Here is a 57671-nt window from a genome sequence, read left to right as displayed (position 1 = left end):
AAGCGGGGAATTGGTTTTTCGTCCAATTCCCCCGCCGCTGTTTGTCTGCCCGTTACGGAGCGTAAGAAGGCGACACCGCGCGCAAGACGTCGTGCACTCGCCGCATGACGGCACCCGTCAGCGCGGCCAACTTCTCCTCGCTGTCTTGGAGCGATGTCCCTTTCACGCCAAAGTACGCTTTCATTTTCGGTTCCGTCCCTGACGGACGCAAACAAAACCACGAGCCATCCTCCAATACGTATTTCAACACGTTCGAAGCCGGGAGGGTGAGCGCCGTTTTCTCTCCGGTGACTGTGTTCGTCCGCTCCCTTGTTTTGTAATCCTCGATCACCGTCACCTTTTTCCCCGCGACCTCCACCGGCGGCTGCTGCCGGAACGAAGCCAAAATCGCGGCGATCGCCTCCGCTCCTTCTTTCCCCTTTAACGTGAGCGATTGTTGCCCTTCACGATAGTAGCCGTATTTGGCAAACAATTGAAGAAGCCCTTCATACAACGACAGCCCTTGCTGCTTGTAAAAGGCGCACACTTCCGCCGCCAGAACAGCCGCCTGCACAGCATCTTTATCGCGAACGAAGTCGCTGATCAAATACCCGTAGCTTTCTTCATACCCGAACTGGAACACATACTGTCCCGTCTGTTCGTATTCCTTGATTTTTTCCCCGATGAATTTGAACCCGGTCAGCGTATCGACCGTCTCCAAACCGAACGAGGCGGCGATCGCCCGCCCAAACTCGGACGTGACAATCGTCTTTAAGACGACCCCATTGGGTGGAAGCAATCCCTTTTCTTTGCGCTGCGACAGCAAATAATGAAGCAGCAGCGCGCCCGTTTGGTTGCCGGTTAAGACGATGTACTCCCCTTCCCCATTTTTTACCGCAATACCGAGCCGATCCGCGTCCGGATCGGTGGCGATGAGCAGATCGGCGTTCACTTGTTCGCCAAGCTCGATCGCCATGGCAAACGCTGCATGCTCTTCCGGATTGGGCGAAGCGACGGTTGAAAAGTTCGGATCCGGCTGTTCTTGTTCCTTGACGACAAAGACGTTTTGGTAACCGAGCTCGGCGAGCGCGCGACGCACCGGCTTGTTTGCCGTGCCGTGAAGGGGCGTAAACACGATCGTCATCTTTGTTTCCTTGGCCAGCTCCGGATGCAGCGAAATCGTTTTGACGGCGTCAATGTACGCGTCATCGATTTCTTTGCCGATGATCCGAATCAGTCCTTTTTGCTTTAATACTTCCTCATCCTCAACACAAACAGCGAGCTCATTCTCGACTTCATTGACATAACGAATGACCTCGTCGGCGACAGCGGGCGGCAGTTGTCCGCCGTCTTCGCCGTACACTTTATAGCCGTTGTATTCCGGCGGATTATGGCTCGCGGTGATGACGATGCCGGCAAACGCCCGCAAGTGCCGAACGGCAAACGACAGCTCTGGGGTCGGGCGCAATTCGTCAAACACATACGCTTGAATGCCGTTTGTGGCCAACGTTTTCGCCGCCTCCATCGCGAATTCCGGTGATTGATGCCGCGAATCATAAGCGATCACGACACCGCGCCGCTTCGCTTCATCGCCAAACGATTGTATGTATCGGGCCAATCCTTCCGACGCTTTCCGGACCGTATAGATGTTCATGCGATTCGTTCCGGGGCCAAGTTCCCCGCGCATGCCGCCGGTGCCAAACTCGAGATTTTTGTAAAAGCAATCTTCGAGCCACCGTTCATCGTCGCGACGCTGCTCTAGGCGTTGCCGCAATTCCGGATGCAGCTGCGGTTCGCGGAGCCATTGTTCGTATTTTTGTCTCCACCCCATCCATTTTACCTCCCGTTTTTCTTTCTCCTGTTTATGTATTCGTTCTCATCATACAATATACCTGCCAAAAGGAAAAGGATGCCTCGAAAATAAAGGCATCCTTTTTCTTCCGTTATCCTTGCGGCTGCGACGGCTCAGAAATGTTGGTCAACGCTTGTTCCGCCGCTTCATTCGAAGCGCTGTTCGTCGCGATGTCCCCTAAAGCAACGATGCCTTGAAGCTGGTTGTTTTCAACGATTGGCAAGCGACGAACTTGATGCTGCGCCATGACGTTAGCGGCATCTTGAACGCTCATGTTCGGCGTGCCGGTGACGACTTGATTCGTCATCACCTCAGCGACTTTGACGGTCGCCGGGTTTTTCCCTTGGGACGATACGCGCAGCGTAATATCGCGGTCGGTGATCATCCCTTTCACTTGCCCGTTTTCCACAACCGGAAGCGCGCCGATATTTTTTTGGCTCATGATTTGCGCTGCTTCTTGCACCGTTTGATTCGGTGAAATGGTCGCGACGTTTTTCGTCATAATGTCTTGCACTTTCGTTCCGCTGTTGTTCGTCAATGTGATCCTCCCCTTTCACCGATTAGTTTGGCTCGTTTGCCCGAACGATATAGGTAGAAAATAATGCCGTTCTCCCCTTTCTTGTTGATGGACGCGTCGATTTCGGTCGATTATAATGAAGCTGAGCCGCAATCGCAAAGGAAAAGGTGAACCGCATTTCTTGCGCGCGAACGAAAGAAGGTGAACGGGATTGAAAAAGGAGACACGCGCGGAAAACTTGCTGCTGGCCGCTTGGGTGACAGCGCTGGTTGCCACGCTAGGGAGTTTGTATTTTTCCGAAGTGCTCGGCTTTGTTCCGTGCGACTTATGCTGGTTTCAGCGCATATTCATGTATCCGCAAGTCATCATTTTAGGGATCGCCATCGTCCGCAAGGAGTTTTCCACTGCCCGTTACAGTTTGGCGTTATCGGTGATCGGCGGCTTGATTTCGCTCTATCATTACGCTTTACAAAAAATACCTGTTTTTCAGCATTACGCCATCCAATGCGGCCGCATCCCGTGCACAGGGCAATACATGAACTGGCTAGGTTTCATTACCATCCCGTTTCTGGCCCTTACCGCTTTTTTGATCATCGCATTGCTAAGCGTTGCCGTGATGCGCCAGCAAAAAAGGAGGAACAACGTTTGAAAAAACTGGTGATCTGGGGTGGGTTGGTCGCTGTTTTGTTTGCTGTTATTGCTTGGATGACAAAGCTTGAGCAAAAAGAAGAAGCAAAAGGAAATCCATTCCATAAAAGCCGTTTGCATCCGGCCACCGTCGATCAGCTTGATGATCCAAACTACCGCAACATCATTTTGCCCGCTGAGCTCAAACGGGAGTTGGCCGAGGGCAAGCCGCTGACCGTCTACTTTTACAGTCCGTTATGCCAGCATTGCCAGCGGACGACTCCCATTGTCGTGCCGTTGTCCAAACAGCTCGGCATCGATTTACAACTGTTCAACTTGCTTGAATTCGAAGAAGGTTGGGACGACTACCGCATTGAAGCGACCCCGACGATCGTCCACTACGAGGGCGGCAAAGAGACGAAGCGAATCGAAGGGTACCATGAAGAGCAAACGTTCCGTGAGTTTTTCTCCTCCATCTCCCGGTCAAAATAAAGAGGAGCTGCGCCTTTCGGCTAAGCTCCTTGTCCGTTCACATCACCCACTCGCTGGCCGCAGGAACGTACTGGCTGCACGGGAACGCGCGCTTTTTGGCGAATTGGTTCGCTTGAAAAGGGAAAGTAATGCCATAACGGGCCAAAATGGTTTGATTGCGGACAAACAACCATTCATACGGCTCACATTCCCCTCGCTCCCCGATCCACTCGATCACCGTAATGAGCGACTGCAATGCCGAGATGATGTGGAACGCTTCCTTCATCGTCCCGTTGTATGTAACACGCTCGTGGTCCAGCGAAAGAATGCCCCATTCCTCGAATTGCCGGATTTGCTCGTCATCAAAGTAATAAGGGAAAATCCCACTGTAAAAGTAGTTGAGCAAATAATGCATGTAGTTTTCTTGCTCTGGAGTTACCGCATACATCATTTTCAACGTTTATCCCACCTTTTCTCGCCGCCATGCTTGCGTTTTCCATCGTTCAGACGGATACTATGAGTGTATCATATTCGCTGTGGGGATTGAGGTAGAAAGTGTTTCCACGACTACAGGGAACTGGGAGGTGCGACAACGTTTGTGGAAACGAAAAGGGGACTGGCTCGAATGCATGATCCCGCGTTTCTGGAGCGGGTTGACCATTGAACAGTTGCTGAAAGAGGTGTGGGCTGCCTCGAAAAAACTCGCCCATCGGTGGCGAATGGAACAGGGAGTCAAACTGAACGGCCAAACGGTTTCATGGCGGACGGAACTGAAAGAGCGCGACCGCCTGCAGCTTTACGCCTACGAACCGGAGCCGTCTCTTCTCATTCCAGAATACCGGGAGCTTTCCGTGTTATGGGAGGACGACCATTTGCTCGTCTTGAACAAGGAAGCCGGCCTAGACGTTCATCCATCGGAACCGGGACAGACAGGCACGCTCGCCAACGCTGTTGCTTTTTATTTGCAATCGCAAGGAATCTTGACCAAAGTCCGCCATATCCATCGGCTTGACCGCGACACTTCCGGAGCGATTTTATTTGCCAAACATCCGCTTGCCGGAGCGACGCTCGATCGGCTGCTCGCCCGCCGCGCCATTAAGCGGACGTACGTCGCCCTTGTTCACGGCCATTTGTCGCCAACATCGGGGACCATTTCCGCCCCAATCGGCCGCGACCGCCATCATCCGACGCGCCGGCGCGTCTCAAAAACCGGAGCCGTGGCGGTGACCCACTATCGCGTGCTCGAAACGTTCCCGTCGACCTCGCTCGTTGAACTGAGCCTCGACACCGGGCGGACGCACCAAATTCGCGTCCATTTGGCGCATATTGGCCACCCGCTTGTCGGCGATGTGCTGTATGGCGGCCAGCCATCGTTCCATCGCCATGCGCTCCATGCTGTTAAACTGACATTCCGCCACCCGTTTACCAACGAAGAAGTCGTTTGCCTCTCACATTTCGCACCCTAACAAGGTCAAAACAAAGGATTTTTTATTTAGTTTTTCAGAATAACTTTTTGACCAACACAACGAGCGATGGCTATCCTTTTTTTACCATCGCTGGTCGTTCCGTATGACGTTACACGTAAATGCTCTCATCCAGCCCCAACCCCTGCAGAATCCTTCGTTGTTCAGGGGTGAGGGAGCGATCCAGTGAGCGTTGGATGCGCCCATCCGGCAGCTCCAGGAGGACGACGTTCACATATTGAAACAGCTGAAAAATCGCCTGTCCCGTCGGCCGGGTCAGCTTGCGGCCTCCAGGACCCTTCAACGGGTGTTCTGGAGTAATAAACTGACGCACTCGGCGCTGAAAAACGCGGTAAATCGCCAAGGCCAACAGAAACAAATAGCCTAATACTGCGACCCGTTCTGGTTTTTTGACGTAAATCTCATCCGTGAAAAACGGATCTTTCAAAAAAGCGAAGTTCATTTCCACCGAGATCTGCCCTTTATATAGCTTCAAGATCTCTTGGGCATCCATTTGTTGGCCCTTCCATTCCTCCGGAACGGTCGTGACGAGGACAAACCGGGACGCTTTCCGTCTTGCCTGTTCCCACGCGTTTTGGTCGAATTCGACGTCAAGGCGCAAGAGATACCGCGTCTCCATCTCGGGTTCCGCCCCTTTTTTCGGCCGTCCGCGCCGTTTTTTCGGGCGTACGATCTCTTCGATCGCGGCCTTGACCTGATGAAACCGTGGGCGAAGGGACATCTTGAGGGACGCCAAGGCTTGTTCAGCGTCTTCCCGGCACGAGAAAGGGTGGCGCTCCCAATGGGCTTGTTCCTCGCGAAGAAGCTCCGCTTCTTTGGTTCGTTCTTTTTCGAGCGTCTTTCCTTTTCGCTGGTCGAGCGCACTCGATTCGACGACGATCAGCCGAACGGGGTGGCCTTCATAGGTGGAGGATGTTTCCCATACCCGGTACGTGGCGCCGTTTCTCTCCGCCAGCGTAAAGGGTTCGCTCCACGGGATGTGAGGCGAATCGGCCTCCGCTAATGCCCGTTTCACGATCCGAAGCGACGAAGGGCCTCGGGTGATCAAAAAGGCGTTGGCCGCTTTGGTTTGCGCCAGAGTGTCTTTTGTCATCGCGGCGGAATCGGCCACGTAAATCCATTCGTCTTCCATCTTGGCTTGTTTGAGCTGTTCGTGGACACGGGACAGCACCTCCGGATTCCACGTTTTGTCAGGCAGGTTGCCGTCGTGCACATCGCCGTAAAACGGGATGCCGTCCTCGTTGCCGACCAGTCCGAAACCGATCTGTTTTTGCCAACGATGATGGCGGTTATAGCCATGTGTGATTTGTAAGGCCTCTAACGAGGCCGATTCATACGCGCCGTAAACGGTCTTGTCCGTCGTATCGGCGTGAAAGGCTCGGAGGGAAAGGCCTTCTTTGCGATAAATGTGAATCAAGCAAGTGCTGATCACCTTGTGAATATCGGCCTCATACAAGCGGTCGAGATGACGAGCCAAGGCATCGTCGTTCAACCAGGAAGGATGGAGACCGGGACGGATGAGTTTCTCTAGATCGATCTCCTGAGCCCATCGTTCCACGTGAACGAGGGCTTGCCGGCCGTCAAACATATTGTAGATGATGGCCTGAACGGCATCGCTGACTCGAGTCTGGCACTGTGGATCAACGGGAACGAGATGGTCAATCAATTGGGGCAGGCCCAGTTTCTTGAATAGGGCACTTATTATATTCAAATAATCATTACGATAGACCTTTTTGACTTGAACGTTCATGAGAGAAAAACTCCTTCACTTTCCTTGTGTGTCAAGGATTCATTCGACATCGGAACGAAAAAATCCTCCCGATTTTCGTCGAGAGGGTGCGAAATGTGAGTTGCCTCGCGCCGACGAGCGACTTTCCGGTCGATCTCTCGCCCCTCGCTCGCGAATAGAGCGATGAAAAAGCGGCGATGGGGCCTCACCGCCGGCGAATACCATAAAACGAAAGCCACTCCCCAAAGAGTTCACCAATTGAGGGAAACGGCGAAGCCGCTCTTTCCATCACGGCCGTTTCGCCTTCTATAAGGCCGATGAACAAAGCATGCATTATTTCAAGTATTTACCATTTGGGAAATGATGCTGAGAAGCGGTTGCGCGAGTCAATCACCGCCCCTCTAGAAGGCTGGTGAAAAACTGCTGTCACCACCAATTGGCGGCATTTTCATTCAGAGAAGAAAGCTGATTCTGCGAGGTTTCTCTCATTGAGAAATGGGTGGAACTCAGCGGTATTTTGCACGAAATCACCGCCCTTCTAGATTTCGCTTGCACGGCAGAACGGCAAAAGGCAGACGGCGTTTCCGTCTGCCTCACCAACGCAATGGCTCTTCTTCCGCCCGTGCCGGCTCCTCGTTTTCCTGCCCCAGCTCCGGCTGCTCGGGCTCTTTTTTTACCACTTCCAGCGTCTTCACATGATGGCCGTCCATTTCTTTCACTGTAAACAAATAACCATCGATTTCCACGCTGTCGCCGGTTTGAATGTCATAATGCTTCGTCAAAATCCAGCCGCCAATCGTATCAACATCGTCATCATCGATTTCTAACCCCAACAAATCGTTCACTTCACTAATGAGCACTTTGCCGTCCAAAATGAACCGCTCGTCAATTTTTTGGATCAATGGCGTCTCATCAATGTCGAACTCATCCTGAATTTCCCCAACAATCTCTTCCAAGATGTCCTCGACTGTCACAAGTCCGGACGTACCACCATATTCGTCCACTAAAATCGCCATATGGATGCGCTCTTTTTGCATTTTCACAAGCAAATCATGAATCGCAATCGATTCAATGACTTGAATGATGGGGCGGATGTAATCTTTCATTTGTTTTTCGTTTGACGGGTTGGCGATAAAGTCCGTAAATACTTCTTTCACGTTAATGAGTCCGAGTACATGGTCCTTGTCACCATCAATAACGGGATAACGCGTATATTTTTCTTCCCGGATGATCTCCAAGTTTTCCTTGACGCTTTTGTTAATATCCAATGCGACAATTTCCTTGCGCGGCACCATGATTTCTTTCGCCACGCGGTCATCAAAGCGGAAAATGTTGTTGACATAGCGATACTCAGATTGGTTGATCTCCCCGCTTTTGTAGCTTTCCGACAAAATGAGACGCAACTCCTCTTCCGAGTGGGCCAGTTCATGCTCCGCCACTGGTTGGAGACCAAACAGACGCGTCACTAACCGGGCAGCATTATTTAACGACCAAATCACTGGATACATGATTTTGTAAAACCAAATGAGCGGTTTGGCCGTCCACAGCGTAATCGCTTCTGCCTTGTGAATAGCGAACGTTTTTGGCGCCAATTCGCCAACGACGACATGCAAAAAGGTGATGAGCGAAAAGGAAATGATGAATGCTAAAACATGGGATACAGATTGCGATAAATGGAAGCGTTCAAACAGCGGCAGCAACATCCGCGCCACCGTCGGCTCCCCCAACCAGCCAAGACCAAGCGAAGTAAGGGTAATGCCCAGCTGGTTCGCCGATAAATAGCCGTCCAAGTTTGAAATCACCTTTTTCGCCGCAACCGCCCGTTTATTTCCTTCATTAATAAGCTGATCAATGCGCGAGCTGCGCACTTTGACAATCGCGAATTCGGAAGCGACAAAAAAGGCGGTGCAAGCGATCAACAATGCCACCAACAGCAAACTGGCTATGTCCAATTCGTCTCCGAGCGCGGATGAAGCGCCCAGATTACACCTCCTGCGCACTAAAGTTTCTACAGCACACTGATGCTACTTTAGGCCGCCAGCAGCGGGCGGCCCACCATCTTACGATTCCTCGTTGTTGTTCCCTTGGGTAAAAATCAACACATACTTCAACAGCTCAAACACCGCGATCAACGTTGCCGCCACATACGTCAACGCCGCCGCGCCGAGCACTTTATTCACGCCACGCGTTTCGTTTGGAGCGATGATCCCTTCAGCGAGCATAAACCGTTTCGCCCGCGCGCTCGCATTAAACTCGACCGGCAGTGTAATGACTTGGAACGCCACCGCCAGCGAGAAGAACAAAATGCCGAGACCGATCAATGAAAATTGTTGGAGCAAAAACCCAACAAGCAGTAAAAACGGAGCCACGCCGGAAGCCAAGTTCACAACCGGAAACATCCGGTGGCGAAGAACAAGCGCCGCGTACCCTTGCTGATGCTGAACGGCATGGCCGACTTCATGAGCGGCCACCGAAATGGAAGCGATCGATCGGCCGTAAAACACCGGTTCCGAGAGACGGACGGTGCGGGAAATCGGGTCGTAATGGTCCGAAAGCCGCCCTGGCACGACCTCTACCGGCACATGATGCAAGCCGTGACGGTCTAAAATCAGGCGCGCCACTTCCGCCCCTGTCAACCCCGATGAGGCCGGGACTTCAGACCAAGCATTGAAGTTGCTCGACACTTTCCACTGCGCCCAAAGCGAGATCAAGAAAGCGATAAAAATGAAAATATCCATCGGATGGAATAGCATCGCAGTACCCTCCGTTTTTTCAATGATGATCAAATGTGTATACTATTATTTATTGTACTTGTTCATCATTTCATACGTCAAACATGCCGCTTTGGTTTCCTTCCTCACCAAAAAACAGCGCCGGCGCGGGCGCTGTGTAGACGATCGTTTCGTCAAAAATTGAAATTGTCCGGGTCAGGGCCAATCCGCTTGTTCAAGTTCAATGCATCGATTCGTTTCATTTCCTCATCGGTCAGTGAGAAATCGAAAAGATCTGCGTTTTCCTTTATGCGTGCCGGCGTCACCGATTTCGGAATCGTGACAACGCCGTTTTGCAAATCCCAGCGCAGCACAACTTGCGCCGGCGTTTTCCCGTATTTCTTCCCAATCTCCATGATCGTCGGTTCGTTTAAAATTTCTCCGCGCATGAGCGGCGACCATGCTTCAAGCTGGATGCCGTTTTCCCGGCAAAACGCGTGCAGCTCTTTTTGCGTCAGGCGCGGATGGTACTCGACTTGGTTGACCATCGGCTTGATTTCGCAATCGGCCAACACATCTTGCAAATGATGGATTTGAAAATTGCTGACGCCAATGGCGCGCACATACCCGTCTTTATATAGCTTTTCAAGCGCCTTGTACGTCTCTTTGTATTTTCCTTTCACCGGCCAATGGACTAAGTACAAGTCAACGTAGTCAAAGCCGAGCTTTTTCAAGCTTGTATCAAACGCTTTCAGCGTCGTTTCGTATCCTTGGTCGGTGTTCCATACTTTCGTCGTCACAAATACTTGCTCACGTGGGATTCCGGATTCGCGGATCGCTTGCCCGACCCCTTCTTCGTTTTCGTAAAAAGCGGCCGTGTCAATATGGCGATAGCCCATTTCCAACGCGGTGCGCACCGCGCTTTTCACTTCCTCGCCCTCCTTGACTTTGTAGACGCCAAGGCCAACCCACGGCATGCGCACGCCGTTATGTAATACCGCGCAATCTTGTAAATGGTTCACGTCGCTTCCCCCTCCAACATCGGTATAGCTTTATTATGGAAAAACGGTGAAGAAAACGCAAAATATATGCACCAAACATCCCTGATCCGCTGCCGCCAAAAAAGCGAGGGACGCGCTCCCTCGCTCCATTATCCTTGCCCCTTTTTGACCCATTCAGCCACTTGCAGCGTGCGGCGGGTTTGATGTTTGACCGCTGCCTCAACGTTTTCTACCATGTTTCCATTTTGATCAACAGTCACGCTTGTTCCGTAGGGGTTGCCGCCCGCCGCAAAAATGACCGGATCAGTATAACCAGGCGCGGCAATAATGGCACCCCAATGATACATCGTCGTATACAGCTGCAAAATCGTTTGCTCTTGGCCACCGTGTGGGTTTTGCGCCGATGACATGGCACTGACGACTTTATTGATCAGCTTGCCTTGCGCCCAAAGTCCGCCGGTCGTATCCAAAAACTGTTTCATCTGCGCGGCGACGTTGCCAAAGCGCGTCGGTGTGCTGAATATGATGGCGTCTGCCCATTCCAAGTCCGCCGGTGTTGCGGTCGGCACGTCTTTTGTTTCCTCGATGTGCGCCTTCCAAGCTGGATTGGTTGCGATCGCTTCTTCCGGAGCCAACTCCGGCACCTTCAACACCTTCACTTCCGCTCCCGCTTCGTTCGCTGCTTCCTCTGCCCAACGCGCAAGCCGGTAGTTCGTTCCAGTCGAACTGTAATAAATAATCGCAAGTTTTACATTCATACCCGATCATTCCTCCTTTTTGGCAAGGGAAATTTCTTCCCACCTATTACGGTTTCCACTTCACCTTATTTCATTCTTCACCATTAAAAGGAACCGGAGCTCGGCCGCTCGTTTCCAAAAAAAACGCTTCCCTGCCGCGTTCGGTTCATTTGCGGCAAGAAAGCGTCCATCTTCCCCTCTCCAAACGAGCCCAGCTCCTTGCCGACCCTTCCCCGCCTTTGGCGGACGGGGGGAACGCTCGTTTTGAGCATCGGTCGGAGAGGCTAGTGATTTAATCGTAACTACCGCTTGGCAATACGAGAAAAACGTTGTTGCATCCGTTCTGCTTTTCCCGCGTTCCCCTATTCATGAAGGGAACGAGCGGTTTTTTCACCAGCCTTCCAAGGCGCCGCAGGACGGGATGCGTGACATTTTTCCTTTGGGTACTTGACCGCTTATTGGACGGCGGTCATACGGGCAGGCTCGGCTTCATTCCGATTCGGGTGAAATTCATTTTCCATTTTCGACACGACGACCGTGGCCACAGCGTTGCCGATAATGTTCGTAATCGCCCGCGCTTCCGACATGAAGCGGTCGACCCCAAGCAACAGGGCAAGGCCTTCAACCGGAATCATCGGGAACGCCGCCAAAGTCGCTGCCAACGTGATAAATCCGGACCCCGTAACTCCAGCTGCCCCTTTCGAAGTAAGCATCAGTACGCCGAGCAAGGTTAATTCTTGCCAGATGCTCAAATCAATGCCATAAGCTTGGGCGATGAAAATGGCCGCCATCGACAAATAAATCGATGTACCATCCAAGTTAAACGAATACCCGGTTGGAACGACAAGACCAACGACCGACTTCGAGCAGCCGTATTTTTCAAGACGTTCCATCAGCCGCGGCAGCGCCGATTCAGACGAAGAAGTGCCAAGGACAAGCAGCAGCTCTTCTTTGATATAGGCGAGCAATTTGAAAATGTTAAATCCGTAAAACTTAGCAATCCCACCGAGCACGACGAAAATAAAGAGCGCCATCGTCACGTATACCGATCCCATCAGTTTGCCGAGCGACACGAGCGAACCGAGGCCGAACGTGCCGATCGTGTACGCCATGGCGCCGAACGCCGCGATCGGCGACACTTTCATCACCATGTTGACAACGCCAAAGAAAATGTCAGCGATTCGTTCAAAGAGTGAAAGCACCGGTTTGGCTTTTTCCCCTAAACCGGCCGCTGCCAACCCAAACAGGACGGCGAAAAACAGCACCGGGAGCAATTGGCCGCTCGCCATTGCGGCAACGACGTTGTCCGGGATGATACTGAGCACGAAATCGACAAACCCGTGGCTCGTCTCTTCCGCTTGCTTCGTATATTGGGAAATGTCGCCGCCTTTTACCGCGTCAGTGTTAAACCCAACCCCTGGCTTGATAAGATTGACGACCACAATCCCAATCGCCAACGCAAACGTAGTGACAATTTCAAAATAAATGAGCGCCTTGCCGCCGATGCGGCTAACCTTTTTCAAGTCACCCATGTTGCCGATGCCGATGACAACGGTAAAGAAAATGATCGGGGCGATCACCATTTTGATCAGCTTAATAAAGCCATCGGCCAGCACTTTTAATTTCGCTCCGAACTCTGGAAATAAAAATCCGACAATAATACCGAAAACAATGCCAAGAATGACTTGCACGGTCAAATTTTTCAGTTTGCCCCGCATTCCCCTCGCTCCTTTCCCTTTTTTGATAACGTTTTCAACACTATGATAAAGAAAAGTCAGGGAAATAAAAATATTATGGTGATAATGGTCGTTTTGGTCATTTTGGTCTTGAAGCGCAAAAAGCTGGTGAAAAACCAGTTCACTCGATTGACAAGATGTGAGGTTTCACGGGCCGACCGGAAAGTTTGCCTATCCGCAAAGTCGGCACAGCATACGGTGTGACAGCAGCCGCCAGCGCGTAGATAGAGCAAATAAGAGAGGGGATCCCTCCCTTAGAGATACAACCTATCGTGTGGAAGAGAAGCGGCCAGTGCTTATATATGGCAATAAGCAAGGAGCTGACCCAAAAGGCGATCTCCCTCAAGAAAGACACAACCTATCGCGTGACAGGGAAGCGGTCGGTGCTGATGGATGAGCGATAAACGAGGGTGCCCCGATCCTCGGGACACCCTCCTGTTGAAGCACAGAATTTCCTCGCCTGCCATCAGCCTTCGAAAAAAGCAACGTCGGCCAAGCCTTATTTCGGCTCGCGAATGTCGTCGAGCCACCGCGAGCCAAACTGTCGTGTATACGCCTCGTACAGCGGGGAAAATTTCTTCTCCCATTCCTCTTTTTCTTGTGCCGTCAACCAGTAGACATGAACATCTTGGCGTCTTCGCAGCTGGGCGAGCTCCTTCTCGTTTTGCTCTTTTGCCTTTTGCCAGTTCCACTCAGTCGCTTCTCGCATCGCTTCCATCATGTTTCGTTGAATGTCCGCAGGCAAATGATCCCAAAATGACTCGTTCACCATCACCACATAGCCGAGATAGCCATGATTGCTGATGGTGATATATGGATGAAACTTGTAGAACCCCTTCGAATATAAATTGGAAATGGTGTTTTCTTGCCCGTCAAACTCATGTTGCTCCAACGCCCGGTACACGTGATCAAACGAAACAGCGACCGGTTCGCCGCTAAGCAAGCGAAACTGCTTCTCAATCACTTCGCTCGGCATAATGCGAAAGCGCAACCCGCGGAAGTCATCGGGCTTGACGAGCGGGCGTGCCGTACTCATCATTTGCTTAAATCCGTTGCTCCAAAACGCCAGCCCTTTGATCCCCTTTGTCTCGAGCAATCGCAGCAATTCCTCCCCCACCTCGCCGGTCAAGACGCGGCGCACATGATCATCATCGCGGAACAAAAACGGCAAATCAAGCACTTGCCATTCCGGGATGAGCTCCGTCACTTTCGAAAACGACGGAGCAATCATTTGCACATCGCCGCGCAATAAGGCGTCCAGCTCTTCTCCGTCCGAATAAAGCGAACCGTTCGCGAACACTTCCACTTTGACGCGGCCGTTTGTCTTTTGCTCAACAAGCTCGGCAAACTTTTGCGCCGCCAGCCCTTTCGGCGTATTTTCAGCCACCACGTGGCTGAAATAAACGATAATTTGTTTTTCAAGCCCTTTTTGCTCATCGTCATACACGACTTGCTCCTTTACGGTCTGGCGGCTGACAGCCCAGCCGACAAGAACGACAAGGAGAAGGAAAAACAGGCTCCACCACTTCCATTTTCGCTTCATGCTCAACACCATTTCTTTTTTTCGATCGTTGTTCCTTTTTATCATACACCGTAAACATGCTAAAATAAATCATCATCCACGTTTGTCCGAGAAAGAGGGCCATGCTATGAACCGGCTGCCGATTCGTTGGAAAATTACCATTTTCATTTTTGTCATTGTCACTTTTTCAATGTCGCTAAGCGGGTTGTTCATTATCGGCGATTTTTTCCAGACGAAAGAAGACGAATTGCGGCAGCGCGCCTTATTGACGGCGCGCACGGTGTCTGAATTGCCAGAAGTGAGGCGGCACATCGTTGGGTCGAAGCAAAACCGGGCGCTCGTGAATCCCATCGTCGAGCGGGTAAGGGTCGTTCATAACGCCGATTATATTGTTGTGCTTGACATGAACAAAATCCGCCTTTCCCATCCGCTTCCGGCCATGATTGGCACCGTCTCCCACGGAGCCGATGAAGGGCCGGCGTTCGCGGAGCATACGTACACATCAAAAGCGCGCGGAGAAATCGGGACAGTGGTGCGCGCCTTCGTCCCCATCATGAATCGCGATCATGAACAAATTGGCGTCACCATCGCCGCTTACCGATTGCCGACGTTTTGGGAAGCGATCGATACGTTAAAAGAAGAAATCGCCATGGCGGTCGTTCTGTCGCTCACCGCCGGTGGGAGCGGAGCTTGGCTGCTCGCCTCCCACATCAAGCGCCAAATGTTTGAGCTTGAGCCGCATGAAATCGCCAAGCTGCTCGTGGAGCGGACGGAAGCGTTTAACGCCATGCACGAAGGCGTCATCGCCATCGACAGCAATGAAAACATCACCATTTTTAATGACCGGGCGAAGCAAATGCTGGGCGTCGAAGGGAACGTGATCGGGCGGCCAATTCGTTCCGTCATTCCGGATACGTACCTTCCGGAAATCTTGGAAGTGAACAAACCGATTTACAACAAAGAACTGCAGCTCGGCAACTTAACGATTTGGAGCAATCGCATCCCCATCAAAGTCAACGGGAAGACGGTTGGCGCCATCGCCATTTTCCAAGACCGCACCGAAGTGAAACGGCTCGCTGAAGAACTGACGGGGGTCAAAGCGTTCGTCCACGCCTTGCGCGTGCAAAACCATGAATACATGAACAAGCTCCATACGATTGCCGGCCTGATCCAGCTCGGCCATATTGAAAAGGCGCTCGAATACGTCTTTCAAGCGACCGAAGAGCAAGCGGAACTCACGCAGTTTTTAAGCCGCAACATCAAGGATGAGAGCATTTCCGGGCTATTGTTAAGCAAAATCCGCCGCGGCAAGGAGCTCGGCATTCGGGTGACGATCGATCGGCACAGCCGGCTGCACCGCCTCCCGCCGCACCTTGATCACCATGATTTTGTCGTTCTTCTTGGCAATTTAATTGAAAACGCCTTCGACGCATTCCAAGGAGTCACCGGCCGGGAGAAAGAAATCTACATCAGCATCGAACAAAACGACGAAATTTGTTCGCTTTCGGTTGAAGATAACGGCCAAGGCATCGCCCGCGAGCATATCGACCGCATTTTTGACGAAGGCTTTTCAACAAAAGGCAAGAACGGTCGCGGCATCGGTCTCTACTTGGTAAAACAAATTGTCGAGAAAGGAAACGGACAGATCGATGTCAAATCAGCGCAGGGCGAAGGCACCGTCTTCACGATGACCTTTGAGATGGCACCGGCTTGATGCATGGGCGACCGCCGTACGTGACCTGCCCAAAACAAAGGAGGAAAAAAGCGATGTACCGCGTGTTGTTGATCGAAGATGACCCTATGGTGCAAGAAGTCAACCGGCAAATGATCGAACAAGTGGACGGGTTCACCGTTGTCGGCCTCGCCGGAAACGGGGAGGAAGGGCTTCGCCTCATCCGTGAACTTCAACCTGATATCGCGATGATCGATATTTATATGCCGCAGTTGGATGGCCTTGAAACCGTAAAACAAATCCGGGCTCAAGGCTATGAAGTCGATCTGATCGCCATCACCGCGGCCAGCGACATCGAAACGGTGCGCCGCATCCTGCAAAACGGCGCATTTGACTATATTGTCAAACCGTTCAAATTCGAACGGCTCAAACAGGCGTTAGAAAATTATCGCACCTTCCGTCAATCATTGGCGGAAAAAGAGTCGCTCACCCAAGCGGAGCTTGATGCGCTGCGGCAAACACCGGAGCAGCCGGCCGTCTCAACGGCAGAACTTCCGAAAGGATTAAACGAAGTGACATTGGAAAAAGTGATCGCTTATTTGCGCCAGCACCGCTTCCCCGTCTCCGCTGAAGAAGTGGCCGAGGGGGTCGGCATCGCTCGCGTCACCGCCCGCCGCTATTTGGAGTATCTCGAAAAAAGCGGAAACGTTATGCTCGATGTACAGTATGGCGGCGTCGGCCGCCCCGTCAACCGCTATCAGCTGAAGCGGACGTAGCTCAGCCCGTCATTCGCACAATCAGCCGCGCCGGCAACTCTTCTTGCGTTCGCGGCACATTTCCTGTTTCAAGCCAATGATGAAGAAGGCGAAACGCTTTTTCCCCAAGCGCAAAGTGGGGAAGCGCCACGGTCGTCATGCCTAGCATTTCGGCCAACGGATCGTTATCAAATCCAATGACAGCCAGCTCCTCGGGAATGTGCACCCCGACGCGCTGCGCATGCAGCACGATGCCAGCCGCCACTTGGTCGCTCGTCACAAGCAGGGCGCTCGGCCGTTCTTTCATGTCCATCCACCGCTCAATCACACGCTTGCCATCTTCAAGAAATAGACAGCCGTCAAAAATCCACTGCGGTTGCGGAATCACGCCGACGCTGCCCAGCACATCCCGATACGCCGCTGCCCGCGCTTGGCTGTTCGGTCCCGTCGTTCTTCCGATGCAATAGCCGATCCGCCGATGCCCCTTGTCCAACAAATAGCGAAGCGCCTGCGCAAACGCCTGGTAATGATCGATATACACCGTGAAAAAATCGTGTCCAACGGCTCGTTCACATAAAACGATCGGACCGTCTTCACGGTAAGCGGCAAACACCTCCCAGTCGGCCTCGTGAGAACAGACGATCAGCCCATCCATTTGCTTCATCCGCAACCGCTCTAACGCTTCTAACTCCCTCTTTACCTCGTAGTTTGTTTGGAACAAAAGCAGCTGATAACCGCAGCGAAGCGCCTCCTTGGAAATTCCTTCAATGACCGCCGAAAAATAAGGATGATGAATGTACGGAAGCATCACGCCAACGATTCTCGTCTTCCCTTTCGCCAAATGGACAGCCTGAATGTTTTTCGTATAGTTCAGCTTCTCGACCGCTTCCCAAACCGCTTTCCGCTTTTCCTCGCTCACGTACGGATACCCGTTTAACACCCTCGATACCGTAGCCACCGACACGCCCGCTTCTTTCGCTAAATCGCGGATGTTCGCCACAATTCCACTCCTTCCGAAAAACAGCTTGACTTGAAACGCGTTTCATCCATTATGCTGGTCTCGCCATTCAGTATACAGGAGGTGGAACGCCAATGCTCAATGGATTGGCCTTGCTCGCCTTGCTTGTCGCGATCATTTGGGGAGGAGCTCATGTCGCTCTCAGCGCCAAAGAGAAACAGAAGTCAAACCACCATAAAAAATAAGGAAGTGAACCCGTTTGTTTCCGCTGTTTCAACTGCTATAATGAATGGTATATGGAAAGCAAGGAGGAATCAAGATGTTTCGATATTGGCAATCGCTCATTTCCATCGTTGCCGCCGCTGCCTTGCTTGCCGGCTGCGGTGCGGACTCTTCGCCGCCCGACAAAGCCGAAGCAAAAGCCAAACAAACGGCAAGTTCCGGCGAACACCGCACTCATCCGCAAGCAACAGAGCCTGCGAACCAAAACTCCACCGCTGCTGGCGGGCAGCACTCAACCGGGAATGGACAAGGCAAAACGGCAGGGGATGAACCGGCGTCTTCCCGACCAACCACTTCCCTTTCTTACCAAAAAGGGAAGCAAATCGTCACCGGAACAGCCACGTTGACCGTCAGCGACAACCAGCATTTCTCGCTCTACGTTCTGGACGGCTGGACGCTTGATGCAGAGGAACCGAACGCCGACGTTCTCCTTCATGGCAAGACATTCGCCCGCATCCGTCTCCTTCATGACAAGGAGATCGACTACGAACAATTGGCCAAGGAACACGCCCAAGCGGTCAACATCAGCGCCGCGCGCCGGCAAGCCGCGCAGCTCCCTGCCCCGTTTCAAGACGCCGTTTGGTACACCGCCCAAGCCGATGGCGTCACCGTCCACGTCATCGCCAGCGCTCAGCCATCGCCACTGCTGCTTACGGTTCATGCCCCTGATGGCGAAGATGCGCTCGGCGCTGTCCTTGCCATGGTCGCCACGTTGCAACGACAATAATCGTTTGGCGGGAGGCCATCGCCCTCCCGCCGCCAAAAGAAAAACCCCTTTGCCAGCAAAGAGGGTCAAACTAGCTGTATGCTTTCTTCTTTGCGAAAAAACGTTTTCATCGCATGGAAAACGTCCGATTTTTGCCTAAGGATATAATACCGGAATTTTTCGTCTTTAATGTTTTTGTAAGCAGACATTAAGGTGGAATGGCGGTTGTACTGATTCACTTCCCCATATCCAAACATGTTTGACACTTTCATCAACTCTTGAACAAGCTTGACGCAGCGGGCGTTGTCGGACGTCAAGTTGTCGCCGTCGGAGAAATGGAACGGATAAATGTTATAGCGTGACGGAGAATATTTTGTTTCAATTAGTTCAAGGGCTTTGCGGTAGGCCGACGAACAAATCGTTCCGCCGCTTTCCCCTTTGGTGAAAAATTCTTCCTCACTGACAACTTTCGCTTCGGTATGGTGGGCGATGAAGGCGATGTCGACCGTCTCATACTTCGTGCGCAAAAAGCGCGTCATCCAAAAGAAGAAACTGCGCGCCATATATTTTTCCCACATGCCCATCGAACCGCTTGTGTCCATCATCGCTAGGACGACCGCTTTCGATTCCGGTTTAATGACTTCGTTCCACGTTTTAAATTTCAAATCTTCGCGATAAATCGGGTAAAAGCTCGGCTTGCCGCTCATGGCGTTGCGTTTGAACGCGGCGAGCATCGTCCGCTTTTTATCGATGTTGCCCATCAGCCCGGTGCGGCGAATATCATTAAACTCAATCTGTTGGACGACGTGTTGGTCGAGCTCTTTCCGCTGCAAATTCGGAAGTTCCAACTGGCTGAACAGCGCCTCTTCAATTTCCATCAGCGACACTTCGGCTTCGTAATAATCTTGGCCTGGCAGGTCACCGGCCCCTTGGCCTTTTCCTGGCCCCTGTCCCTCCCCGCTTCCGTCCTTGGCCACGACATCGCCGACTTGGCTGTCTCCGTTTCCTTGACCGACGTGCTTGTTTTTCTCGTAGTTGTAGCGAATTTTATACTCATCAAGCGAACGGATCGGAATTTTAATCACATCACGTCCGTTAGACATAATGATGCTTTCTTCGGTGATTAAATCCGGCAAGTTATTTTTGATCGCTTCTTTGACTTTTTCTTGGTGACGCTTTTGATCGTCATGCCCTTTGCGGTGGAGGGACCAGTCTTCTTTCGATACAACGAAATTCCCCTTCATATTTTTCCCTCCTTTGTCAAAATGGTTTCACACTTTTCGCTTTCCCGCATATACTTATGTTGGCGTCATCACAACAAACGCATCACGATACTAGGTTTGGTTTATTTTATCCTATGCAAAAATTCAAAATAATTGCCAAATGAATGCGGAAAATAGTGGGATCGGACAAGCCCGATTGCTTGTTTGCTCTCGGGTTGTGATGCAGCGCCCTGACCTTCCATGAAAACAAGCTCTCCCTTGATCCATGAGGGAACGTGCACAAAGCATGCCCGATGCGACAAAGTTTCTTTATTTGAGAAATAAGGCCGGGAAGCGTCCCGCTTCTTCCACCCCGACTCTTCGCGGTGATAAAAAAGCATGCCTCAGCGCTTGAGGCATGCCTATCGGTTCAACAAGCTGCCGACATAGCGGAGCAATTCGTTGGCCGATGTGGAGTTATATCCGTACTCATCAATCAAGCGGGCGACAACCTCATTAATTTTTTTCAGCTGCTGCTCATCCGGCGTTTTCGTCGATGTTGTAATTTTTACGATATCTTTTAGATCCGCGAACAGCTTTTTCTGAATCGCTTCGCGCAGCCGTTCGTGGGAATTGTAGTCAAACCGCTGCCCTTTGCGCGCATAGGCGGAGATCCGAATCAAAATTTCTTCGCGGAACGCCTTTTTCGCATTTTCGGAAATGCCGATTTGTTCTTCAATCGAGCGCATCAGCTTCTCATCCGGGTTCATTTCCTCACCGGTGAGCGGGTCGCGCAGCTTCGTTTTGTTGCAATACGCTTCGACGTTGTCCAAATAGTTGTCCATCAACGTTTTCGCCGATTCTTCATACGAATAGACGAACGCCTTTTGCACTTCTTGCTTGGCGATTTCATCATATTCTTTGCGCACGAGTGAGATGAAGTTCAAATACCGTTCACGGTCTTCTTTAGAGATGGATGGGTGCTGATCCAACCCTTCTTTCAGCGAACGAAGCACATCGAGCGCGTTGATCGACGGCACTTCTTTCCGGATGATGCAGGCCGAAATGCGGTTGATGACATAGCGCGGATCGATGCCGCTCATCCCTTCGTCCGGATGCTCTTTTTTCAACTCTTCGACATCGACTTCGTTGAACCCTTCGATCATCTCTCCGTCATACAAGCGCATTTTCTTCAACAAGTCCACATCCGGCCGTTTTGATTCTTTCAGCCGCGTCAAAATCGTAAACATGGCCGCAATGCGCAGCGTGTGCGGGGCAATATGCACGTCGGCGACATCGCTTTCGCGAATCATCTTTTCATAAATGCGCTCTTCTTCCGAGACGCGCAAGTTATATGGAATCGGCATTACGATAATGCGGGAATGGAGCGCTTCGTTCTTTTTGTTGGCGATAAATGACCGGTACTCGGTTTCGTTCGTATGGGCGACGATCAGTTCATTCATTGTAACTTGATATCTACTAAAATATGAAAATAGGTATTTATTAAACTTTTATTTCTGTTTGCCAATACACATTTTATATTTTTTAAACAAAAAAATAACCACCATAAGCGGTGGTTATTAATGGTTGTTTTTATATTCCATTAGCAAGATACGGGCCAGAAGTGAATTTATATCTTCGTCTTTATCGGAAATCTCACGTTGTGGTTTTAAAATTTTTATTGTTCCATATTGCCCCTTAATTTCTTTGTGAATTTCAGGTGTTTCTTCCTTAACATTAACATTTCCCAAGCCAACCCCTCCCGTACCTTTTACAACAAAGATATGAGCGGGATTGGCTTTATTTTCGTGGAATTTTTTTTGTAATGCGAACATATACATCCCCCCTGACTGTCTTTCAGCAGGAGTGGTATGTATTGTAAATAGTTCTTTAAATATGTGATTTTAGCAGTGTTTTAATTATCGTTCTTAATAAATGTGGTTTTAACTATACTGTAAATAGTTATACAAACATTAGTTTTCTCTCGTATTTTAATGGCAACCACTCGCTGTTTTTTATTGTAATAAAAGCAGGAAGGTTATCCCCTGCTTTATTTTACAGATTATTAGTCATGAAATCCAAAAATCCAATAACATCAGTATTATTATCGATGACATAACCATGATGATAGAAGAATTCAATTGGTGTTTCATATTCTTCCCAGCATAATCTGATGAAGTCTCTTAAATCATCTAAGTCATTAAGACTATCAATATAAAAATAATCAACGATTACTTTATCATACTTGTGTTTTTTAAGTAGTTTTTCTATTTCCCAGTAGTCATATTCAATTGTTGTTAATTCTGCATCTTCTGTTATTGTTAATCTCGCAAAATCTTCATGAATTTCATAAAACTCTTTCTGATATGGACTTACGCTTTTAATTAAACATAAATATTTCTTACTCATTCTAATCTCCTCCTAGTTTTTATTGAAGATGGGTATCTTCCCTTTATTCTTCAATAACTAGGAGTGTATTAAGTGTATAAGAGTATATTAGATATAATAAGCAGTAACAATATATATGGGATAATAATACTATAGTAGAATCGTTTTGTAAAGGGCCGGAAATAAAAAATGCAGGGAATTTTTTATTTTACCCTGCGCATGTCTTCTGCTCAAATCATTACAAACGAATAAATTACTATGACAAAAATCGACAATAAAATCACAATTCCAATAACATACTTCACGTATCTATAAACCCTCGTTTTGGAAAAATTTTTAAAGCAAAGATTAATAAATAAATCAGCAATTGCGGCAATAAGTATAAAAACAAACAACAGTAAACAAACGTCTGAAGCCTTTTCTGCCCATGCAATCAGTGATTGCAGTTCTGACATGAGAACTCCTCCTTTGTCCTTTGTCTTACGCTATTTTGCTCACTGAGCATCATTTAAACTTTGAAGGCCTCAGTCCTGCTTTTTATCAGTTGTTATATGCTGTATTTGCTAATTGAATTTTGAGCCACTCCGATTACATCTTTGTGAGCCACTTGAAAATTGACAAATGGTAAATACGAGATGTGACATGAAGTCTCTAGAGGCATGTTTTCAATCGAGAGGCGGCACATCAAGTGTTTCGATCGGCAACAAGCCTGCCGTGCCTCTTAATCCATATCAAGACGGTGTTTTTGCTATACACATACATCTTGAAGAATTAATATTCCAATTTATCGTTGCCCATTTGTTTAGTGGCTTTTCAAGGGAATTAAGATATTGTTTATGTTAGTAATTTTCTCTGAATGTATATAGAAATGGAATGACTTAATTTTATGTTAAAACAAGAGAAGCCATTAATAAGTTTACTTAGATTAACCTTAAAAAGATAAAATTAACATTCACATCCTTGAATATCAATGTCTTTTTAATAATAATGCTAGCAATTACCTATCAATAAATGTAAAATTTATATGTACTATCTTACAGGGAGGGATGTAACATTGAGTAACGATTTCAATACCGCATTAGAAAGTTTTAAAAAGGACTTTCTTAAAATAAAAGGTAAGGAATTTCCAAGTAACAGAAAACATGACACTGGTATAGGCAAAACGTTTGAAGATTTAATTGGCGTAGAGGAAAACAATAATTTACTAGTTGATTACAAGGGGCATATTGAGTTAAAGTCTCAACGTCAATTCACAGGTAGTATGCTGACATTGTTTACAAAACAACCCGAACCAAAGGGAATTGTAAACAAACTAAAAGACCTATATGGAACCCCACACGAAAAGTATTCTCAGTATAATATTCTTCATACTACCGTTAATGCAGTAGATTTTAACACGTATAAAAGTAAATATGGTTTTAAAATGGAAGTTGATCGTGAAGCGCAAAAAATCCGTTTTCTAGTAAAAGATTTACAAACAGGAAAAATTGTAAATAACGAAGGATATTTTGATTTCTCTGTCTTAAAAGAAATTGTGGAAACGAAGTGCAAAAACATTGCTTATATTAATGCAAAAAACCGCAAACACGGGGATCAAGAGTATTTTATATTTGATAAAGCACTCCTGCTCAGTGGTCTTACTTTTGATAAATTTATAAATCTAGTTGAAAATGGCACTATCAAATTTGACTTCCGTGTGGGTGTTTACGGTTCTGGCAAAAACTTAGGCAAACCACACGACCATGGATCTGCATTCCGAATTCCTAAAAATGCTATTGGTTTAGCGTTTAATATAGAAACGATTTAGAGTCACGAGCATGGCCCTGCATTCCGTATAAAAAACCCGATATTCCATCGGTATTTAAAATGGAGGTTTTATGCTAATAAAAAAGAGCAGTTTTACTACTGCTCTCAAAGAGTTGAAAAAGTGGGACGTCAAGAAAAAGTTCACGAAAGATGTGGGCTTTTTCTTTTCTTTAGATTGTCGAATTTTTTGAATATCCTAATTTAAGGAAGGAAAATACACAAATCTGCAATCCCTTATCCATTTTCTCTACCTAAAATATACAATTGAAAAACGATTTTGTCCTTGACAAAATCGTTTTTCAACAGTCTGAGAGCAGTTTTACTACTGCTCTTTTTTATGCTTTTTTTCTCAAAATCACAATATGTTCGTTTGTCATTGTAGTTACTTTTGCGCCCGCTTTATTTGTCGGTGAATTTAGCAAAGGCATTACTTTGTTAGGAATATTTCTACCTAATGTAATTACATGCTCTAAACCGTATTGTTCACCTAATTCAATAAGGATTTGACTTGTAAGAAGTTGTTCTTCCTTTACTGTTCTATTTCCTACAACCCAACATTGATAGGAGTTAGCCTTCATTTTACGTGTTATAGTACCTAGAGAAATGTTTAAATCACGATAGAAAGCATATACATCTAACGCCCTCTTTTCATCTTTTGCTTTAATCACATTGAATGAACGTTCAAGCGTTTTAGAAGGTAAATCAAATATTATCTCCTTATCCACCTTACCACCTAACAGTTCTTTGTCGATGTTTCTAATATCCTTTTCTGTAAGAGGCTCATCCTCCATGTCTAGCCATTCCAGTGCTGTTCGGGAGAACTGGCCATATGCTACTGTTGTGCGGCTGTCTCCGTAAGGTGGCGAAGTAATCAATAAATCAATAGAGTTATCTGGGATATCAGGTAACTCCATAGTATTATTTTTATAAATAAAGACTTTCGTTTCGACTTTTTTCTTTTTATATTCTTCGTAGAAATCAACCATTTTTTGTTCATTTCTTTGCAGTAAGTTCATAAATGTTTCCAGCACATTAGGACGAAATTCTCTTACTTTGTCTGGGGGCATTCTAAACATTTTAAATTCGCCATTTCTTCTATTAGATGTTAGACGTACAGTTTCGGAAAATGCTACCCAGAAGAAATCACGGATATCTTTGTCCTTCGTTAATTTTATACAATTTTTTAATAATTGTAGTTCTAATACAACTTTAGGTAAAAACCAATATCCTAGATTACTGATGTTTGGTAAAGATAAGTCAAGATTGTGCATATGAAGATATTCTGTTGTAATTTCTACTGCTTTTTTTCCCCAACCATCTTTATCAGCCACATCTAAACCCAGGTCAACTCTCACGTAGTTATCAAAACGCTCAATTATCCCGTTCAATTCGTTGAAGTTGTAATCAACACGGTCATATAACTTAAAAATCTCTTCCGTCAACTTATGTGGTTCAAGAGGAACTGTTTTTACTTTACTAATCAATCTTGCAAGAGGATTTAGATCAGTTCCATAAACCTCTTCCATATCGGCAAGAATCCCCTCAACAAGACATGTCCCGCTTCCCATGTATGGATCAAAGAATGTCCTAATGTTTGGCTGGTGTTTCTTAAAAATGCTGATTAATGCCCTGCTTATAGGGTATACCATTACAGCAGGATAGTTATGAATGCCATGTGTTAATGCTCTTGTATCTTCCTCTTTAAAATCCCATGTGTTAACTGGGAGAGAATTTAACTCTTCTACCAAAGCATTGTCAATATTTTGAAGTTGTTTTGTTATTAAAATCGCCATTCGCCTCACTCCTATGCTATCTTATTTTAACGAAATTGACGTAAATAAAAAAGAGGGGAATTATAAACATATATTCCCTAAACACGAATCTCTTCCTACCACCTACTCCATGTTTGTTTACCTCACTTCATTCAAAGTTTCATCAGTATCCCCTCTTTACTCAAATCATTACAAACGAATAAATGACCGCCCCAAAAATCGACAATAAAATCACAATTCCAATAACATACTTCACGTATCTATAAACCCTCGTTTTGGAAAAATTTTTAAAGCAAAGATTAATAAATAAATCAGCAATTGCGGCAATACTCACATTTCGCACCCTCTCGACGAAAATCGGGAGGATTTTTTCGTTCCGATGTCGAATGAATCCTTGACACACAAGGAAAGTGAAGGAGTTTTTCTCTCATGAACGTTCAAGTCAAAAAGGTCTATCGTAATGATTATTTGAATATAATAAGTGCCCTATTCAAGAAACTGGGCCTGCCCCAATTGATTGACCATCTCGTTCCCGTTGATCCACAGTGCCAGACTCGAGTCAGCGATGCCGTTCAGGCCATCATCTACAATATGTTTGACGGCCGGCAAGCCCTCGTTCACGTGGAACGATGGGCTCAGGAGATCGATCTAGAGAAACTCATCCGTCCCGGTCTCCATCCTTCCTGGTTGAACGACGATGCCTTGGCTCGTCATCTCGACCGCTTGTATGAGGCCGATATTCACAAGGTGATCAGCACTTGCTTGATTCACATTTATCGCAAAGAAGGCCTTTCCCTCCGAGCCTTTCACGCCGATACGACGGACAAGACCGTTTACGGCGCGTATGAATCGGCCTCGTTAGAGGCCTTACAAATCACACATGGCTATAACCGCCATCATCGTTGGCAAAAACAGATCGGTTTCGGACTGGTCGGCAACGAGGACGGCATCCCGTTTTACGGCGATGTGCACGACGGCAACCTGCCTGACAAAACGTGGAATCCGGAGGTGCTGTCCCGTGTCCACGAACAGCTCAAACAAGCCAAGATGGAAGACGAATGGATTTACGTGGCCGATTCCGCCGCGATGACAAAAGACACTCTGGCGCAAACCAAAGCGGCCAACGCCTTTTTGATCACCCGAGGCCCTTCGTCGCTTCGGATCGTGAAACGGGCATTAGCGGAGGCCGATTCGCCTCACATCCCGTGGAGCGAACCCTTTACGCTGGCGGAGAGAAACGGCGCCACGTACCGGGTATGGGAAACATCCTCCACCTATGAAGGCCACCCCGTTCGGCTGATCGTCGTCGAATCGAGTGCGCTCGACCAGCGAAAAGGAAAGACGCTCGAAAAAGAACGAACCAAAGAAGCGGAGCTTCTTCGCGAGGAACAAGCCCATTGGGAGCGCCACCCTTTCTCGTGCCGGGAAGACGCTGAACAAGCCTTGGCGTCCCTCAAGATGTCCCTTCGCCCACGGTTTCATCAGGTCAAGGCCGCGGTCGAAGAGATCGTACGCCCGAAAAAACGGCGCGGACGGCCGAAAAAAGGGGTGGAACCCGAGATGGAGACGCGGTATCTCTTGCGCCTTGACGTCGAATTCGACCAAAACGCGTGGGAACAGGCAAGACGGAAAGCGTCCCGGTTTGTCCTCGTCACGACCGTTCCGGAGGAATGGAAGGGCCAACAAATGGATGCCCAAGAGATCTTGAAGCTATATAAAGGGCAGATCTCGGTGGAAATGAACTTCGCTTTTTTGAAAGATCCGTTTTTCACGGATGAGATTTACGTCAAAAAACCAGAACGGGTCGCAGTATTAGGCTATTTGTTTCTGTTGGCCTTGGCGATTTACCGCGTTTTTCAGCGCCGAGTGCGTCAGTTTATTACTCCAGAACACCCGTTGAAGGGTCCTGGAGGCCGCAAGCTGACCCGGCCGACGGGACAGGCGATTTTTCAGCTGTTTCAATATGTGAACGTCGTCCTCCTGGAGCTGCCGGATGGGCGCATCCAACGCTCACTGGATCGCTCCCTCACCCCTGAACAACGAAGGATTCTGCAGGGGTTGGGGCTGGATGAGAGCATTTACGTGTAACGTCATACGGAACGACCAGCGATGGTAAAAAAAGGATAGCCATCGCTCGTTGTGTTGGTCAAAAAGTTATTCTGAAAAACTAAATAAAAAATCCTTTGTTTTGACCTTGTTAGGGTGCGAAATGTGAGGCAATAAGTATAAAAACAAACAACAGCAAACAAACGTCTGAAGCCTTTTCTGCCCATGCAATCAGTGATTGCAGTTCTGACATGAGAACTCCTCCTTTGTCTTACGTTATTCTGCTCACTGAGCATCATTTAAACTTCGAAGGCCTCAGTCCTGCTTTTTATCGGTTGTTATATGCAAAATAAAAACACGGAGCCAAAGACCCCGTGTGAAAAACATAAAGAATAGTAGATTACAAATAATTATCTTGTCACAAACATTTGCACCCAATAATATATAGGTTTTCCTTTCACACTGCCTATATTAGCAACTCCTACACCTATTTCTGTATAAAGTGGGTCTAAAATATTATCACGATGACCCGGACTATTCATCCAATCAGTCATTACTTCTTCTGGGGTCATTTCACCTCCTGCAATATTTTCACCTACAAACTTACATTTGATGTTAAATTTACTTAACATAGTATATGGATCTCCATATACAGGTGATATATGATCATAATAATCGTTCTTTACCATGTCTTCTGCTTTTAATTGAGCAACTCTAGTTACATCTAACGCTAACTTTAATGGAGGAAGTTTTTTCTTCGCACGTTCTTTGTTGACTAAATCTACTACTTCTTTCACAAAAGGATTTAGATTAGCAATTTGTTTTTCTTGGTAATCCAATGCTCGTTTTACAAACACCGCCATTTGCGCTCTTGTTACTTTTCCAGTCGGGTCAAATTTGTCAGATGTTTTCCCTGTTGTAATGCCTGTTGCTACTAGTGTATTAATATATTTATATGCCCAATGATTTTTAGGAACATCTTTAAACTCCGTCTTTGTTGTACCTTGCAAGGCAAATGCTTCGACTAAAATTTTTGCTAACTGTTCCCGTGTTAACGGGTTATTAGGATTAAACTTCTTTCCTTTCGAAAAAATGCCACGTTCCACTAAAGCCGCAATATATGGATACGCAGAATCTTTCGTTTTGACATCTGCAAAACCCGGATTTTTTCGATTTTCCGTATCGATTTGCATCGTTTTGCCAATAATAACGGCTGTTTGTGCCCGTGTAACATATTGCTCAGGTTTAAAGTTGCCATCTGGATATCCATTGATAATCCCTTTAGACACTAGTTCTTCAATTTCTTTCTTCGCCCAATAGTTGTCAGGAATGTCTTTGAATTTTGATTTGGCTGAACTGTTCGGCGGGAATAATGCAAAACATAACAATAAAGCCGTAACGATTATTGTTAGACGCTTTATAGCATTCATTTAGATCACTCCTCACAGTCTAAAATCATAATGGGATGACATCATCAATAAAAAATAGTCTCCATTGTCCACTACGCTCAGGGTCTACAACAATGTTCAACTCATCTGCATATCGGTCACAAAATTTTTCAATATCATCACCAAATAACCGCCCTGACCGCCTGTATTCTACATTATGGCCAATTTCATGTCCTAAAGTTGAAAGCATGAGATCTCTCGCTTGCGCAGGAGTGAACCCTGCTTTCAGTTCTCCTGTATCACTATAATCAAGGGTGTACGTATCAATACTGGGGAGGTACGCCATTCCATACAATCGAATATTCACTTCTCTTTTTTCAACGTCAACAGTATAACTTCCTCGAACATTCGGATGGAATTGTGGCTCCATATTGCACAAGATAATGGATTTGATACCTTTTAATGCGCGAGGATCTTTTTCTCTCACTTGCTCTACGTACCATTTCACATCTTCTACAGTGATGGGCATGCGTTCATAAGCAGACCATTCATGAAACTGGTCAATAATTTCTATTTCGTGTCCATAGAAAAATGGAAAAAGCCATCTTAATGTTGTTTGCACAACTTTTCTTACGGACATTTCTAGGACTCTCACCTCTTTTCCACAGAAAATTCTCAATCTTTGCTAAAAAGGTTACCACTGATGATGGTTATGATGGTCATGATGATCGTTAAAACGCATGGAATCTTCATTAAATGAGCGTATTGACTCTTCTTGAAACCGCATACTTTCCCTTAAACTTTCCTCACTAAATCGCAAACTGTCTTCTTGAAACCTTCTATCCATATCGTCCATTAGTTCATCTAATCCATCGTACTTGTCTGTTTTTGAAAATACATGATATCGTTTAGTATTATATCTACCTGTCAGATTACTTCCACTTGCTAGATCAGTACCATCAATTTTTTGGACTAAACGCTTAAAACTATTCATCAAAAATACAGTGATTCTCCAAGCAGAAAACAAAACTGCGAAAACGACAACACTTGGATATAAAATGTGCCAAACCAATGATAGCCAGTCCGAAAATGACATCTGTATCTGTCCTTTCCATTATTTTTTCAATACTTTCAGCGGCAATGTTTGAATAACTTCTTTCGTTACTTTATGCACTAAACGAAGTTCCGCATTCTCTAAATCTTTCAATTCATTTTCCTCTATATTGAAACCAACGCTGTCATATCCATTAACATTTTCAAACTTAACACGGCTATCAACGCTAGGAATTTCAATTCCTTGCTTCTTGTCATAATTAGAAAAGTTTGTTGACAGCGGCTCGTATTGCTTTCCATTTTTCAAGACAATCAAATATGTCAACTTATTTGTTTTTTCCTCAACTTGTTTTGTATTCCAAACCCCAAGTGTCACTTTGTAATTTCCGAAAGTACGTGCAAAAAATGAGTCAGAATAACGAATATCTACAATCGCGCTTGCGCCCCAATCCCCTGCTTTTTTTCCTTGAAACGAGTTTCCGTACTCATTCTTGATGACATAAGGATAATTTCCTTTCACATATGCTGGTCCTCCTTTTCTAGAAGAGGTGGCCATTGCTGGTTGGACTTCTTGTTTCATCTTTTCCTCTATGTGTCCCATTCCTACTAAGAATCCAACACACAAAGAAAACGAAATAATCGCAAAAAGTTTATAGGCATATCCGGGACGATATACAGGCGTTTTCCGTTTTTTGTTTTCTATCAATAGTTTTTCTTCCCAATCAAGTTCTAGCACTTTCAATTTTGTCGTTCTAGCAGTAGTTCGGGCATTATTGTCATTCGTAATAAAAACAACCTGTCTTCCTTCTTTTACCCTCTCAAGATAGGAACCGATGATCAAATCGTCTCCCGAATTAGGATCAAGCCCTAATTCCTCCAGTTTCTTTTTATCCACTTGGACAATTTCGAGCCTGTTGTCTTTATGAAGATTAGAAATGTTTTTTAGGGCAATTCTAGCGGCGTCGCTCGCTTCTGAATCACTATCTTTAATCTTATCTAGTTCCCTGCGAACTTGCTCACTAATTAAAATTTTGGTATCTTCCCCCAAATTGACAAGCACATACGGATAATCAAGCAAAATGTTCGTATCAAACGCAAGATAGTAGTCCGGCATATTCTTTATAATACGCGCTGCCTTTATAATGCTGTCTTCAGAAAACTTAACCGGCATAGTCATTTTTAGGTTGGCTTTGTTCATCTTCCCTATATGCTTTTTTCCATAAAGTCTAGACATTTTTTTACCCTTTTTTAAAAAAACAAAAGATAAAATGAGTAAAGCAATCGACCCCCACATGAGTATTTTTCTTATTAGTTCCAGTTGCTCCACCACTAGCACCCCCAACTAAAATAATACCTGTGCAACCAAATTATAACTTAGAATATAATTAATAAAAAGATTATTTATTACTAATTTTCTTTTTATTCACTCAAATAAAAGAAACATTCGGCTTATTGAAATTTCCCAAATCAACGCTCCCATAAAGAAGAAAAAGGGCACAAAGATAAATGTAAACACATCCTTGTGTTGGGAAAATAAAATCAAGCCACCCAATACACAAACAGCCATGACCAATGTGAGCATACAATAAACGAAGATTACTGGTATTTTCTCTTTCCCATCTTGTATAACAAGCATCTGGTATGTTGGAATATACATTCGCCTATAAATAAAAGCGCCACCTGTCATACTAAGATATGCAATAGATGCATATAGCCAAAAACCATATGGAAAATATTTTTGACTCAATTTAGCAGCGAGCAAGATTAAAAAAATCCTTAAAACAAAGTTATACATAAAAAAGACGAGCCTCCCCTGCTTTTTAGGCAAAATTCTTTCCACCCTAATCACTCTCCTATGATTCCTCTTTCGCTTAACACGATTATATCTCGATCAAAATCAAAAAACAGGACCTAATTTATACGATCATTCCATTTATGTTGATAAAATACAAAACAGCAAGGATAATCCTTGCTGTTTTACCGTATTCCTTCTCCATCTACATGATCTTCATCATTGTCATACAACTCTTCGCATAACATCACGATCTCCACTATCTTTTTTGAGTCTAAAATATATTCCGATAGGATCGGCTGCACGTTTTGAATCAAATGACGAAAACTGTTATACATACCGAAAAAGCATAAAATATTAAATTCTGCGACTTCAGACGTGTTGTCTCCAAGGAAACGTTTTTGCAAACGCGTGATATACATAAAGTACATGTACTTGCTGTCTGTATGCTGTATCCAAGCGAAGCGGCTATGCCTAGCAATGATAATTATATAATCATCATGTCTAAACTTAATAAAACTTGTTTCCCTTAATCCACGGTGTTTGTCCTTATTTGACATGAGTACGCTCAATCCTTTCGTTTGTTGATTATTTACATATTTATAATTAGATATCGAACATATATTCCCTTTTATCCAAACAAAAAAGCAGCCCAGAATCGGCTGCATCATTGGGATTATTTTTATCGAAAACCCTATTCCTCTAAAAAATGAATAAACTCGTTCAATTCATCAATATCATCCGATCGAAAGTTGAATTCGTTTAACTCTAACAAATATTTTTTCGCATCAGACAGGCAGCCCAGCACCTTGCTCTGTATGATTTCAAATTCTCCCCCACGATTAGACATTTCCACCACAGCGGCATAATACGTTTTATCAGCGTTGATGAATTTGAACACAGTATATTTAAAACAACATTGGAATATAAGCAAATTATACTCAAGCAACATTTTAACCATAAAAAATCCCCTCCTTTTCACTCATCTGATTCGAAATGGGAGGGGGATTTCCTTGTTTTTAAACCAAAAACACAAACTGTTTAAGTAGTCAATCTAATAATCTTACGTGCCAATTGTGTGAACGTGTCTCTAAACTCATCTCTTGAATTCGTGCTATTTAATAAAACATTCCCTGATTGTTCAATTTGCTCTTCCGACAGAGCAAAAACAGGAACGCTGTATTTCTGTGACTGGGCAATTAAACTATTAAAATCAGATATATTTGCTAAATTGTAAGGCTCTCCATCTATCCTAATTGTACTAAACATTTCTTCATTAATTAACATACCGTGTTCCCTCAAAGTTGGCACTAAATTTGTAGCGACGTTATGGTTAATTTTATCAATCCAAGATTGGAATGACCTTGCTGGAACACCATTTTTCGGTCTATACCGTTGAAGTATTGTTCCAATAAATTTCGGAAGCGTATTAGGAAAACGATATTCTGCATTTTGGAAAATTGGATGCCTTCTAATATTATCATATGTATTTTTCCATTCAGGAAGGACTCGCGCTAATGAATGGATGGCCATATTACAAAAGTAATCAGGACTGCAAGGAACAATAAAATAATCGCTTTGCATTAACAAATTTGCATTCGTTGCAGATACACTTGGGCTCATATCAATTAACACGTAATCAAAACCATATTCCTGAGAAGTAATGTTAATTAAATAGTTAATTGCTCCCGGAATATTTTGTGTCATTCTTAGACTACCTGTTAATTCCTGTGCAATCCCTATAGTTACATCGAATTCAGCAAAACCAATATGCCCGGGTAACAAATACAAACCTTCTCTATTAGGGAACTCAAAACATTTGGCTGGTTCTAACCTTTTAGGTAATCCTTCAAATACCGGCTCAAGCGATGTTTTTATATTGTCAATTCCGCTATAATTATAAAACTCCTCTATATCCTCAGTTCCTGCTAAACTAAGGCACAAACCAGTCAAATTGCACTGGGAATCTGCGTCTATCATTAAGACCCTTTTCCCCATTTCCGACAAAATCCATCCCAAATGAAAGGTTGTTGTTGTCTTACTTACTCCACCTTTGTTATTAAACAATGAGATAATTTTAGTCATAACCACATCGCTCCCTAAAGAAATATTGCTCAAAAGTTGTTAATTCGCCCTATTTATTAAAATTCCTTTAGGTAACGACAAAATTTTTATAAAACCCTGTCCAAAATTGTTTCATTTAACCTTCGCCTTATCGTCTTCAAAAACATGGTAAAAGCATAAAGAAATTCGCTATTTTAAGCGATATGAGCCGTTTTAAAGCCAAAATGATTTTATGCTGCTATGAATCTATTTTCTTCTAATTTATTCGTTTTTTATCTTATTTTTTCGGGCTAATTTGTCTATGTAGGAGACCGTTGTATGAAAAAAATCATTTTTTTCATCTTCTTCATGAAAAAATTTTGTTGCAAATAATGATTATGTTTCATTATTAACTTCTCATAATGAATATTATTGAATCTTATCAATACTAATCATTATGAATACTCATATTCATTATTAATCAACATGAATATTTACAATTTTAACTACTATATACAATTTGAACAAAATCCAAACAATTAGCACAGGTAGTTTTCATCGGTTAGAATTTGCAACATGTGCATGAATTTGACGTATTGTTATCAACTTTCTTGCTCCTAGATTAGCAAGAAGGATTATACTATAAGGAAGTTTGATGAAACGCGTACTTCATAAAAATAAGGAGGGAAACACCCTCCTTCCATTTATCAACATTCTTCACTTCTTAACTATTCATATAATAATTAAACCTTAAATCACTTTAGTTAGTAAGATCAAAAATCAATTTCTCCAATACGCTTTTATACCTCTCTTCTACATGACTAATCTCTTGTTCGCTCAAATATTTACTCAACTTCTCGCCCTTCAATTGAGATAAGACATACTCTAGATATTCACCTAACTCATCAGCACATACTCCCTCAACAATACAACTCTCAATTATAGAATACCCCAACCAACCAATTCCTCTAGCGGTTTGCTCCCCTAAATTTTCTCTACCTTTAAAAAACCAACGGATTTCATCGTTTGCTTCATTAAGCCCTACAGCATAGCAATCTGGAAAATCTTCGTGACCATACAACGATACACCTAAATACAGCCCATTTTTAAATTTTACACCAACAGTAAATAACGGTTCTAATCCCCAAATAATAACTAATTCTTTGAAATCCTCCATCATTTTATCATTTTCTGATACACTAATCGCATTTAACATACGCATCATCCTCCTCTTTTCTAAAGCCCTGTCCCATTCCTCTATTTCTATGAATTCATCTTTGATATGTATTTTATAAAATGTGTTATTTTTTAATTCTAAAACTTTTTGTTTTGCTGAAAATCGTTGTATGTTATGTATTGCATGTATATATGAATGTACAGAGCGTTTGTTTTAGTCTTTATATTTGGCATAAATTATATGTTTTGGACTACCTATCCTTATCCTTCTTGAATCACATCACCAAAATACTTTTCAATCGCTTCAATTTTGTCATGTTCTTCAAGCCATTCATACGCTTCATCTTTACTTAACAAAATAATCGTTTCAATCCCCCACGTTAGGTTCCCCTCTGACTCACTGTATTTCGTTAATGGACCTCCCTGAGCATGCAAGAAAAACTGACCAGACTTCGTTATATATAAATCTTCATAAACGTGTCTGAAGTCACTGCTCGGAAGACCGTTACTGTACTTCGCAACAAGCGTTGCTTTTTCTGTATCATACACTTTTCTGTTGATAATTTTTTTCATTCACACCATCTCCTTTTCTTTTTTTAAAAACACTAACTTTTCAGATATTTAATCTCCTGTTAAATCAAATTATTTTGGTAATATAATTGTTACCGTGCTATACTTCTCCTAATTCACCCCCTCAAAAACTATTCATCGAAATCTTTGTTCGATGTAATTTACAGTATAAAACATATTGAAAATCCGTACAACCCATTGTTTTAAAATACTTTGCGGTGATTTCGTAGATAAAAACATTTATTTCCAAAATTATTATATCAATAAAATATTTACATAAACTCTTTATGACTTTCAACTTCCAATTATTAAGCAATTTTATTATTTTTTATCTACGAAAAAAATTATGTCTATTTCGTAGATAAAAATAAAATTCAGAAAATAAAAACTTTTTTTCGTAGATAAAAATTTTGTTTTAAAGTGCTGTAAATTCTTTCTGAATGACCTTTTTGGTTGGGTCACTATATCCATACGTAAAAAGACCTTCAGTATCTTTTAACTGAAGGCCTTCTGCGCAGTTTTTGTAATCGGCAAATACAAGGGATCAAATGTGTAGTGAGCGGATTTGCAAATTAAGGGGATGATTATGTAGTGTTAAATGGTGTTGTATGAAGTAGGATATGAAGTGTTTCGTAGTTAAAACTTTAAGCAACTTTAAGCAGGTAAAGTGGTTATGTATGATAAATAGTAATATGTAACGTACTATTATTTGAAAGTGGCCTCCGTGCCGACGAGTAACTCCATTTTTTCTAAAACTTAGGAATGCAATAAATTTTGTATGTCTCGTTGAGATAAATGGATAAATCGAGCACATTGCACCGGAAGATTGCTTAAAACTAATACTTTTGCATCTTCCCTAAGTGTTCGCGCTCTGCCTATCGCTTGAATCAATTGACTCTCAACCAAATAAAATTGTATTTCCTGTAATATCTCATTATTTCCATACGTATTAAAGAAAAATCTGAATCCGTTTCGTTGAACTTGCTGATATTCCATTTTGCTATCATTCAGTCCAAGTTTATACCCTAACGCAGCCGAGTAAAGTAAGTATGCAATTGGATTAACGTGAGGCGTTCCTAACACCGTAATGTTCTGTCCTTTGAGTGAATCGATTCCTTCCGTATTTCCAAACGTAGGAATCGCTTCATCTTGTTCCATAAATCCTTTGTAGGTAATAATAGTGCTGTTAGGATTGTAGATGTCTATTAACTTTTTTGCCAAGTTCAAAAGTTCTTCGTTCTCTTTTATCGCATAGCGGCTAAAACTTTTGATGGGAATTTGCACAATTTCCCCTTTTGATTCCGTCAATCCAACATCCCAGTATTTAACTTCTGGTCCAAACATCATTTTAGCAATCGTTTCGCTGATCGTAGCGCTGAGTATAATGACTTTCTTTTTAGGCAATTGATGGCGCTGAATGAAATAGATGAATTCATTTCCGTTCGGTCCTTTCGTTTTTACAAAATACGAGCAATTTAAGAAGCCCAGAATGTCTGATTTTATAGCGTTGTCTTCTACAATAATCTTTTCTACCTCGTTGGCATTCGGCAGCAAGTAGGCTGCTCTCTCTTGCACAAGGCCGACCGGTGCATTTAAGACCATATTTTGAATCGTTAAAATAGCCGTCCTATTTTCTTCATTTTGCATTAATTTAGAGCACACAAGCGTGAAATCTGTAACACTCATTTTTGACACAGGCAACAGGCTCGGTATAATATCCTCGTCAATAACTAATGTACCGTTCGCATCCTCTTTTGTAAATAAACTCCGTTGATGCGTAGTTAAAATGATTTGATTTCGCGCTTTATGCACATTTTCAAGTTCTTCAAGATAGTTCCGAATTTCTTCATTTTGCCGAGCCATTTTCTTTAAGAAAGCATTCACTGCTTTATACGCTCCGTTATTGTATAGACGTTCAATTTTCTCAGCAAATTCAATATCTAGGTTTGGCAGTTGTGGCACTTTAACGTGTTTGCAGCCTAAACGATTCAATCGCTCTGAAACTTCTTCCTTTAGCCGATGGGTAGGTAATGCAATCGTAAACGTATGAGTTTGAGCCGCATTGACATACAACTGAGTCTTCCCAATTCCTGTGGGGGCTTTAATCACAAATACGCCATTTTCTTCACAATTAAGCGCTTCGTGAAAATACTGCTTCAGTTTCTTTTCCGCATCCTCCAAAGGTTGAAAATTCGGTTTTTGAGTCACTTGAATTCTACCTCTAAATAATTTCCCTTGCTCAATCATGTTTAACGCATGTTCACACTCATCAGCAAATGGACAGTACGAATCGCATCTGCTTGGAGCGTAATTTGACTTCTGTATTTGATTAATCATGACCTTCCATTCTATTTTCTTTTGCGCGTATTCTGGTCTACTGTTGAGAATCTGTTCAATTCTCGTTTTACCACCTTTTATTCTCAATAAATTAGTCATAACCCCAAACATCTCGTTGTGATACAGCCAATAATCACCGTGTATGGATTCTCGATAAAGTTTGCAGTTCTCCTCTAGTTTCTCAAACGGAAAATCTCTAATCTGCGCAAACCCCTCTTTCACTTTATCAATTTGGAAACAATAATCTTTAAGCAATTTCCCTTCGTCTTTCGAGTCCAACTTTCTATGATACTCCTCAGTGTTTTCTTTAGAAAACTTAATCATATAGGAACCATGACTAATTTTCGGGCGTTCCCTATTAAATATAATAGGATTGGTGCGCTTTTTAGTCATTGAAATAAACAAGTTATCTTCTGATGCTATTTCATCATTCTCATCAATCAACTTATAATTCGGGTAACCGTTGATTAAATCAATCCCAACAACGCGACAGTAACGTTCCATATCCCGTGACGGGTTAGGTCCTGCTTTTATGTGCAATATAACGGCATTTAATAAATCTGGAACGCTTATGACATTGTCATACGCTTCATAGACCAGTTCCTTCCCTCCAAACAATAGTCTGGAAGCATCCTTTGTTTGGACATCTGCCTCTGGAAAAAGCGTCATTAACGAACGTTGTATCAACTCTCGCACTCGGATATCATGAACTTCTTCATTTACCAAGAAAACCATTCTAAATTTTTCATGATCCGGTGTGGAACGAAACGTTGTATAAATGAAATTCGGCATAATATCGTATCGCTCACATCTGTTTATAGCATCAGCAACCGACAAACCTTCGTCAATATCAAGCGCAAAAACCTGTTGGCTGACCCAATAAGCATTTTTTCTAATCCCGTCTTTAAAAACTGCAGGTGCAAAACTTCTTCCATTTGGAATGACAACAGCCTGTGCAAATTCTTGCATTGTTATTTCTGTCGGCAAACTAGCAATACGACTAGAAATAATCGCTGTTTCCCATTTCTCAGGCTTTCGATGAAAACACTGTGAATCAAGACTAAGTTTCACTTTTGCCAATGTTCCTTTTAACATACGACATTCCCCCTTTTTCTTAAAAAGGGAGAGTTATAATGCTATGATCAGTCTTCTAATTACATGTTTTTAATTGTGTTATGAGAACTCTCCTTTCTGTTTTAAAAATTGGTCCAACAAAAGATATTTTGTCATATCATTGGACCGTGTTTTGATTTTAATAGAAGTTAGAATTGTCAGTCAATATGCAATGTAGATATTTCACAATATATTTGTCAACAATAGTTCTTTCATCAATGCCCCTGCTTTTTTCTTATCAAACAAAATTAAGCGAATTTCTCCGTGAACGGTTCAGTACATATTCGAAAAGTATGGAATCAATGTTCATGCTCTCCGCCATACTTTTATTACCAGACTGGTAAGAAACGGCGAAGATATTAGTATTTTTCAAGCACTAAGCGGCCATTTCTCCACCAAACATGGCTCTGCGTTACTCTTTCCTAACAGATGAGAACAAGATGGCGGCCGTAAAATTATGGGTAAAATAGAAAATTCCCAGTTGATGAAGCCTACTCTTCATTAACTGGGACCATTTTTTATATAGGTTCTGTTAAATATTATTAGTATTGACTCAGACGTGATAAATCCCTTAATTTATATACTTATTCAACAATAGCACTCGTTAGTTCAAGAAGTTTACTTTTGGAAATCTGCTATATTCCAATTCATTTTGGGATTAACTGTATCCATAAATTTCTTAATTTGTTCTTCACTCAAATCCTTTTCGCCAGTCGAATTTTTAGCATATGATACAAGTTCCCAAGTCTCATCATAAGGTTTCTTCGGCGCTCTCCACCTAATACCAAATGTATAATCGACACCATCAATCTTTACTTTCATACTCAATATATCACCATGAAGTATAAACTTACTCATTTCCATTTTCATATACTCCCTACTTTTAATGTTTTATCAATAATTGTTTCATATTCCTTCTTTAACTATTCTGCCCTGTTATCCATCCATTCACCGCTTCACAGCACCACAGATAATGAAAGAAATTTTATTCTTCCATGAGAGACTCTATGCGGTACCATCAGAGGAATGAAAATACAAATTCTCAAGATAATTAAACAAGAAGATCAATAACATTCTTTAATAGCGCCTATTCATATAAGAATGAATAGATTTCTCGACTTTTACATTCACCATTGTTAATCCCTTTTGCTTCATTTCTTCTAACACCATTTGTATCTGAACTGCCATTGAATCAAAGAGAATAAAAATTTTCTCATCATCATTATCTTGAAGACGAGGAATAACGAACCTTATGAAAGCCTTTGCTTCTTCCACAATATAATCAGATACGCCAGTTAGAGCAACAATGGAATTAATTGTTCCAAAAAAAATTTGTGAAAGCGCAGCATTGTAGATATCGTATCCATTTGGGGTAAAGTTTGTGTACCCCGCAACTTTAAATCCATAAATTTTCCCTTTTTGATTTTCATAAAGTGTTATTTCCAATCCTTCTTTGGGACTAACTGTTTTGAGTGACTCCATATGCTTTTGTCCTTTTTTCTGTATCGCAACATAATTATTGGTAATACCTATTATTACCATAAATAAAAAGTCTATTTCCATACGAGAGTCTTTTAACATGTTTTTTATTAACTTTTTGTCATCATTTGAAGGCGTAGGAGTATGCTCTGGATGTGTGTGCCACTCACCAAAATAAATCCTCTCTCCATTCGATTCTCTCCACGCTGTTTCAATAATCTTTTGAGCCTTGCGAACATTTCTCTCAAAAAAATAACGCCCTGATTTATCTTCTTTCGATGGTTCCGAAACCATATCGATCACAATGACGTCCTTGTACACTTTACCGAGTAAAATCCCACCTGACTCATGTTGCTCTTTCTTTATTTGTCTGTACTTTTCAAACGTTTTTACTACTTGTTCGGTAAAAACTACATGTTTTTCACCAAATTTATATATCATATTAATCAACACTTTCTTGATTATTTTCTAAATTATAAAACCTTAAAGAAAAGTCAGTGGCACCTACCCATTTCGGTGCTAATAACCTTCTGCTTTTTCTTTGCTCAGTTATATTTCCTAACCATGTAAAGGCCTTACTCCTACGTGGTTCAGTATTTAATTGCTGCTTAATAAATAGCATTAAGTCGAATATAAATCTTTTCAACTCTAATACACCATATGGAACGTACGATGTATTGCAGCCAAGTTCCTTTTTAGTATACTGGTTTCCATCTTTCAATATTTGGTATTTATAAGCACCACTTTCATCATATATTGTTTTAAGATAAATTTTGTCTTCTGGATTAATCCAAATAGCATGTCCACCTGCCAAGTAAGGTTCTACCCATACATGTAACATAGGTTTGTTGATTAAACCTTGAATTTGCAGTTGATTTAATCTCAACTCTGTCGGAAAGTGACTAATTGCTACAATGATTAAATCATAAGAATTTAAAGCGTTGGGACTGAATGCTAACAATGATAAAACATCACGGTTATAAACATGTATTTGACTAGTAGGATAATGTTTTCGCAGTTTGCTTTTAACGGCTTCCGTTTTAGGTTGACCTACATAACTAGCCCCGCATAGATGTCTATTGATGTTTTCAAAACTTAAAACGTCATGATCAACCAATAGTAAATGCTCTATTCCGATATCAAACATACTTTGCGCAATATGGCTTCCAAGTGCTCCACAGCCAATGATGGCTATTTTTAATCCATGATTCTCGGATTTACCATCGCCGCCACGTTTTTTCAGACGCACTGCTCTAACATCTTCTACAGAGTACTTAGCAATTTCTCTCTTTGGAAATTCCTTTACTATCTCAAGCAATCCATGCCGCCTATCCTTTCTAAAGCCGTCCATACTAGTTTTTATTCGTTTCCAACCTTTATATTTTAATACTACTTTTTTCATTTGGGGAAGATGCTCCCATACTCCCCATGAATAATCACCGTCATATTGCATAGAAAACAATACTTTTGTCGGCCTTTTATGCTTAGTCAAATATTCCGAAAGAGCCTGTATGGCTAGTTTATTGTCTTTTAACAAATGGTATATATCTTTATTGTTTTTTGGAAAAGGAAACTGCATAGGCTGAGATAAAGGTATATACAGCACTTTTGCAATCTCTTCTTCTCTTACCGTTCCACCTAAATTTTGAACCCAGTCAATAGCATCGCTTTTTTGATTTGCAAAAATTCCTTGTTGGTGCCAATTTGCGTACGTAAATGGGACTAAATAAACTTCTTTTGGTACCTCAGATGGCTCTACAATCGACAAATAACTTCCTTTGCTATCTTCACCCCAGTAAGTTTCAAATTCATCTGTGTAATCTTGGAAGTTCTGTTTTGATACCCCTTTTGTCAAAACTTCCTCGGCTTTCTGAATTGTTGCGTCTATAACACCTAACGGATTAGCCGGATTGGGACTGGCTAATACATCATCAAAAAGGCAAAGTGTTTTAGACTTACTCAAATGCGGCAAAGGATATAACTTCTTAAAACTATGTTCGTCTAATTTAACTTTTGGAAACGAATCAGGAAAGTTAAAAGGCAGACTAATCAATAATTTGACTTCATAGTCTGCCACAATAGTTTTAATCTGTAGAGTAACAGGATAATCATTTGTTCCTTCGTTTTTCTCTACAATAATAGCCTGATATTTACTCATTAGATATTCAACGGATTCGTTTCGTATCTGAACATAGATGTCTAGTAAATCAAGATGACCGTCCATGGTTTCCTAACACCGCCGGTTTTGATGTTTGTAATGCATACCCTTTGTCCATTCTTTCTTCAGGTGGAGTATACTCCGGAAAACGATCACCAAATATTTTTCTCCAAATATCAGCGGCTTCCTTCTTATCCTCTGTTTCCAACGCTTTTTGACTTTGTTTAATAAGATTAGATAGTTTATTAAGGAAATTAGTTTTTGCGGTTTCTGACCATCCATCAAGCAATTCTTCCTCAGGAAAAACAGGTCTCTTAAGGCTAAAGGAAGAATTTAATTGATCATAAATTTCTTGAGCAATCGCAATAAATGCAGAATCATCATCTTCTTCATAACCTTCCACGAAATGATTGGCAGCCAATATGGTAAAAACCATACCACTCGGAAACTTATCATCACCTTTTTTATAATCTTTCCATGCTTTAAAGTACCGCACTATTCGTTTTAGTTGATCTCCCTTATTCTTAACTTCATCATTGAACCAATTTGTCAACGCTTTTGGATCACTGTCTATCCATCCTTTTGTTTTATGTGCTAATTTAGGATGTTCTGCATCTTCAGCCTTTATATAGATAGGGAGATCGACATGATAATCGTCTTTATAAATAACACGCACACATGTATTTTTATCGACTGGTGGTGTACTTGTATGTCCATCAACGGCCTTTACAATCCAATTATGAACAGTGCTAGTGGCTGGCCAATCTTCTTCTTTTTTGTCTGCCAAATGCATGAGGTATACACCATCATCAATATCATATTCTCCCTCAATTGGTTCAATTGTGGTGTTCATCATATAAGAACCTTGTCCCCAGAATTTCGGTTTAGATACTTTTAACGTTTCTTCAAAATAATCCTGAATTTTTTTCCTCAGTGCATTTCTCGATGTTCGTAACGATTCTTTCTTTTTCGGCTTTAATTTAATTTTCTCGTCAAATTTTAGAAATAAATCATTGCATTGCGCCAACTGGCTCACCCCTTAACTTTATTTGCTGATTGTCTAATTCAAAAAAGCGTTGTAGGCGTGGATCATCTATCCACTTACTACTTGTCTCATGCCCTTTTTCTATCAAAAGGTTGATAGACTCCTCACAAGCCATATCCAGATCAATTAATTTACTTTCCTTTTCCGTAAGTGGCTCATTTTCAATCCTTACATAATGACCATTTAATGACTTATTCAGATACTCAATATGAAAATGAGTAGAAATTGTTTGTAAATGTATCATCTGGGAAATTAACTTGGAACCCCATCCACGGATTGACAGGTGGCGATTTTCACTTTGAAATCCGATATTTTTCTGCAACGTAGATATGGAAAGTAAACTGAATTTTTCATAACCATAATTTTCCTTCCCGATAAAAAATCTATATGCCTCCTGTATACCGTATAAGGAAGGATTATTTGCAAATAAACCGCCGTCTACAAATTGGTCATCGGGCTTAGGCATTGTCGGAATCTTTTGTATTGGAAAATAGGTTGGTGCAGCGGCAGTTGCTAATGCAACATCAACTAACAAATGATTGCTATCACGCCCAAGTTCATCAGCATGATCAGTTTTTATAATACACGACTTACCTTCTGTAATATTTGAGGTAGGTATTAGAACATAGGATTTACAATCCTTTATTCGCTTATTTCCAAAAACATGCTTAAGAGCGCTTTTTAATTTTTCATCATCATATTTAGACTTAATAATAAGTTGTTTCCAATATGCAATATGACGACTAATGCGGCTTTTATAAGGAAATATTATAGGACCATGTTCTACGTAGAGATTTACAATTTCTTTCGCTGGGACACCTGCTGCTAATGCTAGAGCGATAATCCCACCTGTAGAAGTACCGCAAATCAAGTCAAAATGTTTATATAACTGACCATATCGTTCCTCAAAATCAGCCAAAATAACTGCAGAGTATAGCCCTTTTATTCCACCACCATCAATTGATAGAATTTGAAATGGTCTTTTTTCCCCCATATTTCCTCCTCACTTTTAATTTCTTTAAGTACTCGTTTTGCTTTAATAATTGCGGCTTTTTGTAACTTGATAACTTTTATGTCGATTCCTAGTACAGTTATATGTCCATTTTTGTAGAATTATACCTATCTATAATTTTACTATAAAGTATTAATTTTACAAGAACGTTTGTTCCTTTTTATTTTTTTATTTTTAGAGGTATTTTTAGGTTATTCTTGTTTACTTCACTTTACGTATATAGTGCTGTAAATACTCCAAATAACCCCCTATTCTATCTTAAAGGTACTTTTAAATTGCTAAGAAGTAATTTAAAACGGCTATAATCAAACTCCCTTCTTCTTTTAGCGGCTCTTACAATGTCTTGGATGATATCCCAACCCTTCCTTAATCCTGCTGGTATCAGTTCTTCTTTTGCGCGTATTTGTTTTAATTCACTTAAATGCCGTTCAATTAATTCCTCATAGGAGATACAAAGATGCGAATGAGTTTTCGGTGAGGAATGATACGAATAATAATATAGAGCGGTGTACGTTTTAGATGTTCTACGCTGACGAATTTGGTAAAGGATTTCCTTTAATCGTTCCCTTTCTTCTTGACGTTGCTCTTGCATTTCTTACATTCTCTTTGCATAAAGTTGAGCATGAAGTTTTTGCAGTTGTTTATCTCTAAAATATAATCTTAAACTAAAGGGGCTTTTTATATCTTCTACATCTCTTATACACACATTATACTTTTTGCAGCATTCCCTAATCAACAATTTATGTAATAACCGAATCCAACAATTTTTTTATAAAAAATGAGCGGGTCTCCCCACTCATTTATTTTTATAGTATTGATTAAGTACAGTTCTTAAAATTTTAGGCCATCTTTCAAAAACCTCTTTGCCCATAATTTGAACGAGGAACCTTTGTTAATTGTGGTATAAGCATGATTAATCGCTTGCAACGCGCAGGTGAAATCATGGAGGACGAAACTGTTTATGATCGTTTGTTCTTCACTTGGTAAGGGAATTAATTGCATGCTAGAGTGGGATGACCTCCCCTCTTTTTTATTTTGTATTACATTATATTTTTAGTATGCGCTACATATATATTTTTAGTAGTATAATAGATATAACATCTACCAAAAAACAGAGTGAGGGGGTAAGTATGAAACTAGAACTCCCTAAGAGTGTAGAATTTATTTTTGGATATATACGACGCTCACGACAAGACATCATAAGGGAAAAGAAAACAGATCAGGACACGTTGGCAGAGCAAAGAGCACTAATGACAAGTATATTAAATAATATACAAGAGAATTACGGGATTCCTTACACTTTGAAGGAAGAAATCCGTTCTGGTGGTGATGAAATAGCAAGCCGTCCAGTATTCTCTTCTATTCTTGAGGAATTAAAGAACGTAAAACCTAAAACGGCTGCTATTGCCGTCAAGGATATCACACGCTTAGGACGCGGAGATCCAGACCAAATGGGGCTTGTTTTGAAACTATTTAAAAGAAAATGTGTTTATATTATAACTCCTTATCAGATTTATAACCCTTTGAACCCGAATGATGAACGGATATTGAAGTTCTATATGTTTATGGGGAATATAGAACTTGACATGATTAAGCAACGTATGAAAGAAGCAAGATACACATATGCTCGTCAAGGTAGACACATGGGTGGAGCGGCGGCAATTCCATACGGGTATCGGCTAGATAGTTATACTCAAAAATTAGTTCCTATTCCAGAGCAAGCGGAAGTGGTAAGAAGAATATTTCACCTATATGTTAATGAACGGATAGGATACAATGGAATTAGCACTATTTTAAAGAAAGAACAAATACCTACCCCAACCGGAAAAAGACATTGGGCTCCCGTCGTCATTCGTCGTATATTAACTAACGACGCTTATATTGGCACGTATCGTTTCAGACAAACCACAAAAATCGATGGAGAAATTCAAAAAGTTGATGAAGAAGAGCAAATAATTGTAGAAAATGCGTGGGAACCAATTGTTGATGAAGAAATATTTTACAAAGCACAAGAAATTTTAAAAGAGAACAGAAATAAGCCTTCTGTGAAACTAGAGTTTGAGCCAAATGTTCTCGCAGGGTTAATTGTTTGCTCTGGCTGTGGAAAGAAAATGGTTCGGCAGTATAGTGTGCAATACTATACAAAAAAAGACGGAACAAAATCTAAATATGAAAAAGAATTTATGATGTGTCTTGATTGTTCTGTATATATCAAGTATTGGGATATTGAACGAAGCCTTATTCAAATTCTAAAAGATAATATTATCGAAATAAAGCCAGATGAACTGAAAGAAAAATTACGAGAACTAATTGATTTTGAAAGGGTGAATAATAAAAAACACTCTCCGCAAGAGCAATTGAATAAGGTTAGAACTGAACTGGAAAGATTGGAAAAGCAACTTGATGGTATTACTCTAATGAGAGCGTCTGGTGAAATGGATGAAGACAGATACAAAAGACTTAGGGAACAAGTGGAGGAGCAAATCCAAGAAAAGAAACTATATATTGAAGAATTGAGCCAACAAATTGAAAATGAAGGTATCGAGGAATTAGACATTGAAAATATCCAACAAGAAATGGCTACTTTATTGGATTACTACGAAAATGGAAACTTAAGTAAGAAAGCAAAAAATGAGTTACTTCGCGGTATCTTTGATTATGTTGTTTTAACAAAAACAGGGAAAGGAAAATTTGATTTAGATGTAATGTTTAATCCACGTATTTTTTATAACTCCTTTTTGTCATAAAGGAGTTTTTCTTTTCATATGATTTTAGTAGATATCATCTTACAATCAATTCATCGGCGCTGATCAACGCAAACCGTCCGGCTTTGAAGTTGCCCTCTTGCGTCAGCGATAACAAATGCCAAAGAAATTTTTCATCGCATTTTAACATTTCCTGAAATTCCATAATGCCGCGGTTCGCCTTGTTCAGCTCGCCGTCAAACCGATACGCCCGCGGGTCGGACTCCGAGCCATACTCAGCGATGGTCGAGAAATCGATGCTTCCCGTCAAGTCAGCAATATCTTGCGACTTCGGATCGGACGGGCTGAACGTCCCGATGCCGACGCGCCGATTTTCCGAAAAGAAAATGCGCTCCACCATCACGTCTTCGATTCGGCCGCCGTATTCTTTCTCCAACCGCATCATATTGAGCGGCGACAGCTCCCCTTCAATGCGAATGCCGTATTCGCGGTAAAAATCGTCGCGCAAATGGTGGGGAATGAGGTGAAGCGGATCTTCATGCATCGGGCACCCTTTGATCGCATAAACGGCGCCGCGGTCCGTTTTCGAATATTCCTCGAGCCCGCGTTTTAAGAGCGTCACTAGCGTTGACTTCCCGCCGCCGACCGGGCCCATCAGCAGCAAAATCCGCTTGCGTACATCCAACCGCTTCGCCGCCGGGTGGAAATATTCTTCAACTAACCGTTCCAGCGCTTCTTCCAGCCCGAACAGGTGCTGACTGAAAAACTTATACCGCTTTCGGCCGTTCACCACCTCAACTCCAGCGTCTTTGATCATATGATAAACACGCGAATGAGCCGACTGGGCCACCCACGGCTTTTCTTTTAAAATCTCTAAATACTCGGCAAACGTTCCTTCCCATTTCAGCTTCTCTTCTTCTTCCCGATATCGAGCGATTTTTTGCAAAATATCCATAAAGGACCTCCTCACCCTCGGATGTCTAACAGAAAGATTATTACAATTTATGCGAGGATGTCCTGTATCATTCGCCGCAAAAAAATTTTGTCTCCTGACGGCCAAACGCGGTCATTCACATGCTTGGCCATATCCGCTATAATAAAGGGGAAAACGCCTTGAAGGAGGGGCAAACGATGCGCACCTTGCTTGTGCTCGGAGTGATCATTGCTTTCTTAACGGCCATTTTCACCGCCGGCTATGAGGACAAACCCGGCGTGAAATAAAGCCCAAAAAAACGACCTCCGTCGCGAAGGTCGTTTTTTTGTTTCGCGCCTACGACAACCCGTGAAACCGTTGCTGGCGCAGCGCTTCATACACTAAAATGGCCGCCGTATTTGATAAGTTCAGGGAGCGGACTTTGTCGTTCATCGGGATGCGAAGGCAGCGATCCATATTGGCCTCGAGCAAGTCTTTTGGCAATCCGGTCGTCTCGCGGCCGAACACAAAGAAAATATCCTTGGTTGTATCGCTGAAGTCAAACGAATCATAATACTGCCGGCCGAATTTCGTAATGAAGTAAAACTCGCCTCCCGGAAACCGGGCAAACAACTCGTCAAGCGAATCGTAATAGGAAAGATTGACATAAGGCCAGTAGTCAAGGCCAGCGCGCTTTAACATTTTATCGTCCGTCGAAAATCCGAGCGGACGGATGAGATGGAGCGCCGTATCCGTCGCCGCGCACGTACGGGCGATGTTCCCGGTGTTGGCTGGAATTTCTGGTTGGTATAGTACAACATGAAGCGGCATGTTCTTCACCTCAACAACATCGTTTATTTGCGATCCATGATATGAAAAAATTTATATCGGATGTTTGGGGTGTAAGCGCTCGAATCTTCGTAGGACCAATAACGCATCCGACTGTTGGTAGTATGGGCGTTCACAAGCGGCATCCCCTCTTGGTCTTTGGCCACTACGATCGCCGAATGGTCAAAGCGCCCGTCCCCTTGAAAATCATAACAAATGACATCGCCTGCCATCAATTGTCCCGGTTCGGAAACTTCCACCGCCTGCAAGCCGATGCGCGACCCGCTTAAGTACCAGCGCAGGGAATGAGCGACGGCCCAGCTGTAGCTCCAGCTCCCGTTTTGGCACCACCACCCCCGCGCCCGATTCGGGTAACCCGTCATAGGCACCCCACCTGCGTACAGGCATTGGGAGACAAAATTGGTGCAATCAACAGGAAAAGACGGGAACGCCGGGTTGTGACGATTCCACCATGTTTCCGCGTACCGCACCGCCTGGGCGCGGTCATATTGATAGGAAAGCCGCTCTCCCCGCCATTGCTCACGCTCCACCCGCGGCGCCTCGACATTTCCTCCCGTCCGGCTGATCCGATCGTCGGCAGCCCATTCGCCGTTTACAAACCGCGCGCACCGCTCCTCGACTTGCTCCTCCACATATAAAACGTCTCCTTGTTTCAGCAAAAACTGATGATGGGCCACATACACCAGTTTGGTTTCCCGTTCGACCGTCTGTCGTCCGACGATTTGCCCACGAATCGAACAGCGAACGATTTCCACTCCCCGTTTTTGGCAAAGCTTCTGTTTTCTCGTGATCTCTTCATCCTTTAACCCGTTTCCTGACACAAACGAGCGGGCCCGCTCGTTCAGCCGCTCGCGCAATCGTTGTTTCATGCCGTTCCCCACTTTCGTTTTTGTTACTACCTTATGTGGGGAAGCGGCTGTTCTTTCCCGCTTCTTTGCGGCATCCGTCCCGCCCTTTACCCGTTTCCCTCATCGCTTAGGGGAAGCTCGTTTTCACCAGCCTTCCCGTTACTTTAGGAGGGCGGGGATTTCGTGTAAAATGCTACTATCCCACCAGTTTCTCAATTAGAGAAACCTTGCAGAATTAGCTTTCTTTTCTGACGCTGTCTTCTCAATTAGAGAAGCCTTGCAGAATTAGCTTTCTTTTCTGACGCTGTCTTCCAACAGTTTCAGCCCTTTTTCAATTTCAGCAAGCACCGCCTCATCCGTCTCTGTCCGTCTAGCTTCATCGAGATGCGGTCGCACGCTGGTATCGCCGATTTTTCCGAGCGCCCATGCGGCCGTCCCACGGATGACCGGGCGGCTGTCTTCTTTCAACAGCCGCAACAAATGCGGCACCGCCGTTCGGTCTTTGTAATGGGCAAGCGCCAAGATGGCGTTGCGCTGAATCGGTTTTTTTCCGCGCCATGAACCAGCCATGGCGCCGAATTTTTCTTGAAATTCACGATTGCTCATTTGGAGAAGCGGAATCAGCTTCGGTTTGACCGCCTCCGGATCGGGTTCGAATTCCGGATGGAAATGAAAATCTTTCCCTTTGTTTTCCGGACAGACTAACTGGCACGTGTCGCAGCCGTACAACCGATTGCCGATTTTCTCGCGAAATTCATCGGCCAAAAAGTCTTTTGTTTGCGTTAAAAACGAGATGCACCGCTGCGCGTTTAGCTGCCCTCCTTGCACGAGCGCTCCGGTCGGACACGCATCGATGCATTTCGTACATGTGCCACATCGATTTTCAATCGGCTCATCAGGGGGAAACGGAATGGTTGTGATCATTTCCCCTAAATAGACGTACGAGCCAAATTCCGGCGTAATGATCGAGCAGTTTTTCCCGCTCCAACCGATCCCGGCCCGCTCAGCCACAGCGCGATCGGCCAGCTCTCCAGTATCGACCATCGAACGAACGCGGGCGTGCGGCACTTTGGCAAGCAAAAACTCCTCAAGCTGCCGTAAACGATCCCGCAATACAACATGATAATCTTTGCCCCACGATGCACGGCAAAAAAGGCCGCGCCGCTCCGTCTTTGTCCCCCGCGGCGCCTGCTTCATTTTCGACGGATAAGCGAGTGCAATGGCAATGATTGATTTGGCCCCGGAAAGCAGCAAATCGGGATTCGTTCGTTTTTCAATATCGTTTTCCTCAAATCCCGACTGGTAGCCAAGCTCTTGCTGGCGTCGCAACCGTTCTTTTAGTTCCACAAACGGATCGGCGCTGGCAAATCCAATTTTATCAATACCGATCGTCCGGCTGTACGCAATCAACTCTTGTTTTAAGGCGACAACATCCATTGTTTTCCCTCCTTTCGACTCCTATGATAAAATAAAGCGCGAGGTGATTGACATGAACTATATCGTATCAGAAGAGCTGAAACGGCGTCTCCCTTCCGGAAAGTTCGGGATCATCTGCTACCGGCACATCGAAGTAGGGGATTCGCCGCAAATGCTAAAAGGACGGTTGCAACTGTTTCAGGAATCAATTTATATCGAACTGCAGGAAAAAACGATCCATGACATTCCTGAACTGGCCGAATGGCGTCACGTATTCAAGCAAATCGGGACGGATCCCGCTCGTTATCGCCCATCGAGTGAAAGTCTGTATCGGCGCATTCAAAAGAAGCACTTTCTTCCTTCCATTCATTCAGCAGTGGATGTCAACAATTTCTTTTCACTCTATTATAAGATTCCGCTCGGCATCTACGACCTTGACCGCATACACGGGACCGTGACCGTAACCATCGGTGCTGAGCAAGACGAATATGTCGCTTTAAACGGCCGAACGGTCAACTTTGCCAACAAACTTGTCAGCAAAGATGCATACGGTCCATTCGGCAGTCCGATCGTCGATTCGGAACGGACGGCCGTCACTCGTGACACCAAAAACGCCTTACAGATTGTATACTTTCCACCTTCCATCGCCAAAGACGTCGCCCATCGCCAGCTCGAAGCCATGCAAGCGATGTTCACGCAAATCCATGGCGGCGAAGCGGATGTTCAACTGCTTGAATGACGTGTTCCTCCCGCTTCGGTGAATCGCAGGCGGGAGGGGATCGCAATAAAAAAACGCAATGCCTCGTTCATCAACGAAACGAAACACTGCGTTGTCCCCAATCTTTCTGCTATGGAACCCATTATATCTCATGATTGCCTATTCGGCAAGAAAAAGCGCAATTTTCGACAAAAACAAGTTTGATAAAATGGCACCAGGCAACCTGGTGCCATAAGCAGTGACCCGTACGGGATTCGAACCCGTGTTACCGCCGTGAAAGGGCGGTGTCTTAACCACTTGACCAACGGGCCATGCATGGCGGAGAAGGCGGGATTTGAACCCGCGCGCCGCAAAACTGCGACCTAACGGTTTAGCAAACCGTCCCCTTCAGCCACTTGGGTACTTCTCCAGAGAAAATGGCTCCGCAAGTAGGATTCGAACCTACGACCTACCGGTTAACAGCCGGTTGCTCTACCGCTGAGCTATTGCGGAACGGTTCAACACCATGTCCGTTTTCCTACGGGCTACCATACCGTTGCTCCATCCGGCAATGGTGGGACAACGGTTCACCGTTATTATAGCGAATCATCCGACAATATGCAATGGGAAATAGTGGGCCTAAGTGGACTTGAACCACCGACCTCACGCTTATCAGGCGTGCGCTCTGACCAGCTGAGCTATAGGCCCATCCAAAAGCGGGTGATGGGAATCGAACCCACGACATCAGCTTGGAAGGCTGAGGTTTTACCACTAAACTACACCCGCACATCGATTTCTTCAACCATTCACCACGCAATTTCATGCCTCTTCCTCTACCAGCGCATTCAAAGAAGCGGAATGCGTCGAGGCTACTCGCAGCTCATTCGGTGAAGCTAAGGCTCGTGGCTGAGGTTTTACCACTAAACTACACCCGCACATAACCCTTCAACCATTCACCACGCAATTTCGCGCCTCTTCCTCTACCAGCGCATTCAAAGAAGCGGAATGCGTCGAGGCTACTCGTAGCCTATTCGGTGAAGCTAAGGCTCGTGGCTGAGGTTTTACCACTAAACTACACCCGCACATCGATTTCTTCAACCATTCACCACGCAATTTCATGCCTCTTCCTCTACCAGCGCATTCAAAGAAGCGGGATGCGTCGAGGCTACTCGCAGCTCATTCGGTGAAGCTAAGGCTCGTGGCTGCAATTTTACCAAGAGCTTACGGGTTTTAGGAAGAAAAAGGGCGACTAGTGGGAATCGAACCCACGCATGCCAGAGCCACAATCTGGTGCGTTAACCACTTCGCCATAGTCGCCATGATGTTGATGCCGGCTGCAGGACTTGAACCCGCAACCTACTGATTACAAGTCAGTTGCTCTACCAATTGAGCTAAGCCGGCATAAATCCATATTATGCAATGCTTATCGTTTTTCCTAATAGTCAACTGGTCGAAAAAAGCGGAACGCTCAAACCGAGTTGATGCCGTCTCATTCTATTTGTGCCAACTGAGCTGAATGAGACGATTATTTATGGCGGAGGAGGAGGGATTCGAACCCCCGCGCGCCTTGCGGCGCCTCTCGGTTTTCAAGACCGACCCCTTCAACCACTTGGGTACTCCTCCAAAAAACAACAATAATGGTGGACCTTGTAGGATTCGAACCTACGACCGGACGGTTATGAGCCGTCTGCTCTAACCAGCTGAGCTAAAGGTCCGATAAGAGTGGCGGTGGAGGGGATCGAACCCCCGACCTCACGGGTATGAACCGTACGCTCTAGCCAGCTGAGCTACACCGCCAAAACGGATGAAAAAGTGGAGCCTATCGGATTCGAACCGATGACCTCCTGCGTGCGGGGCAGGCGCTCTCCCAGCTGAGCTAAGGCCCCAAAGTGATCGGGAAGACAGGATTTGAACCTGCGACCTCACGGACCCGAACCGTGTGCTCTACCAAGCTGAGCTACTTCCCGATAAAACGCGCTCGAGAGGATTCGAACCCCTAACCTTCTGATCCGTAGTCAGATGCTCTATCCAATTGAGCTACGAGCGCAAGTGCCGAGGGCCGGACTCGAACCGGCACGGTAGTCACCTACCCCAGGATTTTAAGTCCTGTGCGTCTGCCAATTCCGCCACCCCGGCGGCAGTGGAGCGGAAGACGGGGTTCGAACCCGCGACCCCCACCTTGGCAAGGTGGTGTTCTACCGCTGAACTACTTCCGCAACATGATGAGCCATGGAGGACTCGAACCTCCGACCCTCTGATTAAAAGTCAGATGCTCTACCTACTGAGCTAATGGCTCATGGTTTGGTATACACCCAAATATTTGACGATGTCCCTTCCTCTACCAGCCGACTCAAAGATGCCGAGTGCGTCGGGACAACTCGCAGCGAACTCAAAGATGCAACGCTCGTTACTGAGCGAATGGCTCATGGTGGCCCTTAGTGAAGCACACACTTGCATACTCTCAAGCAAAAGAAAAGATGCCGGCTGCAGGACTTGAACCCGCAACCTACTGATTACAAGTCAGTTGCTCTACCAATTGAGCTAAGCCGGCGAATGGTGGCTCGGGACGGAATCGAACCGCCGACACAAGGATTTTCAGTCCTTTGCTCTACCGACTGAGCTACCGAGCCATATGTTATTTTTTAGCTCGCTCGTTGATTGCTCTATGCCTCTTCCTCTACCAGCTGATTCAAAGATGTTCGATGCGTCGAGGCAACTCGCAGCAAACTCGATGATGCTGATGCTCGTCTCTACCGACTGAGCTACCGAGCCATATGTTATTTTTTAACTCGCTCGTTGATTGATCTATGCCTCTTCCTCTACTAGCTGATTCAAAGATGTTCGATGCGTCGAGGCAACTCGCAGCAAACTCCATGATGCTGATGCTCGTCTCTACCAAGCAAGCAACCAAAATATATAGGGTTGTCATAATTTTTAAACAAAGACGGTCCCGACGGGACTCGAACCCGCGATCTCCTGCGTGACAGGCAGGCATGTTAACCACTACACTACGGGACCTTGTTGGTTGCGGGGGCAGGATTTGAACCTGCGACCTTCGGGTTATGAGCCCGACGAGCTACCGGACTGCTCCACCCCGCGACGATAAAAGATCAGTATCATTGAAATATTTGTTGCCTCTTCCTCTACCAGTTGATTCAAAGATGTTCGATGCGTCGAGGCAACTCGTAGCGTATTCGATGAAGCAAATGCTCGTTGCTCCACCCCGCGATGATAGAAGATGAACTTATTTCAATGATGCGCTGAATTTTGTATGTTTGAAAGTGGTGGAGGATGACGGGATCGAACCGCCGACCCCTTGCTTGTAAGGCAAGTGCTCTCCCAGCTGAGCTAATCCTCCATAAATATCCGCCTAGCAGCGACCTACTCTTGCAGGGGCGCTGGCCCCAACTACCATCGGCGCTGGAGGGCTTAACTTCCGTGTTCGGGATGGGAACGGGTGTTTCCCCTCCGCTATCACCACTAGGCTATTATCGACACATTTTATTATAAGGAAAGTAAGCGGATTGTCAAGGGCTTTTTCATTCCTTCAAAACTAGATAACCGTCGGAAGAAGCCGCGTTTCGACCGGTCTAGCTCCGGCTCGCCGCCGCTCGCCTGCGCTTTTCTAGGTTAAGCCCTCGATCGATTAGTATCCGTCAGCTCCACGTGTCGCCACGCTTCCACCTCGGACCTATCGACCTCGTCATCTTCGAGGGATCTTACTCGCCTAACGCGATGGGAAATCTCATCTTGAGGGGGGGCTTCACGCTTAGATGCTTTCAGCGCTTATCCCGTCCGCACATAGCTACCCAGCGGTGCCCCTGGCGGGACAACTGGTACACCAGCGGTGCGTCCATCCCGGTCCTCTCGTACTAAGGACAGCTCCTCGCAAATTTCCTACGCCCGCGACGGATAGGGACCGAACTGTCTCACGACGTTCTGAACCCAGCTCGCGTACCGCTTTAATGGGCGAACAGCCCAACCCTTGGGACCGACTACAGCCCCAGGATGCGATGAGCCGACATCGAGGTGCCAAACCTCCCCGTCGATGTGGACTCTTGGGGGAGATCAGCCTGTTATCCCCGGGGTAGCTTTTATCCGTTGAGCGATGGCCCTTCCATGCGGAACCACCGGATCACTAAGCCCGACTTTCGTCCCTGCTCGACCTGTCCGTCTCGCAGTCAAGCTCCCTTGTGCCTTTGCACTCTCCGAATGATTTCCAACCATTCTGAGGGAACCTTTGGGCGCCTCCGTTACCTTTTGGGAGGCGACCGCCCCAGTCAAACTGCCCACCTGACACTGTCTCCCACCCCGCTAAGGGGTGCGGGTTAGAATTTCAATACCGCCAGGGTGGTATCCCACCGTCGCCTCCACCGAAGCTGGCGCTCCGGCTTCTCAGGCTCCCACCTATCCTGTACAAGCGATACCAAAATTCCATATCAGGCTGCAGTAAAGCTCCACGGGGTCTTTCCGTCCTGTCGCGGGGAACCTGCATCTTCACAGGTAGTATAATTTCACCGGGTCTCTCGTTGAGACAGCGCCCAAGTCGTTACACCTTTCGTGCGGGTCGGAACTTACCCGACAAGGAATTTCGCTACCTTAGGACCGTTATAGTTACGGCCGCCGTTTACTGGGGCTTCGGTTCGCACCTTCGCTTCCGCTAAGCGCTCCCCTTAACCTTCCAGCACCGGGCAGGTGTCAGCCCCTATACGTCGCCTTTCGGCTTCGCAGAGACCTGTGTTTTTGATAAACAGTCGCTTGGGCCTTTTCACTGCGGCTCTTCCAGGCTCTTCACCCGAAAGAGCACCCCTTCTCCCGAAGTTACGGGGTCATTTTGCCGAGTTCCTTAACGAGAGTTCTCCCGCGCGCCTTAGGATTCTCTCCTCGCCTACCTGTGTCGGTTTGCGGTACGGGCACCTCTTCCCTCGCTAGAGGCTTTTCTTGGCAGTGTGAAATCGGGGACTTCCGGATCAATCCGTCGCCATCACAGCTTGGCCTTCCGGCCAGCGGATTTGCCTACTGGCCAGCCTCACTGCTTGGACAGGCTCTTCCAGCCGCCTGCTCGCCCTATCCTCCTGCGTCCCCCCATCGCTCAAACGGGAAGGAGGTGGTACAGGAATCTCG

46 protein-coding genes, 21 tRNA genes, 2 rRNA genes and 2 pseudogenes (1 of these 71 running past the window's edge) are annotated in these 57671 nt (G+C 44.6%); 11 read left to right on the top strand and 60 right to left on the bottom strand.

Going from position 1 to position 57671, the window contains the following annotated elements; translation table 11 throughout:
• Positions 1-52 precede the first annotated feature (52 nt).
• Positions 53-1810, bottom strand: a complete 1758-nt coding sequence (locus GC56T2_RS03010; RefSeq protein ID WP_144972940.1) for a phospho-sugar mutase — start codon at positions 1808-1810, stop codon at positions 53-55.
• A gap of 112 nt (positions 1811-1922) precedes the next feature.
• The gene (locus tag GC56T2_RS03005; RefSeq protein ID WP_033018691.1) at positions 1923-2369 is read right to left on the bottom strand and encodes a CBS domain-containing protein; all 447 of its coding nucleotides are present in this window, start codon (positions 2367-2369) and stop codon (positions 1923-1925) included.
• Positions 2370-2559: 190 nt separating this feature from the next.
• Between GC56T2_RS03005 and GC56T2_RS03000 the strand changes: the two genes are divergently transcribed.
• Both GC56T2_RS03000 and GC56T2_RS02995 read left to right on the top strand, forming a co-directional pair.
• Entirely contained in the window at positions 2560-2997 is a 438-nt protein-coding gene (locus tag GC56T2_RS03000; RefSeq protein ID WP_144972938.1) for a disulfide formation protein C, read from the top strand.
• Positions 2994-3467, top strand: coding sequence for a thioredoxin family protein (locus tag GC56T2_RS02995; protein WP_144972936.1), 474 nt, complete (start codon positions 2994-2996; stop codon positions 3465-3467). Before GC56T2_RS03000 ends, GC56T2_RS02995 begins: the two co-directional genes overlap by 4 nt.
• Before the next feature lie 37 nt (positions 3468-3504).
• Here GC56T2_RS02995 and GC56T2_RS02990 read toward each other — a convergent pair whose 3' ends face one another.
• Positions 3505-3903, bottom strand: coding sequence for a YhcU family protein (locus GC56T2_RS02990; protein WP_144972934.1), 399 nt, complete (start codon positions 3901-3903; stop codon positions 3505-3507).
• A gap of 139 nt (positions 3904-4042) precedes the next feature.
• On the opposite strand from GC56T2_RS02990, the gene GC56T2_RS02985 reads away from it, so the two are divergent.
• Positions 4043-4912, top strand: a complete 870-nt coding sequence (locus GC56T2_RS02985; protein ID WP_144976994.1) for an RluA family pseudouridine synthase — start codon at positions 4043-4045, stop codon at positions 4910-4912.
• Between the two features lie 109 nt (positions 4913-5021).
• Here the strand turns inward: GC56T2_RS02985 and GC56T2_RS02975 are convergent, their stop codons facing one another.
• From GC56T2_RS02975 to GC56T2_RS02940, 7 genes are all read right to left on the bottom strand, one after another.
• Entirely contained in the window at positions 5022-6680 is a 1659-nt protein-coding gene (locus GC56T2_RS02975; protein ID WP_144972932.1) for an IS1634 family transposase, read from the bottom strand.
• A 572-nt stretch (positions 6681-7252) separates the two neighbouring features.
• Positions 7253-8611, bottom strand: a complete 1359-nt coding sequence (locus tag GC56T2_RS02965; protein WP_144972930.1) for a hemolysin family protein — start codon at positions 8609-8611, stop codon at positions 7253-7255.
• 108 nt (positions 8612-8719) lie between these two features.
• Complete coding sequence (locus GC56T2_RS02960; RefSeq protein ID WP_144972928.1) at positions 8720-9412, bottom strand: zinc metallopeptidase; 693 nt, start codon at positions 9410-9412, stop codon at positions 8720-8722.
• 152 nt (positions 9413-9564) lie between these two features.
• Positions 9565-10392: an aldo/keto reductase gene (locus GC56T2_RS02955; protein ID WP_144972926.1), complete on the bottom strand. Its 828-nt coding sequence runs from the start codon at positions 10390-10392 to the stop codon at positions 9565-9567.
• 128 nt (positions 10393-10520) lie between these two features.
• Positions 10521-11129: an NAD(P)H:quinone oxidoreductase gene (gene wrbA, locus GC56T2_RS02950; RefSeq protein ID WP_144972924.1), complete on the bottom strand. Its 609-nt coding sequence runs from the start codon at positions 11127-11129 to the stop codon at positions 10521-10523.
• Between the two features lie 434 nt (positions 11130-11563).
• The gene (locus GC56T2_RS02945) at positions 11564-12826 is read right to left on the bottom strand and encodes a dicarboxylate/amino acid:cation symporter (RefSeq protein WP_144972922.1); all 1263 of its coding nucleotides are present in this window, start codon (positions 12824-12826) and stop codon (positions 11564-11566) included.
• A 517-nt stretch (positions 12827-13343) separates the two neighbouring features.
• Positions 13344-14387, bottom strand: coding sequence for a TRAP transporter substrate-binding protein (locus tag GC56T2_RS02940; RefSeq protein WP_144972920.1), 1044 nt, complete (start codon positions 14385-14387; stop codon positions 13344-13346).
• Between the two features lie 106 nt (positions 14388-14493).
• Between GC56T2_RS02940 and GC56T2_RS02935 the strand changes: the two genes are divergently transcribed.
• Complete coding sequence (locus tag GC56T2_RS02935; protein WP_144972917.1) at positions 14494-16080, top strand: ATP-binding protein; 1587 nt, start codon at positions 14494-14496, stop codon at positions 16078-16080.
• A gap of 53 nt (positions 16081-16133) precedes the next feature.
• Positions 16134-16814 carry a response regulator gene (locus GC56T2_RS02930; RefSeq protein WP_144972915.1) on the top strand — a complete coding sequence of 227 codons (681 nt, stop codon included), beginning with the start codon at positions 16134-16136 and terminating at the stop codon, positions 16812-16814.
• A gap of 1 nt (position 16815) precedes the next feature.
• On the opposite strand, the gene GC56T2_RS02925 is transcribed toward GC56T2_RS02930, so the two are convergent.
• The gene (locus GC56T2_RS02925; RefSeq protein ID WP_144972912.1) at positions 16816-17793 is read right to left on the bottom strand and encodes a LacI family DNA-binding transcriptional regulator; all 978 of its coding nucleotides are present in this window, start codon (positions 17791-17793) and stop codon (positions 16816-16818) included.
• 277 nt (positions 17794-18070) lie between these two features.
• Here GC56T2_RS02925 and GC56T2_RS02920 point away from each other — a divergent pair, with 277 nt between their 5' ends.
• Positions 18071-18760, top strand: coding sequence for a hypothetical protein (locus GC56T2_RS02920; RefSeq protein WP_144972910.1), 690 nt, complete (start codon positions 18071-18073; stop codon positions 18758-18760).
• Positions 18761-18825: 65 nt separating this feature from the next.
• Here the strand turns inward: GC56T2_RS02920 and yhbH are convergent, their stop codons facing one another.
• From yhbH to GC56T2_RS02895, 5 genes and pseudogenes are all read right to left on the bottom strand, one after another.
• Complete coding sequence (gene yhbH / locus GC56T2_RS02915) at positions 18826-19983, bottom strand: sporulation protein YhbH (protein ID WP_144972908.1); 1158 nt, start codon at positions 19981-19983, stop codon at positions 18826-18828.
• Positions 19984-20363: 380 nt separating this feature from the next.
• A pseudogene (locus GC56T2_RS02910) lies at positions 20364-21410 on the bottom strand (protein prkA); the annotation flags it as partial.
• 111 nt (positions 21411-21521) lie between these two features.
• Positions 21522-21776 carry a hypothetical protein gene (locus GC56T2_RS02905; protein ID WP_144972906.1) on the bottom strand — a complete coding sequence of 85 codons (255 nt, stop codon included), beginning with the start codon at positions 21774-21776 and terminating at the stop codon, positions 21522-21524.
• A 220-nt stretch (positions 21777-21996) separates the two neighbouring features.
• The gene (locus GC56T2_RS02900) at positions 21997-22350 is read right to left on the bottom strand and encodes a hypothetical protein (RefSeq protein ID WP_144972904.1); all 354 of its coding nucleotides are present in this window, start codon (positions 22348-22350) and stop codon (positions 21997-21999) included.
• A 209-nt stretch (positions 22351-22559) separates the two neighbouring features.
• Entirely contained in the window at positions 22560-22784 is a 225-nt protein-coding gene (locus tag GC56T2_RS02895) for a hypothetical protein (protein WP_144972902.1), read from the bottom strand.
• A 599-nt stretch (positions 22785-23383) separates the two neighbouring features.
• Between GC56T2_RS02895 and GC56T2_RS02890 the strand changes: the two genes are divergently transcribed.
• Complete coding sequence (locus GC56T2_RS02890; protein WP_186440022.1) at positions 23384-24136, top strand: MvaI/BcnI family restriction endonuclease; 753 nt, start codon at positions 23384-23386, stop codon at positions 24134-24136.
• Positions 24137-24470: 334 nt separating this feature from the next.
• Here GC56T2_RS02890 and GC56T2_RS02885 read toward each other — a convergent pair whose 3' ends face one another.
• Positions 24471-25928 carry a TRM11 family methyltransferase gene (locus GC56T2_RS02885; RefSeq protein ID WP_144972898.1) on the bottom strand — a complete coding sequence of 486 codons (1458 nt, stop codon included), beginning with the start codon at positions 25926-25928 and terminating at the stop codon, positions 24471-24473.
• Positions 25929-26336: 408 nt separating this feature from the next.
• Between GC56T2_RS02885 and GC56T2_RS02880 the strand changes: the two genes are divergently transcribed.
• A complete protein-coding gene (locus GC56T2_RS02880) occupies positions 26337-27995 on the top strand; it encodes an IS1634 family transposase (protein WP_144972777.1) in 1659 nt (552 codons plus the stop codon).
• Between the two features lie 368 nt (positions 27996-28363).
• Here the strand turns inward: GC56T2_RS02880 and GC56T2_RS02870 are convergent, their stop codons facing one another.
• The 10 genes from GC56T2_RS02870 to GC56T2_RS02825 all read right to left on the bottom strand — a co-directional run bounded on the left by GC56T2_RS02870 (position 28364) and on the right by GC56T2_RS02825 (position 39407).
• Positions 28364-29383, bottom strand: coding sequence for an S-layer homology domain-containing protein (locus tag GC56T2_RS02870; protein ID WP_144972896.1), 1020 nt, complete (start codon positions 29381-29383; stop codon positions 28364-28366).
• A 25-nt stretch (positions 29384-29408) separates the two neighbouring features.
• Entirely contained in the window at positions 29409-29981 is a 573-nt protein-coding gene (locus GC56T2_RS02865; RefSeq protein WP_144972894.1) for a hypothetical protein, read from the bottom strand.
• A gap of 54 nt (positions 29982-30035) precedes the next feature.
• On the bottom strand, positions 30036-30437 hold the full coding sequence (locus GC56T2_RS02860; protein ID WP_144972892.1) for a hypothetical protein: 402 nt from the start codon (positions 30435-30437) through the stop codon (positions 30036-30038).
• Between the two features lie 18 nt (positions 30438-30455).
• On the bottom strand, positions 30456-31721 hold the full coding sequence (locus GC56T2_RS02855) for a PIN domain-containing protein (protein ID WP_144972890.1): 1266 nt from the start codon (positions 31719-31721) through the stop codon (positions 30456-30458).
• A 96-nt stretch (positions 31722-31817) separates the two neighbouring features.
• Positions 31818-32234, bottom strand: coding sequence for a hypothetical protein (locus tag GC56T2_RS02850; RefSeq protein WP_144972888.1), 417 nt, complete (start codon positions 32232-32234; stop codon positions 31818-31820).
• 646 nt (positions 32235-32880) lie between these two features.
• A complete protein-coding gene (locus tag GC56T2_RS02845; protein ID WP_144972886.1) occupies positions 32881-33147 on the bottom strand; it encodes a hypothetical protein in 267 nt (88 codons plus the stop codon).
• A gap of 80 nt (positions 33148-33227) precedes the next feature.
• Positions 33228-34271, bottom strand: a complete 1044-nt coding sequence (locus GC56T2_RS02840) for a ParA family protein (RefSeq protein WP_144972884.1) — start codon at positions 34269-34271, stop codon at positions 33228-33230.
• 718 nt (positions 34272-34989) lie between these two features.
• Complete coding sequence (locus GC56T2_RS02835; protein WP_144972882.1) at positions 34990-35445, bottom strand: hypothetical protein; 456 nt, start codon at positions 35443-35445, stop codon at positions 34990-34992.
• A gap of 221 nt (positions 35446-35666) precedes the next feature.
• A complete protein-coding gene (locus GC56T2_RS02830) occupies positions 35667-35978 on the bottom strand; it encodes a hypothetical protein (RefSeq protein WP_144972880.1) in 312 nt (103 codons plus the stop codon).
• A gap of 753 nt (positions 35979-36731) precedes the next feature.
• A complete protein-coding gene (locus GC56T2_RS02825; protein ID WP_144972878.1) occupies positions 36732-39407 on the bottom strand; it encodes a hypothetical protein in 2676 nt (891 codons plus the stop codon).
• A 298-nt stretch (positions 39408-39705) separates the two neighbouring features.
• On the opposite strand from GC56T2_RS02825, the gene GC56T2_RS18310 reads away from it, so the two are divergent.
• The gene (locus GC56T2_RS18310) at positions 39706-39858 is read left to right on the top strand and encodes a tyrosine-type recombinase/integrase (protein ID WP_370454554.1); all 153 of its coding nucleotides are present in this window, start codon (positions 39706-39708) and stop codon (positions 39856-39858) included.
• A 185-nt stretch (positions 39859-40043) separates the two neighbouring features.
• Here the strand turns inward: GC56T2_RS18310 and GC56T2_RS02815 are convergent, their stop codons facing one another.
• The 6 genes from GC56T2_RS02815 to GC56T2_RS02790 all read right to left on the bottom strand — a co-directional run bounded on the left by GC56T2_RS02815 (position 40044) and on the right by GC56T2_RS02790 (position 45711).
• Positions 40044-40289, bottom strand: a complete 246-nt coding sequence (locus tag GC56T2_RS02815; RefSeq protein WP_144972876.1) for a hypothetical protein — start codon at positions 40287-40289, stop codon at positions 40044-40046.
• A gap of 213 nt (positions 40290-40502) precedes the next feature.
• Positions 40503-41345 carry a ribosomal-processing cysteine protease Prp gene (locus GC56T2_RS02810; RefSeq protein ID WP_144972874.1) on the bottom strand — a complete coding sequence of 281 codons (843 nt, stop codon included), beginning with the start codon at positions 41343-41345 and terminating at the stop codon, positions 40503-40505.
• A gap of 1 nt (position 41346) precedes the next feature.
• The gene (locus GC56T2_RS02805; RefSeq protein ID WP_144972872.1) at positions 41347-43128 is read right to left on the bottom strand and encodes a ThiF family adenylyltransferase; all 1782 of its coding nucleotides are present in this window, start codon (positions 43126-43128) and stop codon (positions 41347-41349) included.
• Positions 43112-44098 carry a CBASS cGAMP synthase gene (locus GC56T2_RS02800; protein WP_255515999.1) on the bottom strand — a complete coding sequence of 329 codons (987 nt, stop codon included), beginning with the start codon at positions 44096-44098 and terminating at the stop codon, positions 43112-43114. Before GC56T2_RS02800 ends, GC56T2_RS02805 begins: the two co-directional genes overlap by 17 nt.
• Positions 44073-45101, bottom strand: a complete 1029-nt coding sequence (locus GC56T2_RS02795) for a CBASS cGAMP-activated phospholipase (protein WP_144972868.1) — start codon at positions 45099-45101, stop codon at positions 44073-44075. The genes GC56T2_RS02800 and GC56T2_RS02795 overlap by 26 nt, the downstream gene beginning before the upstream one ends.
• Positions 45102-45372: 271 nt before the next feature.
• A complete protein-coding gene (locus GC56T2_RS02790; protein ID WP_255515998.1) occupies positions 45373-45711 on the bottom strand; it encodes a hypothetical protein in 339 nt (112 codons plus the stop codon).
• Positions 45712-46249: 538 nt separating this feature from the next.
• On the opposite strand from GC56T2_RS02790, the gene GC56T2_RS02780 reads away from it, so the two are divergent.
• On the top strand, positions 46250-47866 hold the full coding sequence (locus tag GC56T2_RS02780; protein ID WP_186440021.1) for a recombinase family protein: 1617 nt from the start codon (positions 46250-46252) through the stop codon (positions 47864-47866).
• Between the two features lie 40 nt (positions 47867-47906).
• Here the strand turns inward: GC56T2_RS02780 and GC56T2_RS02775 are convergent.
• The 4 genes and pseudogenes from GC56T2_RS02775 to queG all read right to left on the bottom strand — a co-directional run.
• A pseudogene (locus tag GC56T2_RS02775) lies at positions 47907-48779 on the bottom strand (protein prkA); the annotation flags it as partial.
• 315 nt (positions 48780-49094) lie between these two features.
• Positions 49095-49568, bottom strand: a complete 474-nt coding sequence (gene trmL, locus GC56T2_RS02770; RefSeq protein ID WP_033018532.1) for a tRNA (uridine(34)/cytosine(34)/5-carboxymethylaminomethyluridine(34)-2'-O)-methyltransferase TrmL — start codon at positions 49566-49568, stop codon at positions 49095-49097.
• Between the two features lie 23 nt (positions 49569-49591).
• Positions 49592-50455: an amidase domain-containing protein gene (locus GC56T2_RS02765; protein WP_144972864.1), complete on the bottom strand. Its 864-nt coding sequence runs from the start codon at positions 50453-50455 to the stop codon at positions 49592-49594.
• Between the two features lie 264 nt (positions 50456-50719).
• Positions 50720-51871, bottom strand: coding sequence for a tRNA epoxyqueuosine(34) reductase QueG (gene queG / locus GC56T2_RS02760; protein ID WP_144972862.1), 1152 nt, complete (start codon positions 51869-51871; stop codon positions 50720-50722).
• 52 nt (positions 51872-51923) lie between these two features.
• Between queG and GC56T2_RS02755 the strand changes: the two genes are divergently transcribed.
• Positions 51924-52589 (top strand): B3/B4 domain-containing protein, encoded by a 666-nt coding sequence (locus GC56T2_RS02755; RefSeq protein ID WP_033018535.1) that lies wholly within the window; start codon positions 51924-51926, stop codon positions 52587-52589.
• A gap of 218 nt (positions 52590-52807) precedes the next feature.
• Here the strand turns inward: GC56T2_RS02755 and GC56T2_RS02750 are convergent.
• From GC56T2_RS02750 to GC56T2_RS02640, 23 genes are all read right to left on the bottom strand, one after another.
• Positions 52808-52879: transfer RNA gene (locus GC56T2_RS02750), tRNA-Glu, on the bottom strand.
• Positions 52880-52884: 5 nt separating this feature from the next.
• A tRNA-Ser gene (locus GC56T2_RS02745) sits at positions 52885-52977 on the bottom strand.
• Between the two features lie 8 nt (positions 52978-52985).
• Positions 52986-53060 (bottom strand) — tRNA-Asn (locus GC56T2_RS02740).
• A gap of 121 nt (positions 53061-53181) precedes the next feature.
• Positions 53182-53255: transfer RNA gene (locus tag GC56T2_RS02735), tRNA-Ile, on the bottom strand.
• A gap of 7 nt (positions 53256-53262) precedes the next feature.
• Positions 53263-53333 (bottom strand) — tRNA-Gly (locus GC56T2_RS02730).
• A gap of 458 nt (positions 53334-53791) precedes the next feature.
• Positions 53792-53864, bottom strand: a tRNA-His gene (locus GC56T2_RS02725).
• 11 nt (positions 53865-53875) lie between these two features.
• Positions 53876-53948 (bottom strand) — tRNA-Thr (locus GC56T2_RS02720).
• A 131-nt stretch (positions 53949-54079) separates the two neighbouring features.
• Positions 54080-54170 (bottom strand) — tRNA-Ser (locus GC56T2_RS02715).
• Positions 54171-54185: 15 nt separating this feature from the next.
• Positions 54186-54262 (bottom strand) — tRNA-Ile (locus GC56T2_RS02710).
• 8 nt (positions 54263-54270) lie between these two features.
• Positions 54271-54344, bottom strand: a tRNA-Met gene (locus GC56T2_RS02705).
• A 16-nt stretch (positions 54345-54360) separates the two neighbouring features.
• Positions 54361-54433: transfer RNA gene (locus tag GC56T2_RS02700), tRNA-Ala, on the bottom strand.
• A gap of 7 nt (positions 54434-54440) precedes the next feature.
• Positions 54441-54514, bottom strand: a tRNA-Pro gene (locus GC56T2_RS02695).
• A gap of 6 nt (positions 54515-54520) precedes the next feature.
• A tRNA-Arg gene (locus tag GC56T2_RS02690) sits at positions 54521-54594 on the bottom strand.
• Positions 54595-54597: 3 nt separating this feature from the next.
• A tRNA-Leu gene (locus tag GC56T2_RS02685) sits at positions 54598-54683 on the bottom strand.
• A gap of 5 nt (positions 54684-54688) precedes the next feature.
• A tRNA-Gly gene (locus GC56T2_RS02680) sits at positions 54689-54763 on the bottom strand.
• Positions 54764-54770: 7 nt separating this feature from the next.
• Positions 54771-54843: transfer RNA gene (locus GC56T2_RS02675), tRNA-Lys, on the bottom strand.
• Positions 54844-55025: 182 nt separating this feature from the next.
• Positions 55026-55098: transfer RNA gene (locus GC56T2_RS02670), tRNA-Thr, on the bottom strand.
• 3 nt (positions 55099-55101) lie between these two features.
• Positions 55102-55177, bottom strand: a tRNA-Phe gene (locus GC56T2_RS02665).
• Between the two features lie 315 nt (positions 55178-55492).
• Positions 55493-55565: transfer RNA gene (locus tag GC56T2_RS02660), tRNA-Asp, on the bottom strand.
• A 4-nt stretch (positions 55566-55569) separates the two neighbouring features.
• Positions 55570-55646 (bottom strand) — tRNA-Met (locus tag GC56T2_RS02655).
• 183 nt (positions 55647-55829) lie between these two features.
• A tRNA-Val gene (locus tag GC56T2_RS02650) sits at positions 55830-55905 on the bottom strand.
• 10 nt (positions 55906-55915) lie between these two features.
• Positions 55916-56032: ribosomal RNA gene (rrf, locus tag GC56T2_RS02645) — 5S ribosomal RNA — on the bottom strand.
• A gap of 141 nt (positions 56033-56173) precedes the next feature.
• Positions 56174-57671 (bottom strand): 23S ribosomal RNA (locus GC56T2_RS02640) (it continues 1433 nt past the right edge of the window).

The sequence above is a fragment of the Geobacillus sp. C56-T2 genome (assembly GCF_007829715.1).
GTDB lineage: Bacteria > Bacillota > Bacilli > Bacillales > Anoxybacillaceae > Geobacillus > Geobacillus icigianus.
The sequence above is the reverse complement of the archived record's forward strand: the minus strand, read 5'-3'. Positions and strand labels throughout refer to the sequence as shown.

Excerpts from the sequence above, each read along its gene's own strand:
- GC56T2_RS03010 (WP_144972940.1), bottom strand. The coding sequence starts at position 1,810 with ATGGGGTGGAGACAAAAATACGAACAATGGCTCCGCGAACCGCAGCTG.
- GC56T2_RS02975 (WP_144972932.1), bottom strand. The coding sequence starts at position 6,680 with ATGAACGTTCAAGTCAAAAAGGTCTATCGTAATGATTATTTGAATATA.
- GC56T2_RS02960 (WP_144972928.1), bottom strand. The coding sequence starts at position 9,412 with ATGCTATTCCATCCGATGGATATTTTCATTTTTATCGCTTTCTTGATC.
- wrbA (WP_144972924.1), bottom strand. The coding sequence starts at position 11,129 with ATGAATGTAAAACTTGCGATTATTTATTACAGTTCGACTGGAACGAAC.
- GC56T2_RS02945 (WP_144972922.1), bottom strand. The coding sequence starts at position 12,826 with ATGCGGGGCAAACTGAAAAATTTGACCGTGCAAGTCATTCTTGGCATT.
- GC56T2_RS02940 (WP_144972920.1), bottom strand. The coding sequence starts at position 14,387 with ATGAAGCGAAAATGGAAGTGGTGGAGCCTGTTTTTCCTTCTCCTTGTC.
- GC56T2_RS02935 (WP_144972917.1), top strand. The coding sequence starts at position 14,494 with ATGAACCGGCTGCCGATTCGTTGGAAAATTACCATTTTCATTTTTGTC.
- GC56T2_RS02930 (WP_144972915.1), top strand. The coding sequence starts at position 16,134 with ATGTACCGCGTGTTGTTGATCGAAGATGACCCTATGGTGCAAGAAGTC.
- GC56T2_RS02920 (WP_144972910.1), top strand. The coding sequence starts at position 18,071 with ATGTTTCGATATTGGCAATCGCTCATTTCCATCGTTGCCGCCGCTGCC.
- yhbH (WP_144972908.1), bottom strand. The coding sequence starts at position 19,983 with ATGAAGGGGAATTTCGTTGTATCGAAAGAAGACTGGTCCCTCCACCGC.
- GC56T2_RS02905 (WP_144972906.1), bottom strand. The coding sequence starts at position 21,776 with ATGTTCGCATTACAAAAAAAATTCCACGAAAATAAAGCCAATCCCGCT.
- GC56T2_RS02900 (WP_144972904.1), bottom strand. The coding sequence starts at position 22,350 with ATGAGTAAGAAATATTTATGTTTAATTAAAAGCGTAAGTCCATATCAG.
- GC56T2_RS02895 (WP_144972902.1), bottom strand. The coding sequence starts at position 22,784 with ATGTCAGAACTGCAATCACTGATTGCATGGGCAGAAAAGGCTTCAGAC.
- GC56T2_RS02885 (WP_144972898.1), bottom strand. The coding sequence starts at position 25,928 with ATGGCGATTTTAATAACAAAACAACTTCAAAATATTGACAATGCTTTG.
- GC56T2_RS02880 (WP_144972777.1), top strand. The coding sequence starts at position 26,337 with ATGAACGTTCAAGTCAAAAAGGTCTATCGTAATGATTATTTGAATATA.
- GC56T2_RS02870 (WP_144972896.1), bottom strand. The coding sequence starts at position 29,383 with ATGAATGCTATAAAGCGTCTAACAATAATCGTTACGGCTTTATTGTTA.
- GC56T2_RS02865 (WP_144972894.1), bottom strand. The coding sequence starts at position 29,981 with ATGTCCGTAAGAAAAGTTGTGCAAACAACATTAAGATGGCTTTTTCCA.
- GC56T2_RS02860 (WP_144972892.1), bottom strand. The coding sequence starts at position 30,437 with ATGTCATTTTCGGACTGGCTATCATTGGTTTGGCACATTTTATATCCA.
- GC56T2_RS02845 (WP_144972886.1), bottom strand. The coding sequence starts at position 33,147 with ATGGTTAAAATGTTGCTTGAGTATAATTTGCTTATATTCCAATGTTGT.
- GC56T2_RS02840 (WP_144972884.1), bottom strand. The coding sequence starts at position 34,271 with ATGACTAAAATTATCTCATTGTTTAATAACAAAGGTGGAGTAAGTAAG.
- GC56T2_RS02835 (WP_144972882.1), bottom strand. The coding sequence starts at position 35,445 with ATGTTAAATGCGATTAGTGTATCAGAAAATGATAAAATGATGGAGGAT.
- GC56T2_RS02830 (WP_144972880.1), bottom strand. The coding sequence starts at position 35,978 with ATGAAAAAAATTATCAACAGAAAAGTGTATGATACAGAAAAAGCAACG.
- GC56T2_RS02825 (WP_144972878.1), bottom strand. The coding sequence starts at position 39,407 with ATGTTAAAAGGAACATTGGCAAAAGTGAAACTTAGTCTTGATTCACAG.
- GC56T2_RS02815 (WP_144972876.1), bottom strand. The coding sequence starts at position 40,289 with ATGGAAATGAGTAAGTTTATACTTCATGGTGATATATTGAGTATGAAA.
- GC56T2_RS02810 (WP_144972874.1), bottom strand. The coding sequence starts at position 41,345 with ATGATATATAAATTTGGTGAAAAACATGTAGTTTTTACCGAACAAGTA.
- GC56T2_RS02805 (WP_144972872.1), bottom strand. The coding sequence starts at position 43,128 with ATGGACGGTCATCTTGATTTACTAGACATCTATGTTCAGATACGAAAC.
- GC56T2_RS02795 (WP_144972868.1), bottom strand. The coding sequence starts at position 45,101 with ATGGGGGAAAAAAGACCATTTCAAATTCTATCAATTGATGGTGGTGGA.
- GC56T2_RS02790 (WP_255515998.1), bottom strand. The coding sequence starts at position 45,711 with ATGCAAGAGCAACGTCAAGAAGAAAGGGAACGATTAAAGGAAATCCTT.
- GC56T2_RS02780 (WP_186440021.1), top strand. The coding sequence starts at position 46,250 with ATGAAACTAGAACTCCCTAAGAGTGTAGAATTTATTTTTGGATATATA.
- trmL (WP_033018532.1), bottom strand. The coding sequence starts at position 49,568 with ATGCCGCTTCATGTTGTACTATACCAACCAGAAATTCCAGCCAACACC.
- GC56T2_RS02765 (WP_144972864.1), bottom strand. The coding sequence starts at position 50,455 with ATGAAACAACGATTGCGCGAGCGGCTGAACGAGCGGGCCCGCTCGTTT.
- queG (WP_144972862.1), bottom strand. The coding sequence starts at position 51,871 with ATGGATGTTGTCGCCTTAAAACAAGAGTTGATTGCGTACAGCCGGACG.
- GC56T2_RS02755 (WP_033018535.1), top strand. The coding sequence starts at position 51,924 with ATGAACTATATCGTATCAGAAGAGCTGAAACGGCGTCTCCCTTCCGGA.